Origin of the sequence: Nevskia soli DSM 19509, from assembly GCF_000711955.1 — a bacterium.
Classification (GTDB): Bacteria; Pseudomonadota; Gammaproteobacteria; order Nevskiales; family Nevskiaceae; genus Nevskia; species Nevskia soli.
In genome coordinates this window covers 1-56389 of sequence record NZ_JONR01000031.1, presented here as the reverse complement: position 1 = coordinate 56389, position 56389 = coordinate 1, and the positions used below count along the sequence as shown (strand labels likewise).

Sequence of the window (56389 nt, the reverse complement as noted above, 5' to 3'; positions counted from 1 at the left end):
AGGGTGCGCTCGGTCTCGCCGAATTCGTAGGCGGCCTTCTTCAGCAGGCCCGGCTCGGCGTAGACCCCGGTGCGCGGCCCGGTGGACTGGAAGCCGATGTCGCCCACCGCCAGCGCAATGAGATAGCTGGGAATGGCCTGCGGCATCTTGAAGGTCCAGGCGCCGGAGGCGTCGGGCTTGTCGTGCATCTCGGCGCTCATCACGGCGCGCAGGCCCTTGGGCGTGCGGACGCGTGCTTCGTAAGTGGCGCGCACGAAGGGCGTGTCCTGCATCGGAATCCAGGAGCGGCCGTGGATCGACTCCGACTGGCTGAACATGAAGGGGTGCTTCTTGCCCAGGGTCTGCGCCGGAGGCAGCCATTGCAGGCCGGAAGCCTGCGGCTTGGAGGCATAGGTCACGCGCACGCGCGTCGCGTCCGCCGGCAAGGTGATGGTCAGGGGGGCGCCGAGCACTTCGTCGCTCTGGCCGAGCGTGAACGGCGCCTTGAGCCAGACCTCGCCATCGACACTGGTCTCGGTCTTGGCGATGTCCAGGTCCTGTGTGTCCAGGATCACCTGGGTGGCGGACGGGTCGATGCGCTCCAGTTCCAGGGTGGCGGTACCGGACAGCACGCTCTTCTTGAAGTCCACCGCCAGGTCCAGCGCGATGTGTCTGGTCCGCACCTGCTGCACGTTGGAGTAGGTATTCGCGGCGACATTGGCGCTGGCCGTCGCATCGAGCGGCGCGGCGTAGGCAGTGGGGAGCGAGGCGGCGAGCATGGTGAGGGCGGCAAGAAAACGGTATTTGGTCATGGCCCGGAAGGGAAAAAGATCAGGCGGCATCATACAAAGGAATATGGAATTCCGGGCGGACAGGGGACTGCCATCCCCTGCCCTGGCCGGTTCAGACCCCTGAAATCGAGGGCGCTACCGGGTGGCGGCGATCTTTCGGCTTGTCTTCCGGCGGCGGGGGCGGCGGCGCGCCGAGTTCGACGCCCAGCTGACTGAAGAAGATCTGGTAAGGCGCCACGCTGTCGATCAACTCGGGGGACATCCCCTCCCCGGCTACCGTGTACAGACGGAGGCGCACATCGGCGCCGACGTCCTTGCCCGGCAGCGGCAGGATGTCGACCTGTGCCGTCAACGACGCCGTGCCGTAGTTCTTCAGGTTCTTGCGAAACAGTTCGTCGAGCTGGTTCTTGTGCACCGGCGCGGAGGCAATGTACTCGCCGCTGACCTTATTGCCGGCGTCGTCGCGGGTCGGCTCGAAGTTCAGATCGCCGAGGGCGCGGCTGCCCGCAGCCACCAGGCGGTCGGCGGACAGGGTGGGATAACGCACCGACTGGAACTGCACGCGCGCGGCGGCGCAAGCCGGCGATTCCTTGTCGATGCAGGCCCGCACCTCATCGCGGCGGACGCCGCGGTCGGGCGTGCAGGCGGCGAGCAGGGACAGGCCCAGCAGCACGACCGGCCAGATGGCGCGGCGGGTCGGGCGGGAGAAGTCATGGGAAAAATCAGTGTTCCGCAACGGCAGTGCTCCTTGAGGGCGCGCGCTGCATCATACCCATACGCGCCCCGGAAGGGCCCTGGTGGCGAGACCTTTACACCCCAGCCTCCGCTTCACGAAAGCCTTCGCGCCCCGGTCGAAGCCGATCCGGCTTCCGCGCTTCAAATCTTTGCGTGGGCCTCGCCCAGCAGGTGCATCAAGCCGCGCAGTTCCGAACGCAGGCTGACGAATTCCTCGGCACCGAGGCCGATGCGGCAGCCCATGGCGCCGGGGATGTCCTGGGCCTGCTTCTTCAGCGCCAACCCTTTGGGCGTCAATGAAACCTCGACGCGGCGCTCGTCTTCGGCCGAACGCCGGCGGCGCACCAGGCCGGCGGCTTCCAGGCGCTTGAGCAGCGGCGTCAGGGTGCCGCTGTCGAGGTAGAGCTTCTGGCTCAGTTCGCCGACGCTGGCCGGGGCCTGCTCCCACAGCACCAGCATCACCAGGTACTGCGGGTAGGTCAGGCCCAACTCGTCGAGCAGCGGCCGGTAGAGGCGCGTGAGCAGGTTGGACGCGGCGTACAGCGGGAAGCACAGCTGTGCATCCAGTTGCAGCGCCTGATCGTCTTTCTTGCTCATCGCGTCCCTACCGTCCTGGTCTTGGTGAAGGCTCAGCGCGTCTGCACGCTCAGCGCCACGTCGATGTTACCGCGGGTGGCGTTGGAATACGGGCAGACCTGGTGCGCGGTCTCCACCAGCTTCTCGGCCGTGGCCTGATCGACGCCGGTGAGGATGGCGTTCAGGGAAACTTCCAGCTTGAAGCCACCCTCGGCGCGCGGGCCGATGCCGACTTCGGCGTCGATCTCCACGTCCGCGTCCTTCAGCGCGATCTTCTGCAAGCGCGCCACATGCAGCACGGCGTTGCCGAAGCAGGCGGCGTAACCGGCGGCGAACAGCTGCTCCGGGTTGGTCGCGTCTTCCTTGCCGCCCATGGCCTTGGGCAGGGCCAGGCGGGTGGAGAGGAGGTTGTCCTCGGTGTGGACGTTGCCGTTGCGGCCGCCGACGGCGATGGCCTTGGTCTTGTAGAGGGTGCTCATTGCGGTGCTCCTTGGTGGGTTGAACTTTACACAATTATATTGCGTGCAATATAAATTGCAAGCCCCGCCCTCCTGAGGGTCCTGCGGAGGAGTTCAGTCGCCTGGGGTTTCGTGCCCGACGAAGGCGAAGCGCGGCTGCGGCCGGCCGCCGGGTTCGGCGGTGATCATTTCATTCCACACGCTCAGCCGGCGCGTGCTCATCGGCAGGCCTTCGCGCGGATACAGCCGGGTATAGACCACCACGGTGACATTGGTCTCGTCCTCACGGGCCAGGCCAAGCGCCAGGTAGTGCTTGCCTTTGTAATGGCGGTAAACGCCGGGCTTGAAGTCGGAATGGCTCATGGCGGGCACGGAAACCTGTCGGCGGATGCGAACGGCATTGTCCGGAATGCGCCGCCGTTTTGCAGCGTGGCAGCGATCAGCACCGCATCAAGGATCCTGCGGCCGGTAGGCACAGCCCAGCGGATTGCCCTGGGTGCACATGTAGAAGTGGGCCCATTGCAGCGAGCCGTCCGCCGGATCATCAGGCCGCTTACCGGTCGGCACCACGAACAGGGCGTTGACCGAATCCGCCAAGTCGAGGATCAGGCGCATCGGCACCTTCTGCGTGCCGCCGCAGCCGAGACAGGGCAGCAGGTTGGCGATCGAGCGCTTGTGTTGCACCACGAATCCCGGCAGGCGTACCGCATTCGGATCGTCCGGCATATCGAGCGTCGCCGCCACCGCCGCCGGCACGTCGATCTTCAGCGGCGGCCTGACTGCCGTCGTCTCTTGGGCCAAGCACAGGCCCGGCAACAAAGCGGCGAGCAACGCCATCGATCGCCAGCGCGCCAACACGCGACCATTGCCCGATCTTGGAAGCATTTTGTAAACCCCGGCAGGATTCAGGAGCAAATTAGCACTGCCGACGCGGCCGTAACAGAGGGACCAGGGTTGTCACAATCTTTTGCGCGACGACGTTGCGTAGAAAGCACAGCGCGATAGCGGCCGGTACCAGCGGGAACTGCTCCGCGAACTGTGCCCTGGCGCACGGGATTTGCCGCGGCTTCCTGTACAATCCCGCCATCCGGAAGCAAAATATTTTGGGCTCCGGAAGAAGGGAATCGAACGAATTCACGGCCCGGCGGGTGGCCGTCGCGGCGGCGGCGCAAGCCGGCTGCCACAGGCCTCTTCCGACTGACTCCATGGGCGTATACCGCGTGAAGAATGCACCAGGCCTGATCGAACAAGCTGCCGATCCCCTCGCCGCCGACCGTACCGCCGCGGCCTCCCCGCCCGCCTTCACCGCGGACATGGCTTCCTACAACGACCAGCTGATCCGCCAGACGCGCGTCTATCACGTGCAGCTGAGCATGATGGCGGACAGCAAGGCGAACATGCTGCTGACCATCAGCTCGATCCTGGTCACCCTCAGCGCCACCCACCTTGCCGACGCCCGCTACCGCTGGCCGGCGATGGTGCTGATCGCCGGCTGCCTGGTGTCGGTGGCCTTCGCCGCGCTGACCACCATGCCCAAGTTCTTCCGCGCGGGCGATACCCCCAAATCCGCACTGCCACAGGCGCCGGGCTTCAATCCGTTGTTCTTCGGCGACTTCACCCGCCTGAGTTACGGCGATTTCCTGAAGACGATGGAGCAGACCATGTCCAGCGCCTCCACCGCCTACGAGGCGCAGCTGCGCGAGATCTACCTGCTCGGCAGCTTCCTGGCCAAGAGCAAGTACCGCTGGCTGCGGCTCGGCTACATGAGCTTCATGGCCGGGCTGGCGGGCAGCGTGCTGGTATGGATCGCGATAACGCTCTGAACGCCAGTCCCGGCACCGCTTAGCCGGGCTTCCTCGCCAGGGCCGGCGGTGTCAACCGTTGCAGCTCCCGCTCCAGTATCGAGGCGTCGGAGGGCGACAGCCGCCGCTCAGGCGCGCGCTGCTCCGGCATGCCGAGGTGGCGCCGGCCATCGAGGAAGAACTGGATCGGCTCGTCGCCCCGCGCCAGCCTGGTGAAGTGCACATCCGTAGCGCCGATGGCGAAATGATTGATGGCGGAGCCGGCGCCGCGGCCGCGGCGCACACCATCCTCGGACACCACCATCAACCCCGGATCTTCGGCGTCGGGCTTGCGCGTCGGCACGTAATCACCCCAGCCCCGAAAGAAGAAGGGCGTGCGCTGCCGCAGGCAGGCGTCGCGGATGGTGCGCAGCCAGGCCGGGTGCGGCGGCCGCGGCGCCCGGCCGCGTTCGCCGCCGGCGATGACCCAGTCCAGCGGCGGCAGGCGCCGCAGCGGATCGCTCTTGGGCAGCCATTGGGGCTGGTTGTCGGCATCCAGGCCGAGGTATTGCTGCACGATGCCTTCCAGCGGCCACAGGATGTCGCGGGTGGGCAGCTCGATGCGCTCGATGTCCACCGCCGACAGCAGCGGCTCCAGCAGCAGGTGGCGCCAGCGCGCCTCGATATCGAACAGGTACGGCAGCCGTTCTTCCAGGGCTGCGGCATCCTCGGCCGAGACGCCGATGCCGAGGTTCTGCGGCGCCGGATGCGCCTGCAGCGCTTCACGCATGCGCCGCGGGTAGCGGGTGGTGAGCAGGAATACATGCTGCGGATGCGCCGCCACCACCTTGAGCACGCGCTCGATGAACAAGCCGCTCACCGTCGGCTGGAACAGGTCAGACAGCGGCGCGATCATCACCCGCTGCGGCGTGGACCACGCGGCCGGCTCGGTCAGGGCCTGCTCCAGTTCCACCGCGGCGCCGCGGCGGGACCAGTCGACGGTCTGGCCGGCGTTGGCGTTGTGCACGTCGAGCCGCGCCTGCGCCAGGCAGGCGACGCAGCCTTCCGACACCGGCTGACAGCCGAGCACCACGTTCCACGGCCGTTCGCTGTGGGACAGGCTCTCCTCGCGACGGCGCAGCAGCTCGCGATCGGTGAGGCGAATCTCCGGCAGCAATTGCCCGCTTTCCAGACCCAAGGTCAGTCCCGGCCGTGTGAACCGGCGCATCAGGTCCCGCTGATGATCCGGCCCGTTTTATGACGGGGCCGCCTTCCCTGCCCCTGGGCTCCATTTAGCAAGGGCGGGGCCAACCGGCTTGGGCAGAAACAGCCTAATGGGGACCAGCCGGTACGATTTCCCCCTCCAGCAAAGAACCCCTTCGCCACGGGCGATCGAGTCGGCACCGGTGAGGTGCCGGTCATGGCCGGCGCAAAGGCGCGGGCACGGCGATGCCGCCGCGGCGTTTCCGCCTGACATTTATGCGGAATGACTGACAAGCTGCGGCACTTTGTGGCGCGATCGCACCGGCGCTACGCGGTATCATCGAGTGGTCCCGGGCAATCCCGTCCTGGGCAGGCCGCCCGAGACCATGAGCACAGCACCCGTTCGGAATTCCAGGCAGGACGCCGCCGCCACACCGGAGCCGCGTTGGCCGGCCCTGGTAGCGCTGGCGGCCCTGACAGGTGCTTTCACCTCCCTCCCCGACACCATGATGGTGGGGCCGCGCTGGCTGGTGGTGGGGCTGGTGCTGGCGCTGATCACACCGTCGATGATCGCCCTGCGCCTGGGACGCAGCCGCATCAATGTGGTGCTGGGCTATGCCGTCAGCACCGTCGTCACCCTGGCCATGATCCTGTCCCTGGTGCTGTTGATGCGCAGCCTGCCGTCCAAGACCGAGGGGCCGCAGGAACTGCTGCGCTCCGCCGGGGTGCTGTGGCTGAGCAACGTGCTGGTCTTCGCCCTGTGGTACTGGCGACTGGATGCCGGCGGCCCGCACCAGCGCGACCAGCGTGGACGGCACAGCGACGGCGCCTTCCTGTTCCCGCAGATGGCCGAACCGACCCCGACCCTGCGCGACCGCAACTGGTCGCCGCATTTCATCGACTACCTGTTCCTGGCCTTCAACACCAGCACCGCCTTCTCCCCTACCGATACGCCGGTGCTGTCGCGCTGGGCCAAGCTGCTGACCATGATCCAGGCGGTGATCTCGCTACTGATCGTGGCGATCCTGGTGTCCCGCGCCATCGGCCTGCTGTAGCCCTTGAGGGGCCCGCCCGCGGCTGTCTCAGCCGCAGGCGGGGTGGAAACATACCGGCTGTCGCCGGTATAAAAAAACACCATAGGCGGCCTGGGGTGGACCCCCTAGGATGCAACCCATGAAGTTATCCACATGCATCCGCCGGGATGGGTCCGGCCGCCTCTCCGTATGAACCCGGCGCGCGCCGCGCCCGGCGGCAACAACGCGGTCGCGACGAAAGCACCGCGCCGCCTGCCCGAAGGCTTCCTGCGCAACCTGTCGATCCGCGCCAAGCTGGCCACCATGGTGTTCGTCTTCAGCGCGGCCATCGTCGGCCTGCTCGGCATCATGGACATGTCGCTCAACCTGGCTTCCGGCGTGCGCGGCTATATCCGCGGCGAGGGCCTGTGGTCGAAGGGCCAGAAGGACGGCGTTTACTGGCTGCTGCGCTATCTGCGCACGCAGGACGAGCAGGACTACGGCCGCTACCTCGATTCGATGCGCCTGCCGCTGGGCGATCGCACGGCACGCATCGAGATGGGCAAGGCGGCCTACGATCCCGCGATCGTGCAGCAGGGCTTCCTCGACGGGGGCAATTCCACCGACGACATTCCTTACATGGTCAACCTGTTCCGGCGCTTCGGCGATTCCAGTGCCTTCGCCCCGGCCATGGCGATCTGGGCCGAGTCGGACGACTACGTCTTGCGGCTGCTGGATTGCGGACGGACGGTGCACCAGGCCATCAGCTCGGGCCAGTTGACGCGCGAACGCCAGGACCAGTTGCTGGCGACCCTCGACGATATCACCGCCAACCTCACCCGCCTGGAAAACCAGTTCTCCAGTGACTTCGGCGACGGCGCGCGCCTGGTACGCAGGGCCCTGGCCGCCCTGATCGTGAGTTCCGCGCTGCTGTTGCTGCTGTGCGGCCTCGGGGTGTCCTGGTGGATCTCGCGCGGCATCGAGGACGCCATCCGCGGCCTGCGCGACGGTGCACTGCGCGTTTCGGTGGGGCGGCTCGACCACCAGATCGAGGTGCGCACCAACGACGAGCTGGGCGAACTGGCGGTGATCTTCAACGACATGGTGCATCACCGCCGCCACGCCGAGGAGGAACTGCGCGGCGCCAATGAATTCCGTGAGCGGGTGATGCAAAGCGCCACCAATGCCATCTACGTCATCGACCTGCAGGGCCACTTCACCATGGCCAACCAGCGCACCAGCGAGATCACCGGCTACAGCGGCGGCCAGCTCATCGGCAGCGCCTATTCGGCACTGATCGCGCCGGAACAGGTGGAGGACATGGCCGGCATGTTCAGCGACATCCTGCGCGACGGTGTCTCTATCCGCAGCGAAGAGACCGAGATCGTGCGCGCCGACGGCTCGCGCGTCGCCATCGCCTTCAGTGCCGGCCCGCTGTACAAGGACGGCCGCATCTTCGCCGTGGTCGGCACCGCCGAGGACATTACCGAACGCAAGCGCGTGGAAGCCTATATCCGCCATACCGCCCAGCACGACACCCTCACCGGCCTGCCCAACCGCGCCCTGTTGCTGGACCGCCTGGACATGGCGATGCGCCAATCGCGCCGCCTCGGCAGCCAGGTGGCGGTGCTGATGATCGACCTCGACCATTTCAAAAGCATCAACGATTCGCTCGGCCACCAGTTCGGCGACCAGCTGCTGCTCAAGGTATCCGAGCAGCTCAAGCAGTCGATCCGCGACATCGACACCGTATCCCGCCTCGGCGGCGACGAATTCGTCATCGTCATCACCGACGTGCACAGCCGCGAGGAGGTGATGCCGGTGGTGGCCAAGATCACCGAGGCCATCTCTACGCCGGTGACGATCGAGGGGCACGAACTGCTGGTTACACCCAGCATCGGCGGCTGTCTTTATCCGCGGGACGGCGACGACACCTCGGCTCTCCTCAAGCACGCCGACGTGGCGATGTACCATGCCAAGGCCGCGGGCCGCAGCAACATGCAGTGGTTCACCGAGGCCATGCTGCAGGAAACCGTCGACCGCCTGGCCCTGGGCAGCGCCCTGCGCCATGCGGTGGAGAACGAGGAATTGTCGCTGCACTACCAGCCTGAGATCTGCCTGAAATCCGGCAACATCGTCGGCATGGAGGCGCTCCTGCGCTGGAAGCATCCGGAACACGGCTACGTCGCCCCGGCGCGCTTCATCCCGGTGGCCGAGGAAACCGGCCAGATCATTCCGCTGGGCGAATGGGCGCTGAAGACCGCCTGCCGCGAGGCGGTGCGCATCCAGCGCCATACCGGGCGGCCGCTGGTACTGGCGGTGAACGTTTCACCGCGCCAGTTCCAGCAGCAGGACTGGCTCGAGGTAGTGCGCTCGGCGCTGCTGCAAAGCGGCCTGGCGCCGCGCCACCTGGAGCTGGAAATCACCGAAGGCATGCTGATGCGCAATCCCGAAGAGAGCGCCGCCACGCTGCACCAGTTGCGCGCCCTGGGCGTAACCGTGGTGATCGACGATTTCGGGACCGGCTATTCCAGCCTGTCTTACCTGACGCGCTTCCCCATCGACAAGATCAAGATCGACCGCAGCTTCGTGCGCGACCTGGCGACCGATGCCACGGACGCCGCCATCATCAACGCCATCATCGCCATGGCGCGCAGCCTCAACATCCGCGTCATCGCCGAAGGCGTGGAAAACCTGGCACAGCAAACCTACCTGCGCGACCGCGGTTGCGATGAGGCACAGGGTTATTACTACAGTGCGGCGGTATCGGCCGACCGCTTCATGAGCCTGGCCGCGGCGGCCTGAGACGGACGCCGCCCCGCTCCGGGCCCGCTACCAGCGATAGGCGGTGGTGAGCTGAAGATTGAGCTGGCCGCGCTGCTGGACGAAGGGCGCGGTGCCCGCACCGCCGACCAGCTGCTCGCCGGAAACGAAGCCTTCGAACAACCAGTGTTTCGTGAAGAAATAGCCGCCGCTGACGCCGAAGCTGTAGCTGCGCACCCCGCTGCCCAGGTAATGCGTGGGATAACCGGACTTGGCCGACTGCGCGGTGCTGACACCGAAGGTGTGGCCCAGATTGTTGGCGTCGGCGAACGTCATCGAAGGGCCGGCGAAGACGAAGTACTTGCCGTCCTTGCCCGCCACCGGGGTGTAGAAACTGATATCGCCGATGTAGCCACCCTGGCCGCCGAAGGAATGGCGCAGGTCGATGCGAAAGGTCACCGGGAACAGCAGGTATTCGGCGAAGATCTTGGCCTCGGGCGAAATCGAGTAATTGCCCAGCTCGCCGACGTGATGATCGTCGCTGTTGTTGCGGCCGAGGTCGTAGGCCAGGGCCACGCCTGCGCGGTAGGTCTTGTCGTGCAGCAGGTTGACGCCGAAGCCCTCGCCGGCGGAAGCGAAGGCGATGTCGCGGTAACGGATATCGAAGGTCGGCCCGAACGATGTGGTATAGGCATTGCCGCCCTCGTACTTGGGCGCGGTCTGGGCAGCGATGCCGAGGACACGGTCCCACTTGGGCGGTTCGTCCTTGGTGTAGGCGTCGAGCAGATGCCCTTCGGAGAAATGCCACTCCGGAGTCGGCCCTGGGGTTTGCGCGTGCGCCGGTAGCGCCAGCATAAAAAGTTGCAGCCCAAACGTAATCGCAGCGGCCCTGTACCGGGTCTGGGTGTTCATGACCGTCCTTAGTCGTCGAGTTGGCGGACCTCATGCCCACCGGTGGAACATGGCGTCCCCCCGCACTAAAGACTTCTGAAAACGTATTTGGTTGCAGTTGTGTGACTGCGCAGGAACGGCTTACTTGCTTGCAGCAAATGCCGCGAAGCGCGGATCCTTGCGCAGCGGATCCCAGAACGGGCTCACCTGGAGTTCCGATCGATTGAGACCACCGGGTTCCTGCAGCAACCGCGGCAGGGCAGCAAAAGCCGCATCGAGATCTCCGGTCCAGGCCTGGATTATTGCCAGGAGGGATTCGGAATTGGCACGCTCCAGCGCATCATTGGCGTTGAGTTCGACCGCCCGGGTGGCCGCATGCAGAGCCATGGCTTTGTCGCCGAGGCAGACATAGGTCGCCGCGTAGGGCGAGCCCAGCTTGGCGTCATCGGCCTCTGTTGTACGCATCTCATTGAGGGACTCCAGCGCCAGTTTGCAGGGGGCCTGCGCTTCCTGCGGCTTGCCGGTCCAGATCATCAGGAAGCCCAGGAAGAAGTTGTTCGACATCTGCACCGGGTCCTGCAAGGGGTCGGCGGCCTTCGATTTGTAGCCCTTGATCATGGCGATGGCCTGATCGTATTGCCGCCCCCGGATCAGGTGCTGCAGCTTGGCCTGGAATACGCCCGGATTGTCATTGACATCCGGCAGCTTCGCGAGCAGAGCGGAGGCGCCGTCGAAATCGCCGGCGTCCTGCAGCACGCCGGCCTTCGCCGCGATCACATTGGCATTGTCCGGCGCCGCCACAAGGGCCCGGTCATAGACCGCCAGCGCCTGCGGGAATTGCCGCAGCGAATCGTAGTTGCTTGCCAGCCCCATCAGCATGCCGACGTTGAGCGGATCGATGCGGGTGGCCTGTTCCAGATGATCGGTCGATTCCTGCCACTTGCCTTGCCGCCGCTCGATATAGGCGATCGCGGCCAGCGCATCGGCATTGTTGGGCAGGCGTTGCAAGGCCTGGTTGAACAGGGCCAGGCCACCATTGAAGTCGAGCAGCCCCCAGTAGCGGTAGTAACCCTGCGCGAGGTAGGCCTCGCCCATCTCGGGATTCAGCCTGGAAGCGGTATCGGCGGCCTCGCGCGCCTCGTCCAGCAGCTTGGGCGTGCGATTGAACAGGTTGAAGTAGCCGTAACTCTTGATGATCGACAGGCGCGCCCAGGCCAGCGCGAAAGTCGGATCGAGCTGCACCGCCTCGGAGTAGGCGGCGATCGACTGCGCCAAACTCTGGCTGGTGGCGCCGTTCATTGCCTGCCGCTCGGCGCCAAGACCGCGCAAGTAGGCATTGTAGGCGGCGGCATTCTCGGTTGGTTTGGCGGCAACGGTCTGCGCTTCACCGCCGGTGATGTGCGCCTGCAAGGCCTGGGCGATGGCCTGGGCCACCTCGGCTTCCACGCCGAAGACGTTGTCCAGCTTGCGGTCGTAGGTCTCGGCCCACAGGTGGTCGTCGGTGGCGGCGCGGATCAGCTGCACGTTGATGTGCACGGCGTCGCCGATCTTCTGCACGCTGCCTTCGAGCACATGGGCCACGCCGAGCTGACGCGCCACGTCGGCCAGGTTGCCCGGCCTGGCCGCGAACTGCAGGGTGGAGCCGCGCGAGATCACGCGCAGTGCGCCGATGCGGGACAGCCTGGTCAGAATCTCGTCCTGGATGCCCTCGGCGAAATAGGCATTGGCCTTGTCGTCGGAGAGATTCTCGAACGGCAGCACGGCAATGGACTTGTCCGCCACGGACTTGCTGGCGGCAGTGACCGCCGGGCGCAGCCAGACCCGCTCCGCCACCATGTAGGCGCCGGCCAGCAGCAGCATGCCGCCGAGCACGTAGTTGAGCAGGCGCTCGCGGCGAGCGGGCGGCGCGGCGGCGGCATCAGGCGTCACCGGTGAAGTCTGTTCGCCGGTGCGCACGATACCCTGCGGCGTGATGTCGAACAGCCAGGACAGCACCAGCGCCACCGGGAAGCCGGCGACGATGAGCAGCACGATGATGCGCTGCGCCAGCGGCGACACGTCGAATACCGGCAGCACCTGCGTCACCACCTGCACCAGCAGCCACCCGGCGACGGCGTACATCGCCCCGACCTTGTAGACGTGGCGGCGCTGCAGCTCTGCGAAAAACGATTGCATCCCGAAAATTAAGCCCCGTTCCCGATAGGCGTTACTTTACCGGGAAATGCCGTGCCTTTGCGGACGCCGGTCCCGCCGTGCGGCGGCGCCGGGGCTCAGTCGCCCCAACCCTCGGTGGGAGGCTCGGAGCGCGAGCGGTACTCGCCCATCTCGCGCAGGTACAGCTGTTCCTTCAGCTGCGTCACCTCGCGCAGGATCTGCGCGATGCCGATCTCGTTCTTCAGGTTGACCATGTAGTCGGTTTCGGCATGCAGGCGCTCCTTCACCGACTGGCGGTTCTGGCTCATCATGATCAGCGGCCCCTGCAAGGCCACCAGGATGGCCAGGAACAGGTTGAAGAACTGGTAGGGGTAAGGGTCGAAGGCGATGTGCTCCAACGCGTTGATCGCGCACCACAGCCCGGTCAGGCCAAGCAGCAGGGCGATGAAGGACCAGCTGCCGTTCCACTGCGCCACGCGGTCGGCGAGGCGCTGGCCCCAGGTCAGCTTTTCGTCCGCCTCGCGGTTGATGTCGCGGGCGGTGGGCAGCTCCAGCAGCCGCGTGGTGGCGCGCAGGCGCCCGGACATCTCGCCCAGCATGGCCATGATGGCGTGGCTGGAGCTTTGCAGGAAATCGACGAAGCCCTCGCGCGACAACTCGCCCAGCACCACCTCGCTCAGGGTCTCGACGCTGGCGGTGCGCGGCTCGCGCTCGAGCAGGGCCATCTCACCGAAGAAGCCGCCGCTGCTCAGTTCCTTCAGCACGATCGGCTGCTCGCCCTCCTCCGCCGCCGGCAGGAAAATCCGCACCGAGCCTTCCAGCACCACGAACATGGAACTGCCGACATTGCCCTTGGAGACGATCTCCTGCCCTGCCGGCACGCGCCGGATGCTCAGGCGCCCGACCAACGCCTCGATATCGCTGTCGTTCAGCCCCTTGAACAGCGGCACCTTCTTCAGCTCGACATGAATCTGCATGGCCACATCCGGCTAAAAGCAGTGAAATCCCGCGCGGCATCCCCCGCACGCCCCTTGCCCTGCTCCCGCATATACCCGGACAGGGCATGAATCGGGCCACAGGTCCCGATGGGGATCGTACAGCAGGGTATGAGGCCCCGGCAGTCCGACTTGTGCGCCAGCGCACTCTGGCGCGGCACATTCACCACACCTAGCGGAAGCGCGGATCGTCCGGCAACAGCTCCCGCCCCATGGCGCAAACCCGCGCCCAGGCTTCGGGACTGAGCGAGGGCCGCAGCGGCGGGGCGATCTGGGCGAAGGTGCGGCCGTCGCCGGCCTTGTGCAGGCGCTGCGCCAGGCGGTAGCGGATATCCGAGCGGAAGGGGTAGTTGTCCAGCATCTCGCGCAGGCGCTTGATGCGCAGCTTCTCGGTCACCGAGCCCTGCGACAGGCCGCGCCGCGGCGGCGGCGCCGGGATAATGATGCGCTTGACCTTCTTCACCTGCACCGCCGACATCGGCACATAGCGGGTCAGCAGCGGCCGCACCCGCACCCGGCGCAGCAGCAGGACACCGGCCAGCAGCAGCACCGCCACCCCCGCCACCAGGGCGATGGCGCCGATGAAATCCGGATGCGGCGCCGCGGCCGGCGCCGGCGCTCCGGGGCCGAAAGGCAGATAGGAATGCGGCTGCCAGGCGCCGCGCGGCTGCCGCAGCCAGGCGCGGAACTGCGCCACCCGGTCCACCGGCTCGCCGCGCGAGACATAGTCTTCCGGCACCTGCAGCCACCTGCCGGGAACAGCCTGTTCCGGGTTCTTCTCCGCGAATGCGCCGATGTTGGCCTCATACAGCGCCAGCGACATCGCCTCCGGCGAGACCTCGTAGATCTGCGCCAGGCGCCGCGAGATGCCGCTCAGGCTGTCGCCGGAACGCACCTGCCAGGTCTTCGGCCGCGGATCGGGCGGCGGCGGCGGTGGCGGGGGAGTGACAATGGGCCGCCCCGCATCGGCGGCAGCGGCAACCGGCATGGGCTTGCCGGCGGCATCGCCATAACCGCGGGCAGGCGGGGTTTCCGGCTTCTGGATGGCCAGCACACGGATGCCCTGCGCCGCGGCTTCGTCCACGGCCGGCGGCGGCACGGCGGCGGAGATGGCCGCCTCGGTACGCGCCGTGTGCTGCGCGCGCAGGTCCGGCACGTCGACCAGCACGTCGACATCATGGTTCACCACCAGGGCGCCGGCGGTGATAACCAAGTGCAGGCTCAGCGCCGGCACCATCACGCGCCGCGCCGTACCCAGGTGCACCACCGACCGCTGCGGGTCGTAAACCGCCTGCACCGACTCGGCCACCACCTCTTCCTCGTCCGGCAGGTCCGGTCCCGGCGCGACCCGCACCGTCACCGCATTGGCGTTGAGCCCGGCGAAGCTGACCGGCAGGTCCAGCGACAGCGGCTGGCCGATCACCGCGTGCATCTGGCTGCGGCTGTCCACCGACAGGGCATGGGCCAGCGGGCACAGCAGCAGCGCCGCCGGCAGCCAGCATGCAGTCCTGGATCGCACCACGCCCTAACTCCCCGAGTGTCCCGTAAGCCGCCGTTGCACCCGCCGCGGCATCGCTGGCGGAAGGTGCTTATTTGAATGGGCGTACGTTACAAAACTGCGGGAACCGGAACAAGGGCGTCGAAGGATCAGCGGCCCGGGATGTGCCGCTTCACGCTGCCTGCACCCGCCGCTCACTCCCCGCCAGCGCCGCCGCGATATGCCCGAACAGGTACTCGGCATCCCTGCCGACGTCGGCGAAGCGCCCCGAGCCCCAGGTGTTCTGCCAGGACAAGCCGAGGAAATAGGCGCCGGCGACGGGCGTGACGCCGCGGCGCTGCACCGGCTGGCCGCGGCCGTTGAACACCGGCAGATCCACCCAGCGGTAGTCCGGGGTGAAGCCGATGGCCCAGACGATGCTGGTGATGCCCGCCGCCTCGTAGTCCAGCTCCACCGGATCGTGCGGCGGCGTCCACGCCGGCACATAGGGCGGCTCGACCGGCGCGTCTATGCCCTGGTCGCGGATGTGCTTGTCGACCAGCTCGCGGATGTTGTTGTAGGAGCGGTCGGCCTCGGCCAGGTTGCGGGTCAGGTCCGGCTCGAACAGGAAGCGCGGGCCCTCCACGCCCTTGAACAGGCCATACAGCTTCATCCCTTCCAGGGCGCGCTGGCGCAGGTCGATCTCGCGGCCGCCGTCGCGGCCGGTGAGGTAATGGTTGGTCTTCTCCCGCACCGTGGCCTTCTGCGGGTGGTTCTCGTAGGGGATGTCGTAGTAGCCGGACTCGGTGAGCCAGTCGGTCACTTCCCGACCCCGGTAGACGCGCGGCGAGCGCGGCGCCCGGCCCACGCAGAGGTGCGCCTGGCGCCCGGCCAGGTGCAGGTCCTCGGCGATCTGGCAGCCGGACTGGCCGCTGCCCACCACCAGCGTTGCGCCCGCAGGCATCGATTGCGGATTGCGGTAGTTGGAGGAATGCAGTTGCAGGATGTGTGGCGGCAGCCGCTCGGCCGAGCGCGGGATGATCGGCACCTGGTAGACGCCGTTGGCCAGCACCACTTGCTGCGCGATGAAATCGCCTGCGCTGGTCCTGAGGTGGAACCCGCCTTCGGCATCGCGCTCCACCCGGGTGACTTCCACCCCTTCCAGCACCGGCGGCTTGAAGCTGGCGATATAGGCGTCGAGGTATTCGACGATCTGTTCGCGCAGCATGAAACCCTTGGGATCGGGCCCCGCATAGGGAAAGCCCGGCAGGCGGCACTGCCAGTTGGGCGTCACCAGGCAGAAGGAATCCCAGCGCGCCTCGCGCCATTCGCTGAAGCAGCGCTTGCGCTCGAACACCACGTGCTCGATGCCGGCCTGCTTCAGGTGCCAGCTCATCGACAGGCCGGCCTGGCCGCCGCCGATGATCGCCACCGGCACGCGCTGCGGAGGGAGGGGTTCGCTTCTGTGCATGTTCATCGGTCTCGTCTCACTACTCTTCAAAGGATTGCACCGTCACGCGCGCATCCGGCGTGGCGGCGAAACGGGCGGCGGTCTGTTCGATCTGCTGCAACTGCGCGGCGGCGCTGCTGCAGGCGTAGCCGTAGCGCTGGCGCACGCGCTCGCTGGCCAGGTTGAGGGCGCGGCGGCTGCGCTCGACGAACTCGTCCAGCGGATAGGCTTCGCCCGGTGTGAAGAAGTCGCGCGTGGTAGAGGACGGCGAATAACACAGCTGCTCGCTGGCGTCGGGCCAGCGCACGCGGAAGCTCATTTCAGGCATGGGAGGTCTCCGGTTCGGGAGCAGGGGAAGTGGAAATCGCGGGACCGCAGCCGATCAACGCGCTGTGCTGGAAATCCCAGGCCAGCACTTCTTCGCCGCCATCGCGCAGGCGCAACTGGCGACGTTCCTCGCACATGCCGATGGCGGCGCAGGCCAGGTCGCGCGCGGCGAAGCGGCTCATCACGGCGGCGACGTTGGCCGGCGGCACGGCCAGCAGGAAGCCGTAGCTGGGAAAGGTATGCAGCAGCCAGCGTTCCGCCGAGACGTCCGGCGGCATCGGCACCCTGCCCGGCTCGACGGTGGCGCCGATGCAGGAACACTCCAGCAGCATCAGCAGCGTGCCGAGCAGGCCGGCTTGCGAGATGTCCTTGGCGGCGCGACACAGCCCGGCCTCGGCGATCTGCGGCAGCAGTTCCAGGTCGCCGCGCAGGCGCCGTGCGTCGCTGCCGGAACTGGCATCCCAGTTGGAGAAATGTTCGCGGTAACCGCCGCGCAGATCGGTGACGGCCAGCAGCACATCGCCGGGCCGCGCCTCGAAGCTGCTCAGCAATTTTCTGGCGCGGCCGAGGATGGCCACCGAGAACTGCGCGCGATCGCAGCGCGCATTGCTATGCCCGCCTACCACCGGCACGCCGTAGGTACGCGCGGCGGCGGCCAGGCCTTCCAGCACCGGCTTGCCGCGTTCCGCGCCATCGCTCCACAGCGCATCGACCACCGCCAGCGGCCGGCCACCCATGGCGTAGATATCGCTGGCGTTGACCATCACGCCGCACCAGCCGGCGAAGTAAGGCTCGGCGGAAACGAATTCGTTGAGGAAACCTTCGATGGCCAGCAGCAGGTAGCCATCGCCATCGGGAATGGCGGCGCAGTCGTCGCCCACCGCGATGACGGCTTGCGGATCGGCGATGCCCAGGGTCGACACCACCGCCGCGATGTCGCGCTTGTGCGCAACGCCGCGGCTGTCGCGCAGGCCCTGTGCGAGCGCCGCGAGATCCGCCCCTGGATTCATGCTCAGGCCGCCTGCCGCAGGGTGGTGACGAAGCCACGTTCGCCGGTACTGCACGGCGGATAGTGCGCAAGATCGGCCTCCATGCGGTGATGCGGCTTGCCGCGCAGAATGATTTCCTCCAGCGAGATCCAGTGCAGGCGGCGGAACAGCGGCACGTTCTGCGCCTGCACCTGCGCGGTGAAGCGCACCGCGCCGCGCGCATGGGCGGTGCCGACGGCGAGGTGGATCAGCTCGGTGCCGAGCTGGGCGACGCGGCGGTACTCGTGCAGCACCGCCAGGCGCGAGCCCTGCCAATGACCAGGCGCGTCTTCATGGATGCGCACGGTGCCGACTACCTGCTCCGGCATGCCGGAGACGCAGGACACGGCGACGATGGTGGTGGCATGGCGGTCGATCTCGTCACGGTCGTCGCGATCGAACAGTCCCTGCTCGGCGCAGAACACGGCCCGGCGCAGGCGCGCGGCTTCGCGCTGCTCCCAGCGTTCCGTCACCAGCTTGACGATGTATTCGCTGGGCACGTAGGCGCTGTGCGCGGCGACATTGATGCCGGGCACCCAGTCCATCGCCGCGCGCTTGATCGCGATCACTTCAGGCGGCATGGGCGCGCACCGCCGCGGCGCCGGCTTCGTAGGAAGCCAGCGAGGAGCAGGCGCCGCACTTGCCGCAGCCGGCCTTGATGTCGGCGGACTTCAAGCCGCCTTCCACCAGCATGCGGCCCAACGGCGCCAGCAGGCCGCGCATGGCGGCGGCGTTCGGCGTGGGATGATTGGCCAGCGGTGTGCCGCCCACCGGCACGAAGGGCACCACGAAGGGATAGACGCCGATGCGGATCAGCGTCTCGCACATCTCCAGGATGGCCTCGTCGGTGTCGCCCAGGCCGGCGAGGATGTAGGTACTGACCTGGCCGCGGCCGAACACTTTCACCGCGTCGCCGAAGGCATGCAGGTATTCCGGCACGCTGACGCTGGCCTTGCCCGGCATGATGCGCGTGCGCACTTCCGGCGTCACCGCCTCCAGGTGCATGCCCAGCGCGTCGATGCCGGCGTCCTTCATGCGCTGGAACCAGCGCGGGTCGTCCGGCGGCTCGCACTGGCCCTGGATCGGCAGGTCCACCGCCGCCTTCACGCCGAAAGCGCTCTCGCACAGGATCTGCGCGCCGCGATCGGTGAAGTTGGGCGTGCCGGTGGTCATCACCATGTGCTTGATGCCGTCGAGCAGCACCGCCGCCCGTGCAACCTCGCCGAGCTGCTCCGGCGTCTTGCGGTTGATGGTGCGGCCTTCCTTCAGCGATTCGCCGATGGCGCAGAACTGGCAGGAGGTGCTGCGCCGGCCGTAACGGATGCAGGTCTGCAACACGGTGGTGGCGAGCACATCGGAACCGTGCAGCTGCGCGATCTTGGAGTAAGGCACACCGTCGAAGGTCTGCAACCTGTAGAAGCGCGGCTGGCGCGGAAACTCGATGCGCGCCACCGCCAGGCCGTTACGCTCCAGTACGCTGACGCCGCGCGCATCCGGCGCCCGTGCCAGGAAGGGCGAAGCCTTCGCCGCATCGCTGTGCACCGGCACCATCACGGTGCGGCCGTCCACCGTCACCGCCTTGTGATCGGTCGGGCCCGCCCCACCCTTGCGCGCGGCGGCGCCGGCGGCCGGGTCTTCCAGGCGCAGGCCGCTGGCCTGCATCTCGGTGATCAGGTACTGCGCGGCTTCATTGGCGCGCAGCGGGGCGAGGACGGGGGCGGTGGTACTCATGCGGGTCTCCCGGTGAATGAGGCAAGGGCATTCAAGTAGGCAGCTTCGATGCCGTCCGCCGCACGCGGCGGTGCGCCATCGAGGTAACGGGCGAGGCGCTGTGCCTCCAGCGCGCCGGCGTCGGCCGTCGCCAGGGCAGCCGGCGCGCCGGTCATCGCCAGCGGTGCCGCGCTACGCTGATCCAGTTGCAGGCTCAGCAACTCCGGCCGGGCGTAATGCCCGACCGAATCCATCATCCGCTTGCGCTTGGTGATGAGGGCGAAGTCGAGGTCGGCGACGACCATGCCCTCGCCTTCGCGCAGCGGCTCCGCCAGGTGCCGGCCTTCCGGCGAGATGATGGCGGTGTAGCAGCCGCCAGCGAAGGCTTTCTCCAGCTCCGGCGTCGGCGCCTGCGCCTTGACCTGCTCCGGCGTCAGCCAGGCCGTGGCGTTGACCACGAAGCAGCCGGACTCCAGCGCGTGGTGGCGCATGGTCACCTCCATCTGCTCGGAGAAGATCGGGCCGACAAGTGAGCCGGGGAACTGGCTGCAATGGATCTGCTCGTGCTGCGCCATCAGGGCGTAGCGCGCCAGCGGGTTGTAATGCTCCCAGCAGGCCAGCGCGCCCACCGTGCCGACCGCCGTCTCCACCGTGCGCAGGCCGGAGCCGTCGCCCATGCCCCAGACCATGCGCTCGTGATAGGTCGGCGTGATCTTGCGCCGTTTCAGCGCGAGGCTGCCGTCGGCGTCGAACACCAGTTGCGTGTTGTACAGCGTGCCGTGGTCGCGCTCGTTGACGCCGAGCACCACCACCATGCCATGGGCCTTGGCCGCGGCGCTCACCGCCTCGGTCATCGGCCCCGGCACCGTCGGCGCCTGCTCGTACAGTTTCAGGTGCGGCGGCCCCATCGACACCGCCGGCGTGACGAAGGAGAAGTACGGGTAGTACGGCACCACCGTCTCGGGAAAGACGATGAGCTGCACGCCGCGCGCCGCGGCGGCGGCGATGGCGTCCAGCACCTTGCCGATGGTGCCGTCGGCGCTGTCCAGCACCGGATTGAGCTGGACAGCGGCTGCGCGGACGATTCCCGCCGGCGCAGCCGGCAATGGTGATTTCGCGGTCATGGCGAATGTCCTGGACGTTGAGCGCGGTCTTACACGGTCCAGGTGTGGATCATGAAGGCGTTGTCGTTGCGATAGAGCAGGATCAGGTCCAGCACATCGAGCGGGTTGATCGGCTTGATGCCCGGCAGCAGCGAATGCTCGCCATGGCCGTAGAGCATCTGCAGGGCGAAGCGGCAGCAGTAGACCTTGCCGCCCTCTTCCATGAACGCGGCGAGCTGCTTGCCGAAGTTCTGCGCACCCGGGAAGGCCTCGTCGCCGATGGTTGGAAAGCCGCGCTGGATGCCCAGGGTCACGCCCGGGCCGTAGAGCAGGATGGCGGTCTCGAAGCCTTTGCGCTGCAGGCGCTTGGCCTGGAGGATGTTGACCAGCCCGATGGAGCCTTCGAAGGCCACGGTGTGGAACGTCACCAGCGCCTTCTCACCCGGCTTGGCTTTGACGTCTTCAAAGACCTTCTCTTCGTAATCGACAAAGAAATCGCCTTTCTTGGTTGCGGGGGTGGCTACTGCGGGCATCGTCATCTCCTGGTTGGTGCGGCAGTGAATTGCGGAATGCCCCTATAGGGCTGCAACCGATATGCCCTGGCGCGCACGCGGCATCCGATCAAGTTGCGATCACTGGCCTTAGCGAATGGTTTTGCAGGATTTTTTGATGGCGATGCGCTGAGGGAAAACGCGCGGCAAGGCCATTGATCGCACATAAATGCGATCATTACGGCGAGCGCCGTCGCGGTGCGTGCCGCATCCTGGATCAGCATTTTTCCCAGGCGCACTAAGGCGGAGCGTCATCGCACCGGCATGATGATTGCAGCACATGACGGGAAGTTGATCGCACCACATCCAATCATCACCGAGCCGCCCCGAAGCCATGTCAGAGCAAGCCCCCCGCTGGAAAGCCAGCCTGAAGGACAGCGACAAGCCCGCCTACCTCGCCCTGGCCGACGCCATCGCCGACGACATCCGCAGCGGCCGCCTCACCGCCCTGGACCGCCTGCCGCCGCTGCGCCTGCTGGCGCGGGAGCTGGGCCTCAACTACACCACCGCCGCGCGCGGTTATGCCGAAGCGCAGTCGCGCGGGCTGATCGACAGCAAGGCCGGCCAGGGCAGCTTCATCCGCGCCACCACCGCCGCGCTGACCAACCGCAGCGCGCGCACCGTGGGTCTGGTGGAGATGACCATGAACCTGCCGCCGGAACCGCAGGAGCCGGCATTGCAGGCGCGGCTGCGGCGCGGCCTGATGCAAGTGGCCGAGCAGGGCGACATCGCCAGCCTGCTGCGCTACCAGGAATTCGGCGGCAGCGCGGAAGAGCGCGATGCCGGCGCACGCTGGCTGGGGCCGCTGCTGCCGGGCCTGGCCGTCGACCGCGTACTGATCTGTCCCGGCATCCAGGGCGCATTGGTAGCCTTGTTCAGCACCCTGGTGCGGCCCGGCGAAGTGATGTGCTGCGAGGACATCACCTATCCCGGCGTCAAGGCGCTGAGCGCGCAATTCGGCATCCGCCTGCATGGCCTGTCGATGGATGCCGACGGCGTCATCCCTCAGGAATTCGAAACCGCCTGCCGCGTGCACCGGCCCAAGGCGCTGTACCTCAATCCCACCTACCAGAACCCCACCACCCTGGTGATCCCGCTGGCCCGGCGCGAGACGCTGGTGGCGATCGCGCGGCAGTACGGCGTGGCGATCATCGAGGACGACGCCTACGGCCTGCTGCCGGTGAAGGCGCCGCCGCCGATGGCCAGCCTGGCGCCGGAGCTGACCTACTACGTCAGCGGCCTGGCCAAGCACCTCGGCGCCGGCCTGCGCATCGCCTACCTGGTGGCGCCGGAAGCACGGGCCGCCAAGCGCCTCATCTCAACGCTGCGCGCCACCACCATCATGGCCGCGCCACTGACCGTGGCCCTGGCCACGCGCTGGATCAACGACGGCAGCGCCGACGCCATGCTCCACGCCATCCGTCGCGAGTCGCAGGCGCGGCAGAAGATCGCCGCCGAACTGCTGCCGCGCGGCAGCTACTACGCCAAGCCCGAAGCCTTCCATCTCTGGCTGAGGCTGCCGCCGCCATGGAACCGCATCGACTTCGCCACCCACCTGCGCACCCGCGGCATCGGCGTGGTCGGCAGCGACGCCTTCGCCATCACCGCCACCCCGCCGGAAGCCGTGCGCGTCTGCCTGGGCGGCGCCGCGACGCGGGCGGACTGCCGGCATTCGCTGGAACTGATCGCCGATGCGCTGGAGCAATTGCCGGAAGTGGCGTCGACGGTGTTGTGAGCGGCAGCGGCGGCTACATGCCCGTCTCATGAAAATCGCACCGTTGTCATCATCGCCAAATGTCCGCGTATGGATACTGTTCCATCGTCACGCGGGCAAAAACGGCAAGCAAAAAAAAGAAGGCCGCCGAAGCGGCCTTCTCTCCCGCGACGCCAGGGGGCTAGGGGGGACTGGCGTCGGCCCCGACCATTGCGGCCGGAAGCCCATTGCGGAACCGTGAAATCCTTAAATCGAATCCTTCATCAAATCGCCGCTCGCACTCAGCGCACCACTGAAGCCGGCTGTGCCTCGCCCACGGTGACCTGCGAATGCGTCAAACGATGCAGCTGCGCCACGTCGTAACCCTGCTGGTTGAGCCGCGCCACCAGGACCTGGTAGGTAGCCGGATCAATCACCGGGTCGCGCGAATAGATCCAGCCGCGCTCGCGCTTGCTCTCGCCGACCACGGCGTAGCGATAGTCCGGGTCCACATACAGCACACCCAGGTCCATATGGCTTTCGAGGGCGCGCGAGCGGCTGACCCACTTGGCATTGTTGCTGCCGGCCACCGCGGTGTAACGGCTGCGCGGCAGGGCCAGGCTCTGCATGCGGCCACCGTCGAAATAGTGGTACACCTCGTCGAAGCCGCCATCGAGGCGCGGCTGCAGGTCGATGGAGGCGTCCATCTCGTCGCGCTCCTCCGCATAGGGCACGTGTGCGATCAGGTACCACTGGCCGCCGAACTTCTGCACATCGACGTTCTGCGCCACCGTCAGCGGCTTGCCTGCATCCGGGCGGGGCGAACCGCTGGCGCAGGCCGCAAGCACGGCGACCAGCGACACCGCGATGCCGCCGCGCAACAAGCGCCGCATACCGCTGATTCTGGACTGAACCAACTGGTCCATTGATGGTCGCCTTGGACCGGAGTCCGTGAGAGGAAGTCGCGCACGATACTCCCGCCCCAGGAGCCCAGCCAATACCTTTTTCGTGATACCTTTTCGGTATGACAGTCCATATCGACCTGCGTCATCTGCGCTATTTCGTCGCGGTGGCCGAAGAGTACAGTTTCCGCGGCGCCGCAGAGCGTCTGCATATCTCGCAACCGCCGCTGAGCCGGCAGATCCGGCAACTGGAGGAAGAGCTCGGGGTGGAACTGCTGGACCGCGGCAAGAGCGGCACCCAGCTCACCCCCGCCGGCGCCGCCTTCCTGCCTGCCGCACGCAAGACCCTGGACCAGGCGGAAAAAGCGATCAAGGCCGCCCAATCGGCGGGCGGCTGCGCCGGCGGCCACTTCGTGCTCGGCTACACCCCGGCCTTCGACCGCAGCGCCATCCCCGACGTCTTCGACGGCTTCCGCAACCGCTTCCCGGGCTGGCGCCTGAGCGTGAAGTCGCGGCATTCCAACAGCCTGATCCGCGACATCCGCAACGGCGCCATGGACGCCGCCTTCGTCGGCTGGCCGATCCGCGCCGAGGGCGTCACCCTGGAAGTGCTGCGCGAGGAACCGGTGGTGGCCGCCCTGCCCGCCGCCAGCAAAGCCGCGCGCAAGCGCCACGTCGCGCTGGCGGATCTGCGCGGCGAACGCATGTTCCGTTTCGAGCGGCAGTGGAACCCGCTGCTGTTCGACCGTTGGGAAGCCCATTTCGAACACGCCGGCTACGAGCCGGTCAACGCACCGCAGCCGCCGGACCACCACATCCTGCTCGGCCTCATCGCCGCCGGCCGCGGCTTCGCCCTGATTCCCGCGTCCCTGCAGAACACCCGCCGCACCGGCGTGGTGTTCCGCCCCTTGCAGGAAGGCGCCGAACTGTCCATCGGCATGGCCCTGGCCTACCCCGAGCGCAGCCCTTCGCCGGCGCTGGAAGGCTTCATGAAGCTGGTGCGGACGGAGATGAAGAAGCATCGCGTGGTCGGCTAGCACTACCCGGGCCACAACTCCCCTTGCTTCGGCTGCAACCGGCCCCGCATGCCGGGGCACAAACGTAAACCCCCGGTAAAATCCGCGACGCTTCGCCCCACGGCGAATCATCCTTGCCGCCTCGCGATCAACATGAGCGCATGAACGACAAACCCGGTGTCTTCTCCCCCCTGCTCGCCTGGATCGTCACCGCCACCAGCTTCAGCTTCGTGGTGGTGCAGCTCGACGTCACCATCGTCAACGTGGCCCTGCCGCGCATCGGCGAGGAACTGCACAGCGGCGTGGATACGCTGCAATGGATCGTCGACGCCTACACCCTGGCCTTCGCCGTGCTGCTGCTCTCCGCCGGCGTGCTCGGCGACCGCTTCGGCTCGCGCCGGGCCTACCAGCTCGGCTTCCTGGTCTTCGCCCTCGCCTCCGCCGCCTGCGGCCTGGCACCGGATGCCGCCACCCTGATCGCCGCGCGCGCGGTGCAGGGCCTGGGCGCCGCGCTGCTGGTGCCCAACTCGCTGGCCCTGCTCAACCACGCCACGGCGCACGAGTCCGGCCTGCGCGCCCGCGCCGTGGGCTTGTGGACCGCCTCCGGCGCCATCTCCATCGCCGCCGGCCCGGTGATCGGCAGCCTGCTGATGGCCAGCCTGGGCTGGCGCAGCATCTTCCTGGTCAACCTGCCACTGTGCGCGCTGGGCATGTGGCTGACCCAGCACTACGTGCAGCCAGCCCCGGCCAGCCCGGGCAAGCGCGGCCTCGACCCGTTGGGGCAGGTGCTGGTGATCCTGGCCCTGACCGGACTCACCGCGGCGGTGATCGAGTACCGTTCGCGTGGCCTGGGGCATCCGCTGGTGTGGGGCGGCCTCTTGACGACACTGCTGACCGGCGCCGGCTTCATCTGGAACGAGGCCCGCACCGCCGCGCCGATGCTGCCGCTGCGCTTCTTCGGCATGCCCAATTTCAGCGCCGCCGTGGTATTCGGCGTGCTGCTCAACTTCAGCTACTACGGCATGCTGTTCGCGCTGACCCTGTACTTGCAACAGGCGCATGGCTACAGCGCCCTCCAGGCAGGCCTCGCCTACCTGCCGCTGACCGGCGGCTTCTTCTTTTCCAATGTCCTCGCCGGGCGGGTGGTGGAACGTTTGGGCTCGCGGCCGCCGATGATCTTCGGCGCCTGCGTCGGCGCCATCGGCTACCTGTTGCTGCTGCGGCTGGACGCACACAGTTCCTGGTGGACGATGCTGCCGGCCTTCCTGCTCATCCCGGCGGGCATGGGGCTTGCAGTACCGGCCATGACCACCGCGATCCTGGCCAGCGTGGAACGCCACTGGTCCGGTACCGCTTCGGCAGTACTCAATGCGGCACGACAGGCCGGCGGAGCCATCGGCGTAGCTGTTTTTGGTGCATTGGTGGGGGGCGGCGCGGAGCACATCGTCACCGGTCTGGGACATGCCGCCCTGGCTTCCGGCGTCCTGCTGCTGCTCGCCGCCGTACTGGCGTGGCTGGGCATCCATCCGCGTCGAACAACCGTATGAGCCGTTGCGGAAAGGGTTCCGCAAGCAACCTTCAATACAGTACAACACCGTACGGCAACGGCGAACCACCGCATATGCGGCGTAGCGTACCGCGCCGGCTGCACGTATAGGTATGATTGCTGAAAAAGCAGTGGTGATACCTGACATATCACCATACAAGTGCATAACGAAAGGGCTAAAACAACATGGCATCGACTACAAGACAAAACCGCTCGGACGCCAAGCGCGCCGAAATCCTGAAAATCGCAACCGACCTGTTCCTCGCCAAGGGCTATGACGCCGTCAGCGTGGATTCCATCGTGGCCAAGGCCGGCGGCACCAAGACCAACGTCTACAAACACTTCGGGGGCAAAGCCGAATTGTTCGCGGCGGTGGTGGAGGCGCTGTGCCAGCAGATCGTCCATTCCTTCGCCGACATGGACCTCGACGGCCTGGATCCGGAAACGGCCCTGCGACAGATCGGCCGCGCCTTCCTCGGCGCCCAGTTCTCGCAGCGTTCGGTGCGGCAGCATCGCATCGTCATTTCCGAATCGACCCGCTTCCCCAGCGTCGGCAAGCGCTGGTTCAAGGCCGGGCCGGAAAGCGCCCGCGACTTCATCTCCGCCTATTTCCTCAAGCTGCAGAAGGCCGGCAGGATGCGCACCGTCGCTCCGCGCCGCCTCGCCGGGCTGTTCCTCGACATGCTCAGCGGCGAGCAGCTGCTGCGCCAGCTCATCGCCGGCGCCCCGCCGCCGAGCACGCGCGAGATCGGCAAGCTGGTGGATGACGCCGTCGGCGTATTCCTCGGCGGCACCCTGACGGGCAAGAAGAAGTAGCCCACCCGATCGGGTAGCGAAGGACCGCCAGCGCATCAGGAAGAATGCGCTGGCGGATCCCCCGGCTCGCAACCGGGCCGCGGCGTTTCTACAAGGCCACTCCGGCAACAGCAGTACCGGCCGGACCGCGCTTTCGCAATCAATCCCCGAGGCCGTATTTGCCGAGCTTGTGCCAGAGCGAACGCACACTGATATTCAGCAGTGTGGCTGCCCGCGTCTTGTTTCCCCCAGCCCGCCGCAGCGCCTCGGCGATCAGTCGCGATTCCACGGCGTCGACCGCCCGGTTGAGATCGAGATCGCGCACCGTCACGTCGACCGCATCCGCTGCGGACTCAAGGGCGGAACCCGGGGCGGAGTCCGGTCCGGGCGTCCATTCCGCCGGCAGATGCCCTATGCCGATCATGGCGCCATGGCAAAGAACCGCGGCGCGCTCGATCACGTTTCTCAGTTCGCGGACATTGCCCGGCCAGTCGTAACGCTCGAGCGCGGCGAGAGCATCCGGCGTGATGCCGCCGGGATCCAGCCCGCTGCGGACGAACTCGTCGACAAAATGGCGCGCGAGCGGAGCGATATCGCTGCGGCGCTGCCGCAGGGGTGGGAGCTCGATGGAAAAAACGTTGATCCGGTAATAGAGGTCTTCGCGCAGCCGGCCTTCCGCGATCGCCCGGCGCGGGTCGCGGTTGGTGGCGACCACCACGCGCAGATCCAGCGGAATCGAATGGCTGCTGCCCAGGCGTTCGATCACCTGATCCTGCAGCACCCGCAACAGCTTGGATTGCAGGGCGATGGGCATCTCGGTCAGCTCGTCGAGGAACAGCGTCCCCCCGCTGGCCAGTTCGAAACGGCCGATGCGATCCTTGTGCGCCCCGGTGAAGGCGCCTTTCTCGTACCCGAACAGCTCACTCTCGATCATCTCGGCGGGAATCGCGGCGCAGTTCACCGCCACGAACAGGCGCTCGTTGCGCGGCGAGGCCTGGTGAATGGCGCGGGCGATCAGCTCCTTGCCGGTGCCGGTTTCGCCGGTGACCAGCACGGCCGTCTTGTTGGGCGCCACCAGCCGCACCTTCTCGTAGACCTCGCGCATGACCTGGCTGGTGCCGATCAGGCCACCCCAGCCCCGATCCAGTTCGGCGCGCAGGAAATCGTTCTGCTGCCGCATCCGCCGCGTGGCGAAGACACGGTCCAGGGCGAGTTTCAGGGTCTCTATGTCGAACGGGCGCAGGAGATAGTCGTTGGCGCCGTTCTTCATGGCCGCAACGGCGCTCTCGATGCTGCCGTGGGCGGTGACGATGATGAACGGCACGTCGTTGCCGGCTTCGCGCAGGCGCCCGAGCAGCTCGGCACCGTCGATACCCGGCATGCGCAGATCGCTGATCACCAGGTCGTAGGAGGCGTCTTCCAGCTTTTGCAGGGCGTCCTCGCCGTTTTCCGCGGAGCCGACCTGATGGCCCATGCGCTGCAGCATGATCTCCAGCACACGCCGCATTTTCTCCTCGTCGTCGACGATCAGGATTTTCTGTCGTATGGCGCTCATGGCTTCACGTTGCGGGGTAGATGAATTGAAAACAGGGCGCCGCCCCAGCGGCTCTCACCGATCTCGATATCGCCGTGATGCGCCAGCACGATCTGCTTGACCACCGCGAGCCCCAGGCCGAGACCGCCGGGACGCTTGCTGATGAAGGGTTCGAAGATGTTGGCGCGTTCCACCGGGGAAATGCCGGGACCGTCGTCCTCGACCTGAATATGCACGTTCTCGCCCCGATCGCTGCACTCCACCCGCACCCGCCCGCCGGACGGCAGGATCTGTACCGCGTTGAGCAACAGATTGAGAACCACCTGGGTCATCTGCTCCTCGTCGCAATCGATCTGCAGCCCGCCCCCGCCGCCTTCCTCGAGCGAGACCCCGCGCTTCTCCGCCTGCGGTCCCAGCATGAGGATACAGCGATGGACGATGAGGCCCAGGTCATGCCGCCCCAGCACCGGCGGATGGGGCTTGGCACTGTCGAGCACGCTGGTGACCAGGCGGTTGATGCGCTCGGTCTCGCTGTCGATGAAGCCGACCAGTTCGCGGCCCTCGGCGCTGATGTGGGGTTCCTCCCGCAGGACCTGCGCCGAGGAGCGCAGGATGCCCAGCGGCGTGCGCACCTCGTGCGCCATTACCGCGGCGATCTCGCCCGCCACCGCCAATCGGGATGCCCGCAGGAAATCCTGCCTTGAACGGTCCAGTTCGCGCACGGTCTTGACGAAGGCCTCGGTCAGCTCGCCGACCTCGCCCCGCTGGCCCTCCGGAACCGGCGGCAACTTCTGCTCACGGGAAAAACGCCGGGTGAATTCGGTCAGCCGCGCGATGGGTTGCGCAATCTGCCGGGCGACGAAACCGGCGAAAATCGCGGTAAGCAGCAAGGTGGCCAGCAACAGCGCGCTGAAGGTGAAGCGCATGCGCTGCACCACCGCCAGGGCCGTGGCGCTCGGCTGCAGCACCACGGTCGTCCAGCGCAATCCGGGGAAGCGCGCGGAGTCCTGCGAGCGGCTGAAGCCGAGGATGGCGGGGCCTTTCAACTGCGGATATTCACGGGTGATGGCACCGGATTGGCCGGCCGGCAGATCCCAGCGCTGCGGGATAGCCTCGCTCAGGGCATCCTGCCGCCGCAGTTCCTCCGAAGAGTCGATGGCGCGCTGCGTCCCGTCGAGCAGCACGGCCATGCGGCCGCTGCGCGAAATGCCGTCGAGGATGCGGTCGATCTGGCGCCAGTCGAACAACAGCACCAGCTCGCCCATCCCGGCGCCGTCGGTAGCGGAGATGATACCGATCCGCAGCGGCAGCACGCGGTGAACGCCGGAGGCGTCGAGTTGCAGCGCATCCAGCGCCACCGAGCCGTTCGACAGGGTGACATCGAGCCAGGGCTGCACCGGCGGAGCCATGCCGCCGATCAGTTGCGGCGCACTGCTGGCGACGATGCGGCCGTTCGCATCGACGCAGTAAAGCTCGCGGTAGATATCGCCATATGAGGCTTTCACTTCGGCGAGGAATTGCGACAGCCGCTTGTCGACATCGTTGATGCGGATGTCCTGCATCACATCCAGGCGATTCCAGCCCAGGGCGTTCTGCAGGCGCTCGAACAGGAGGTGGTCGATATCGACCGACACGCTCGCCGCCTGCGCCTCCAGGCTGGTCTCGACCTCATGGCGCAGGGCATCCCTCGTCTGCACATAGGACAGATAAGTCAGAATAACGCTGGGGGTCATGCCGACCAGCAGAAAAGCGCCCAGCAGGGTTCTTCGTATCGTCACGCGAATATATGAACAGAAATCGGATCGACCGGATAGTGCGGACGCCGCGGCGCCCATCCGCTGCGCGGCACGGTGCGGCCGTCGCGGCGGCCGGACTGCTGATGCTGTCGGCGCATCAAGCGGCGGCCGATGATACAGGCTACCAGCTCGGCCACGGCTGGCAGGTGCCCGACACCGACCTGACCCTTGGCGGCTATGCCGCGAGCTCGCTGGACAAGGTGCAAGGCCGGCCGTGGACGCTGGACGTCAACAGTCTCAGCCTGTTCCTCTGGTGGCAGCCCCTGGAACGATTGAAGCTGTTTTCGGAAACCGAGCTGGAAAATTCCCTGACGGTACAGCAGCGGCGCACGTCGTCGGACGGAGCCTACCTGGCCCTGGAACGCCTGTACGCCGACTGGACCCAGTCCGACGCGCTCAACTTTCGCGTAGGGAAATTCCTGACTCCCGTGGGCCGCTGGAACCTGATCCATGCGGCACCCCTGGTCTGGACCACGTCGCGCCCGCTGATCACCTTCGAACCCTTCCCGACCAACGCCACCGGTGCGATGGCCTACGGCACGCTGACTTCGGTCGGCGCCGGCCTGGATTATTCGCTGTACGGTTCGATCGGCAAGGAGCTGCGCCCGAATCACCGGCTGGACACCTTCAACAAGGCCTACGGCGCGCACCTGTCCTATCCGGTCCAGGATTACCTGCAGGTGGGGATCTCCTTCGCCAACTTCGAACAGATCAACGAACGCGGCGAGCGCAAGAACCTGGTCGGCGTGGATGCCACCTGGTCGCGGGGCGGATACGAGGTTTCGACCGAACTGGGTTGGCGCTTCTCCAGCGAAGGCGACAATTCGGCCGAGAAAGGCGGCTTCATCCAGGGCGTCGCCCCGCTGGGCGGCAAGCTGTACGCGGTCGGTCGCTATGAGTACTTCCGCGAGTCCGGCGCACAACCGGGCGTCAACCTCTGGCTGGCCGGCCTGGATTACCGATGGAACCGCGCCCTGATCCTCAAATCGGAATACAGCAAGGCGGTCGATAACCGGATCGACGCGCAAGAAGGCTTCCAGCTCTCGGTGGCGGTGCTGTTCTAGCGCCCATGAAACTCACCCGCGGCGTCCTTCTGCTGGCCATCGCCGGACTGCATGTCCTGGGGCCTACGCCGGCCCGGGGCGCGGACGAACCCATGGCCGTGGTCGTTGCGGAAGGCTCCCGCCATCGCATCGAAGGGCGGCCCGCGTTGGCCGAGATCTACCGCCGCAAGAAACAGTACTGGCCGGACGGGCAGCATATCGAGCCGATCAACCTGCCGGCCGACGATCCCCGGCGCCAACGCTTCTCGCAAGCGGTGCTGGGCATGCCTCCCGATCAGCTCGATGCCTATTGGAATGAGCTGTACTTCCACGGCGTGTTGCCCCCCACGGTCCTTCAATCGATCGAAGCGGTGCTGCGCTTCGTATCGATGACACCCGGCGCCATCGGCTACGTGCCGCTGTGCAGTGTCGACAGCCGCGTGACGATCGCCCTGACGATCGATACCGGTGGGCCGGCATCGGAAAAGTTCTCACCGGCAGCCTGCAAACGCGAGCAGCCGGCCCGCTGATCGCCGCGCATGCGGCAATGCGCAAAATGCGTACAGCCGGCATTTTTCGTATACGGAAACTGCACGGCGCCTCGCTGCAAGACCGCGGCAAACACAGCCGCCGAACCCCTCCCACAACCGAACTTCCCGCCAAAACAATCCCTTGGCACTCATGCCCGCTCCCGCGGCAGCGACGGCACGGAGGTTGCGCCCTGCATGCTTACGGGACCTCGGGCGCATCGCTTCAACAGCGCCGCCCGCATCGAGTCGGTTTGGAAGTCGATTTGAAAAAGGAAGTGCGAGATGGCTGCAGAAGGCAGTGTCACCCCACCCGGGCCGGTGGCCGCTGCATGGGTGGATCTTCCCAATGTCCGTTTCCCGGGCGGGCGCATCTATAGCGGCGGACGGCCGCGGCCGCAGCACCTGCGCCAGGCACAATGCGGCGGAGTCCGCGCCGTCATCGACCTGTGCGCGCCTTCGGAACCCCGCGACTACGACGAGCGCCGGCTCGCCGAATCGCTGGGAATGGAATACCTGAATATCCCGATCACCGGTCCCGCCGATCTGAACCGCGCCAATGCCCGCCAGCTTGCCCAAGCCCTGCACAGGACCGCTGGCGGAGCCGCACTGGTGCATTGCGCCAACGGCAACCGTGCCGGCGCCTTGCTGGCGCTGAAGGCACACTTCATCGATCGCTGCTCGGTCGAGACCTCGCTGGCCACCGGCCGCGCCGCCGGCCTGCAAACGCTCGAAGCGGAGGTGCGCTGCATACTGGCAGGCCTCTGAACGCCGCATGTTGCAGGCGGCCGCAACGCCACTTCCTCCGCGACGGTCCTCGCCGCTCACCCGGCGCGACCGCGCTGTTCAGCCATCCGCTTCAAGACAGGTCCACGCAACAACATGAGCGTTCCGAATCGGCGCGTAGAAGCAGTGCGAAGTAAAAACCATCGATCCCCGTTGCGACATGCGTTGAGCGGCGCCCTGTTGCTGGCCGTGCTGGCCGGCACTTCGGCGCACGCCGCGGAAGACACCCTCGCGGCGCCGCTGAAGGCCTATGCGGGCAAGATCGTTTATGTCGATTTCTGGGCATCCTGGTGCGGCCCCTGCGCCGAATCCTTCCCCTGGCTGAACCGGATGCAGGCCCGCTACGGCGACCGCCTGGCCATCGTCGCCGTCGACCTGGACACCGACACGAATGCCGCCAAGGCCTTTCTCGGCCACCATCCGGCGCAATTCAACGTGGTCTACGATCCGGCAGGCGCGCTGGCTGAGCGTTACCACATCGACGGCATGCCCAGCAGCGTGATCCTGGACGCATCCGGTCGCGTCATCCACCAGCACAGCGGCTTCCACGACGCCCGCTCCGGCGAATACGAAGCAGCCATCCGCAAGGCACTTGATTCATCAGGCAGCACCACCGGGAGCCCCCCATGAGACTTCAACAGCTGTCCATCCTGCTGCTCGCATTGAGCGCCTCGGCCTGCAGCAGCATGGAGGTGAAACCCTGGCAGCGCGGCACCCTGGCACGGGCCGACATGCAGCTCGACGCGCATCCGATCCAGGCCGGGTTCGACGATCACATCTATTTCAGCAAGGAAGCGGCCAGCGGCGGTCGCGGCTTCGGCGGCGGAGGTTGCGGATGCAACTGACCGAGGGGAAGGATCCAAGCCGCCGCCGCCTCAGCCTGGCGGTCGCCACCCTGGGTCTGCTGGGCATGACCGCCGAAACGCCGGCGGCGGCGGAAGACACCGCACACCAGTGGACCTTCGACAGCGGCCTGCTGTTCTACAAGGAAAATGGCGGCCGGGTGCAGGTGATCGAGCCGACGGTCAATGCCGCTTATGACCTGGGCAACGACCGCACCCTGACAGCCGGCTTCGTCGTCGACAGCCTCAGCGGCGCCACGCCGAATGGCGCGGCACCCGCCGCGACGCCGCAAACCTTCTCCTCTCCTTCCGGGCGCGGCAAGACCTACACCACCGCCCCCGGCGCCACGCCGCTGGACAATACCTTCGAGGACACGCGCTTTGCCGGCGACCTCGGCTACCTGTTTCCGCTCGGCACCAACGGCAAGTTCAGCGCGGGACTCAGCGGCTCCAAGGAATACGACTTCACCTCGGTGGGCGCCAACGGTCACTACACGCTCGATCTCAACCAGAAGAACACCACGCTCAGCGCCGGCGGCGCCTTCGAGTACGACCAGGTCGATCCGGTAGGCCACGCCCCGGTGCCGCTGACCATGATGGTCAACGCCGAGAAGACCGGCGGCTCGAGCAAGTCCAAGAACGTCAAGGACATCCTGCTGGGCGTGACCCAGGTGCTCGGGCCGAGCGGCTTGTTGCAGTTCAACTATTCGCTGAGCCTGTCCAATGGCTACGAGACCGATCCGTACAAGATCCTGTCCGTGGTCGACAGCAATGCCGCGCCGCAGTACTACGTCTACGAGAAACGCCCCGGCAGCCGCACCCGCAACGCATTCTTCGTGCAGTACAAGCGCTTCGTATTCAACCGCGACGTGGTCGACCTGTCCTATCGCTACTACACCGACAGCTGGGGCATTCACGCCCATACCGTGAACCTGGGCTATCGCTGGAATTTCGCCGAACACAAGGCGATCGAACCCAGCGTGCGCTTCTACAACCAGGGCGCGGCGGATTTCTACCACGCAGCCCTGTTCAGCGGCCAGGATGCGACCGTCGACTACGCCAGCGCCGACCCACGCCTCGGCGCCTTCAACGCCTGGACCGGCGGCCTCGGGTATTCCCAGGTGCTGGCCAACGGCCATGAGCTGAGCGTGCGCGCCGAGTATTACAAGCAGTTCGGCAGGACCACCGGCGTGCCGCAGCAGGCCGCGGCGGCGCTGTCGCAGTTCAACCTCGCGCCCGACCTGTCGGCGTTCAATATCAGTTTCGGCTATCGTTTCAATTGGTGAAGCGAAGTCATGACATCCGGATTGAACACAGCCCCACCGGCACCCTGAGCGGGCACTTCGAGGCGATGGCCTCGCCCTGCGAGGTGCTGGCGGACGGCGCGGACGAAGCGACGCTGCGCGCACTGACCGGGCGTGTCGCCGAGGAAGTGTGGCGGATCGAGCGTCACTGGAGCCGCTACCTTCCGGGCAATATCGTCGACCGGATCAACACGGCGCAAGGCAAGGCCATAACCGTCGACGAGGAGACGGCGCGCTTCCTCGACTACGCCCAGCACCTGTACCAGCTCAGCGACGGGCAGTTCGACGTCACCTCCGGGGTGTTGCGCCGCGCATGGTGCTTCGACGGCTCCGACCGGATTCCCGATCCAGCCGCCGTCGCGGCACTGCTGCCCCTGGTGGGTTGGGACAAGCTGAGCTGGCAGCCGCCGCTGCTGCGGATGAAGCCCGGCATGCAGATCGACTTCGGCGGCATCGGCAAGGAATACGCGGTCGACCGCGCCTGCGGCCTGGCATCACAGGACAGCGAACACCCGATCCTGGTGAACTGCGGCGGCGACCTGGCCAGCAGCGCGCCACGGCGCGACGGTCAGCCCTGGCTGGTCGGCATCGACAGCCGGATTCCCGGTGTCGCCACGCCGGTGATCCGGCTGATGCGCGGCGGCGTCGCCACCAGCGGCGATGCGCACCGCTTCCTGCTCAAGGACGGCGTGCGCTATTCGCATATCCTCGATCCGCGCACCGGATGGCCGGTTGCGGGCGGCCCGCGCGTGGTGACCGTGGCCGCAACCATCTGCACCGAAGCCGGCGTGCTGTCCACACTGGCCATGCTGCAGGGGCCGCGCGCCGGAGACTTTCTCGAAGAGTTCGAGGCGGACGCGAAAGTCATCTGGTGAATGCCGCCGCTTTCACCTGTACGCCCGGCGGGCTCCCTACGGCTTTCCACAGCCCCCAATAACGTCAATCCCCGCAGCTGGTCATCCCAGCCCGCCGCCCGACCAAAGCGCCGGATTGGCACAACGTTTGCTGTGTATTACCCCAGATCGGCCGATGACGCCCGATCCTCATGACACTGCTGTCCACGCCGCCGGCATCCCGGCCGGCGTCGTGGACTCTTTTTACGGTCGGAGGAGGTCGTCATCAACGCCATTCACCTCACAACATTCCCGCCGCGGCGGGAAGCGGAGTCGAAGACCCGAAAGCGGGAACCACGCAGCGCTGCGGTATTGGTATCTTTGGTGTTGCACGCCGCCGTGGCATTGCTGCTGATTCGCGTGGTGACGCAGCATCAGGGCGCCCCGCTGCCGAAAAAGGCCGTGACCGTGATCGCCCTGCAATCCCTGTTGCCGGCCGTGCCGGCGCCGAGCGCCGAAGCACCGAAGCTCACACCCGCCAAGCCTCGCCCGCGTCAGGCCGTGGCCAAGGCCGCACCGCCTGCCGCCACCTGGCAAACCCCGCCGGCACCGCCCCCGCAACCTGCGCCCGCCCCGCCGGCGGAAACCATCGCCGCAGCACCTGCGCCTCCTGCTCCGGCACCCGACCCCGCGCCCACGGCAATCGCGGCAAGCAGCACCGCCCCGCCGCCAGCCGCGGCCAGCGCACAACTGGATGCGCCGTTGCCCATCGCCTATCTGACCGAAGTCAGCCGGATGATCCGCGTCCACCTCAACTATCCGGCGCAGACGCACAAGCACGGCATCGCGGTGGTCCACATCCGCATCGGCCGCGACGGCACCGTGCTCGGCGCGGGCGTGGTGCAGAGCAGCGGCGACCCGGCCCTGGACGAAGAAGCGGAAGCGGTGGTGCTGCGCATCCACCGGTTTCCCGAACCGCCGAGCACTTACGTTTCCGCGATCGGGGACTTCGTCATCGATCAGCCGATCCGCTTCATGGGGTGAGTGGCACAGCCCGATTCCGCGGCCGTGTCATCCCCGCGCCAGCCGGCCGCGGAACCGCGCCTCGAATCGCTCCTTCGCCACACGGCGCCGCACTTTCAGCTCGAGCGCATCGAGCATCGACAGGAGCAGCACGGCCACCGTCATACAGGCGACGAACCCGGCCAGCGGCAAGCCGATCCAGTTGCCCCGGAGCGTGTTGTCTGGCGCACTCGATACCCCGGCGGGGAACTCGGCGGCGGCCATGCCGACGTAGTGCATGCCGCAGAGCGCGGCACCCAACAACAACGCGCCGAACAATCTGCCCGGAAGCATGCGTCGCAACGGCAGGTCTCGCAGCGACTGGCCGGTGAGCAGCATTGTTATGGACACCAGGATCGCGATGAACATCGAAGCGGAAAACAGCTCGGAGTCGTAGCGCACCGCCGGCGTCAACCGCAGCGCGAACACGCCGCTGTAGTGCATCACGCACAGGCCCACGCCCATCACCGCGCCGCCGCCGGCGATGCCGGCCGTGCCGAGTTCCTCGCGGCTGATGAGGTACAGCGCGAGCAGCGAGACCAGCACCGCCGCGGCCCAGGACAGCAGACTCAATTCCAGGTCGAAGTTCATCGGCGCCGGCACGGCCAGGGCCCTCATGCCGATGAAATGCATACTCCATAGTCCGCTGCCGACGACCAGCGCGCCGATCGCCAGCCAGAAGCGCTCCGCCGCCACGTCGAACAGTGCGATGCGTCCGCCGAGGTCGAAGGCGGCGTAAGCCGCCAGCGCCGCCACCCAGCAGGACTCGAATACCAGCGTCAGATCGTAAGTGCCGTCCATGTTCCGTCTCCACGTCCGTGTTGCCGCCGACACCGCGCCAGCCTGCGGTGGGCTGTATGCCGTTTTCGCCGCGGGCTGCCATGGAACGCGGCAGCACATCACGGCTCGGGTGATACTGCGGCGTAGGGTAATGTCCAGTATCCGGATGACTCCCCGATCACTTGTCGAGTGGTAGGTTTATACTGTTTCAACGGCGGCGCGAAGCGGACCACGGCGTCAGGTTCCCACCCCGCTCCGCGGCGCCAAATCAGCCACCGCGGCCGAACAGCGCCGTGGTCGCCACAATTGACAAGCGGCTCAGGCAGCGGCTCACAATCACGGCGCGTCCCGACCCCGCCACCCGACAACCCGATGCCGAACCCAGCGCAAGCAGCGCACCCTCCGCCCTGGCTGTTCGGCATCACCAACATCCCCTTCGGCGTGGCCGGCGGCTATACCAGCGTGGCCATGCCCTTCGTGCTGAGCAAGGCCGGCGTGCCCATGTCCACCATCGGCGGCATCTCCGCCGCGGTGCTGGTGCCGCTGTCCTGGCAGTTCCTGTGGGCACCGATGCTCGACGTGGGCCTGCGCCGCCGCACCTGGCTGCTGCTGATGGCGGGACTCGGCGCGCTGCTGCTCGCCGCCTCGCTGCTGCTCAAGCTGCCCACGCAGCTCTGGCCGTTCGAAGTGTGCTGCGTGCTGGGCCAGGGCCTCACCGGCCTGGTCAGCGCCAGCAACGGCGCCCTTGTCGCCACCCAGGTACCGCCGCATCTGCACGGCCGCGCCAGCGGCTGGCTCAATGCCGCCAACCTGGGCGGCAATGCCGTGGGCGGCGGCCTGGTGATCCAGCTGGGGGACTCCCTGACGCCGCACATCGCCGCCGTGGCCCTGGGCCTGCTCACCTTCCTGCCGGCGCTGGCGGTGCTGCTGCTGGACGAGCGCCTGCGCCCGCGCAGGCTCGCAAGCGAGGTCTTCCCCTCCATGCTGCGCGATGTGTGGGGCACCGCCTCCACCCGTCGCGGCTGGACCGGCATCCTGTTCTGCCTCGCCCCGGTGAGTACCCCGGCCCTGCTCGACCTGTTCTCCGCCGTCGGCGGCGACTATGGCGCCTCCACCGGCACGGTGGAGTTCACCATGGGCTACGGCAGCGGCCTGATCACCGCCGCCGGGGCGCTGTTCAGCGGGCCGCTGCTGGATCGCGTCGACAAACGCCGCGCTTACCTGATTTCGGGCGTGCTCATCGCTCTCGTCGACGTGGCCATGGCCCGCGCGCCGCAGACGCCGCTCACCTATATCGTCGGCACCCTGCTCTATTCCCTGGTGGCAGGCCTGTGCTTCGCCGCCTTCACCGCCGTGGTACTGGAGATCATCGGCAAGGTCGACCGCTCCGCCGCCACCCAGTACACCCTGTTCGATGCCGCCGGCAACCTCGCCACCTCCTACCTCGCCTGGATGGACGGCCACGGCTACGACCTGTTCAAGGCGCACGGCCATCCGGGCACATCCGGCCTGCTGTTCACTGATGCCGGCATGAACATCGCCGGAGTGATTGGCCTGGGGCTGATGATGTGGCTGGTGTTCGGCAGGCGGCGGACTCCGTAAGACCCCGGGTTTGCGCCGGTCCCTCGATACACGTTGCTGCGCAACGCACTCGGGACGAACGGAGTGGGCGGCTCTGCGGACCTTCAAAAGCCGGCAACCAAGGGCCGTTCGCACGCACCCCTTTCGTCACGGCAAAAGGGATAAGCCGAAGGTAACGCGACCTCGCTCACACCCGGCCCGCCTCTTGCACGTGTACAAGCGCACTCGCCCCCGTATGCTATCGAGGCCGTATCCGGACCCACCACAGCCAAAGCCGTCATGGACCTGAGCAACCAGCTCATCTTCGTCGCCGGAACCCTGTTCCTGCTCAGCATCCTGGCCAGCGCCTTCACGCCGCGGCTGGGCGTGCCGCTGTTGCTGGTGTTCGTCATCGTCGGCATGCTCGCGGGCGAGAACGGACCCGGCGGCATCCGCTTCACCGACTTCCATATCGCCAACCTCGCCGGCACCACTGGCCTGGCGGTGATCCTGTTCGACAGCGGCATGCGCACGCCGCTGGACAACTTCCGCGTCGCCCTGCGGCCCTCGCTGGCCCTGGCCACGGTGGGCGTGTTCGTGACGACCATCGTGGTCGGGGCCTTCTCCGCCTGGATCCTGCACCTGAGCCTGCCGCAGGGCCTGCTGATCGGTGCCATCGTCGGCTCCACCGACGCGGCAGCGGTGTTCTCGCTGATGCACACCAGCGCCATGAGCCTGAACCAGCGCGTCACCGCCACGCTGGAAATCGAGTCCGGCACCAACGATCCCATGGCGGTGTTCCTCACCATGGGCATCCTGCAATACCTCACCGCCACCAATGGCTATGGCATCGGCGACGGCCTGCTGCTGTTCGTGCAGCAGATGGGTCTGGGCCTGCTGGTGGGCGTGGGCGGCGGCTGGCTGCTCAAGCTGCTGCTCAACCGCCTGGAACTGAGCGATTCGCTGTATCCGCTGCTGGCCCTGTCCGGCGGCATGCTGCTGTTCGGCGGCACCGCCCTGCTCGGCGGCAGCGGCTTCCTCGCCGCCTATATCGCCGGCCTGGTGCTGGGCAACTGGCCGCTGCGCGCGGTGGCCAGCATCAAGCGCTTCCACGACGGCATCGCCTGGCTGGCGCAGATCGGCATGTTCCTGATCCTCGGCCTGCTGGCCACGCCGGAGCGGCTGCTGCCGCTGGCCGGCAGCGGCCTGCTCATCGCCCTGGTACTGATCCTGGTGGCGCGGCCGCTGGCGGTGGGACTGTCGCTGCTGCCCTTCCGCTATCCCTGGCGCGAGCAGGCCTACATCTCCTGGGTCGGCCTGCGCGGCTCGGTGCCGATGGTGCTGGCCACCTTCCCGATGATGGCCGGCCTCGCCAACGCGCAGCTGTTCTTCGACGTGGCCTTCTTCATCGTGCTGGTGTCGCTGATCGTGCAGGGCTGGACCGTGGCCAGCGCCGCGCGCCTGCTCGAGTTGCAGATGCCCAAGACCAGCGCCCGCGTGCGGCGCTTCGACCTCGACCTGCCCGGCAGCAGCGGCTACGAGGTGGTCAGCTACCGCCTGGGCCACGCCAGCGCCCTGATCGGCACGCGCCCCAAGGACATCCCCATCCGCGACGTCTCGCGCATCGTCAGCGTCTCCCGCGAAGGGCGCCTGCTGGCCTACCGCGATTGGGGCGCGCTGCGCCACGGCGATTACGTCTCCCTGCTCGCCGCCCAGGGCGACCTGCCGATGCTCGACGAGATCTTCAGCGCCCGCCACGACAGCGGCCACGCCGACGAGCAGCACTACTTCGGCGAATTCTTCCTCGAGCCGGAAGCCCACGTAGCCGACCTCGTCGCCGCCTACGGCATCCAGGTCCCGCGGGACTCGGAAGGCAAGACCCTGGCCGAATTCCTTGCCGGCTATCTCGACCGTCCGGTGGTCGGCGATCGTCTGCGTCTGGGCGGGATGGAGCTGACGGTGCGGCGGATGGAAGGCGAGCGCATCGTGGAGCTGGGGCTGAGGTTGCCGCACGAGGCGCATTGAAGAGCCGCGGAGCGAGCGGCCTTCAAGCGAGCGCGGCGTTTATTGCGATTTGACGCAGCGCAGGCAGACGCAAGCCCTGCCCCTTCGCGCCTCCGGTAGGCGCGCCAGCAGCGCCGGAGAAAAGGTTTCCTGTTCACACCAGCACGGTTCTTCCGCGCCGCCGCTGCGGACCATGCCGCAGGCGTTGGCGCCGCCGCACAGCGGGCATTGCGCGGATTGAAGCGGCAGGCCATCCGTTGCGGGTGGAATCGACATGAGACGAGTGTAGCGCGGGTGCCCGCAAGCAACCGATGCGACTGGTGATCCGGCAGGCGATTCGGGAAGTATCCCGCCCCGCCTGCCGCAAGCCCGCCGGTCTTTACTGGAGCAGGCCTTCCGCCTTCAATGCTTCCTTCACCTTCGGCCGCTGCGCCACGCGCGCCAGGTAGTCCCGCAACACCGGCCACCTGGCAAGGTCGAACTTCACCATGCCGGCCCAGTTCAGCACGGTGAACAGGTAGGCGTCGGCGACGCTGAACTTCTCACCCATCAGGTAAGGCTTGCCTTGGAGCTGTTTGGACAGCCAGTCCAGGCGCTTGCCGAGCGTGGCCTTGACCGCTTCCTTCCACTCCGGCGTCTGCGCCTGGTTGAACATCGAGCCCATGCCCTTGTGCAGCTCGGAACTGACGAAGTTGAGCCACTCCTGCAGCTTGTAGCGCTCCGGCGAGCCGACGGCGGGAGCGAGGCCGGCGGCCGGATTCTGGTCGGCGATGTACTGCACGATGGCCGGGCCCTCGGTCAGCACCTGGCCGTTGTCGAGTTGCAGCGCGGGCACGTAGCCCTTGCCGTTGATGGCGTTGAAGTCCTCGCCCGACTCGACCTGCTTCACCTTCAGATCCACCTTTTGCAGCGAAAACGGCAGGCCGGCTTCGAGCAGCGCGATATGCGGCGAGAGCGAACAGGCGCCTGCGGCGTAGAAAAGCTTCATGGGAAATATCCTCGGGCTGGATGGTTATGGTTTGATTTCGATGCGACGGCGGCCACCGGTGAGGCGGGGCAGCCGCGACGGGATGAAGCATCGCACCAAGCTTTCCATTGAACAAGTACATACCTTTTGGTAAGTTTTGTGAATGCCGAAAACCAAAAGCGAACCCTGCCCGCCCCAGGCCAACGTCTTCAATGCCGGCTGCCCGGCGCGCGCCGTGCTGGACGTGCTGGCCGAGAAATGGGCGCTGCTGCTGGTGCATCGCCTGTCGCGGGGCCCGGCGCGCACCTCGGAGCTGCGCCGCGAGATCGGCGGGATTTCGGAGAAGATGCTGATCCAGACCCTGCGGCGGCTGGAACGCAGCGGCTTCGTCGCGCGCCAGTCCTTCCCCGAGGTGCCGCCCCGCGTCGAATACTCCCTCACCGCCCTCGGCGCCTCGCTCAGCGGCCCCATCACCGCGCTGGATCACTGGGTGGAAGGGAATATGGCCGACATCGCCATGGCGCAGCGCGCATTCGACCAGCGCGCGGCGTAAGCGCGGATCCGCCGCCCCTTTCTCACGCACTCGAACATTCAAGGAATCGGCCATGGCACGGTCCACCCCGGCGACGATCGAACTGACCCGCGCCAAGGTCGCCTTCACCGTCCACACCTATGACTACGATCCGGCCGCCGACAGCATCGGCCTGCAAGCGGCCGAGGCGCTGGGCGAAGCGCCGGCGCGCGTGCTGAAGAGCCTGATGGCCAAGGTCGACGGCAACCCGGTCTGCGTGGTGCTGCCTTCGGACCGCACCGTCAACATGAAGAAGCTGGCGGCGATATGCCGCGGCAAGTCCGCCGAGATGATGGCGCCGGCCGACGCCGAGCGCATGAGCGGCTACAAGGTGGGCGGTATCAGCCCCTTCGGACAGAAGCGCAAGGTGCGCACCGTCATCGAGGAAGCGGCGATGGGGGAAGCGCTGGTCTACATCAACGGCGGGCAGCGCGGCCTGCAGGTGCGGCTGAGCCCGACGGATGCGCGGGCGGTGCTTGAGGCAGTGGCGGCGGCCGTCAGCAATTGAGGGCGGGTCCAGTCAGGTGCGTTGAAGGGATTTGCAGCGGGGCCGGGCGATACCGGTTCCATCATCAAAAAAGGGCGTTTTTGATCATGCGTGCCATGCGTGCCAAGGTTTTTTGTTGGCACGCATGCAGCGAGCGTGCGCTTCTTGTCCGGCTGCGCGCGGGTAAATCGAGCCGAGCCCGGTGTTGAAATCCGGCGCGTCCAGACGCACCGGGCGACACGCCTGCCCTACTCCGCTTTCTGCCGCGCCCTGAAGGCCGCGACTTTCTGGCGGTTGCCGCATTGCGCCATGCTGCACCAGCGGCGGCGGTGCGACTTGGTGTGGTCGTGGAACCACAGGGTGCAATCCGAGCTTTCGCATCGCCGCACCAGCTCAAAGTCACCCTCTGCCAGCAGCGTGGCCACGGCCTCCGCCACCGGCACCAGCAGGGCTTCGGCGCTGGCCACCCGGCGACGCAGTTCGACTGCCGGCTCCTGCCGCTTGCTCCATACCAGTTCCCGGTATGCACTGCCCAAGGCCAGTACCCGGTTGAGCGGCGCGACGTCGCCGACATTGCCCGCCTTGCGCTGCTCCACCAGCTTGCGCGCCGCCTCACGCAGGGCCAGCGCGGCCTTGAGCAATGCGCCGGGCCGGCCTGGCACACCCTCCAGCGAAGATGGCAGGCCGGCGCGTTGCAGCCAGTCCAGCACCTGTGCATCGCTGCCCAGGCATTCCTGGTGCTCTTCGTCGACACCGTAGGCGGTATTGATGAAGTCCAGCGCCAGATCGTCCCCGAGGAAAAGGAGCGTGGGGCTTGCGGCATGCGGTGCGGGGTTGGCGGCCATGGAATCCGGGCGATAAAGCGATGGGAAATAGTAACTTGTAAAAATGCATTTGACTAGTTACATAACAATATGTAACCTGAAATTGTTGTTTTCAACAGTTACAAACCCAGACACCTTCAGGAGCTATATCCATGTCCTTATCCCGTTTCGCTGCCGGCGCCCTCGTTGCCATGGCTGCCGTTACCGGTGATGCCGCTGCCGCCTCCGGCACCTCATCGACCACCACCCCGGCACGGCCGCCCGCGGTGAGCACCCACACCCTCGAGGTGCAGGGCATCAAGGTGTTCTACCGTGAGGCGGGTAATCCGCAGGCGCCGGCCGTCCTGCTGCTGCACGGCTTCGCCACTTCCTCCTTCATGTACCGCAACCTGATTCCGTTGCTGGCCGACCGTTACCACGTGATCGCGCCGGATCTGCCCGGCTTCGGCTTCACCGAGGTGCCGGAGAGCGCGCACTATCACTACAGCTTCGACAACCTCGCCGGCACCATCGACGCCTTCACCGTCGCGGCGGGCCTGAAGCGCTATGCCATCCAGGTATTCGATTACGGCGCGCCGGTGGGCTGGCGCCTGGCGGTAGCGCATCCGGAACGGATCACCGCGATCGTCACGCAGAACGGCAACGCCTACGAGGAAGGCTTGAGCAGCGGCTGGAACCCGATCCAGAAGTACTGGCAGGAACAGACTCCCGCCAACCGTGCCGCCCTGCGCGACTTCCTCGCACCGGATTCGATCAAGTGGCAGTACACCCACGGCGCGCCGGACCCGTCGAAGGTGGCGCCGGAAACCTACACGCTCGACTCCGCCCTGCTGGCGCGCCCGGGCAATGACGAGATCCAGCTCGACCTGTTCCTCGACTATGCCAGCAACGTCAAGCGTTATCCCGAATTCCAGGCCTACTTCCGCAAGTACCACCCGCCGCTTCTGGCGGTATGGGGCAAGAACGATCCGTTCTTCCTGCCGCCCGGCGCCGAAGCCTTCAAGCGCGACATCCCCAAGGCGGAAGTGCACTTCTACGACGCGGGGCACTTCGCGATGGAGACCAGCGGGCCGGAGATCGGCGCGGAGATCCGGCGCTTCCTGGACCGGAATCTGAAGGAATCGGCTTCGCAGAAGTAAGCGGCGGCTGCTTTCGGCCGGAGCGGGGTGAACAACAAACTTGCCGCGCAGCGCCGGTGCGCGCTGCGCGGCAAGCCTGTTTGAGGATATGGAGCAGAACTCCGGGAGGCAGCGGACAAACAAGCCGCAGCAACGACGCCTGTAGAAGTCGTGGCCCGCATCCCGTGACCGCGCACCGTCTTCCACGTCCCTCTTCGCCGGGCAGATCATTGGAACCCGGGCCGCTTAACCGGGTCGATTAAGTAGTCCCTGCGGCAACAAGGGCCATTTCTTCGCACCTGGCGGCCTCATCGTGACCGATCTTTTCCCCTGGGACCTCGACTGGCCCAATCACCCGTGGCTCGGCATCGGCCTGCAGATGGTGGCGGCGCTGGTGCTCGGCCTGATCGCTTCGCGCATTGCTTTCCGGGTGGCCGACCGTGCATTCGGCGATCGCTACCTGCTCGGCCATGTGATCCGCCGCGCGCATCCGCCGACGCAGCTGGTGCTGCCCCTGGTCGGCGCCGGCATCGTGCTGGGCATGGCGGAGGACACCCTGCCCGGCATGCACCTGCTGCGGCGGCTGGACCTGGTACTGATCATCGCGGCGCTGACCTTCGCGCTGGCGCGCGTCATCGACGGCACGGCGGACTGGAGCCTGCGCCGTTACCGGCTGGACGTGGCGGACAACCTGGCGGCGCGGCAGGCGCACACGCGCACGCGCGTGCTGTCGCGCACGCTGATCTTCCTCACCCTGCTCATCGGCCTGTCCGCGGCGCTGATGACCTTCCCCGCCGTGCGCAAGATCGGCGTGAGCCTGCTGGCTTCCGCCGGCGTGGCCGGGCTGGTGGCGGGCCTGGCGGCGAAGTCGGTGCTGGGCAATCTCACCGCGGGCCTGCAGATCGCGCTGACGCAGCCGATCCGCATCGACGACGTGCTGGTGGTGCAGGGCGAATGGGGGCGCGTGGAGGAGATCACCGCCACCTACGTGGTGCTGGCCATCTGGGACAAGCGGCGGCTGATCATCCCGCTGCAATGGTTCATCGAAAATCCCTTCGCCAACTGGACGCACACCACCTCGCAGATCATCGGCACGGTGTTCGTCTGGGTGGACTTCAGCACGCCGCTGGAGCCGCTGCGGGCGGAGCTGACGCGCATCCTCAAGGACGCCAAGGAGTGGGACGGCCAGGTCAGCGTACTGCAGGTGACCGACTGGAACACCAGCGCGGTGCAGCTGCGCGCCCTGTGCAGCGCGCCGGACTCGGGCCGCAGCTGGGACCTGTGCTGCAAGGTGCGCGAGGGCCTGCTCAGCTATCTGCAACGCGAGCACCCGGACTCGCTGCCGCGCCTGCGCATCGCCGACACGCCTACCGCCGCGCCGGCACCGCCCGCGCCTTCGGCCAAGGCCGTCACCAGCCCCACGCCCTGAGGGCAGCCGCCGGACCCACCGGGTTGCGGCCCGCATGGCATTTTTGATCCGCCGCGGACGGCGGGTATGCTGCCGCGGGGAACAGAACGAAAGGGGGCGGAGCAAATCAACGACTGCGAAATTTTACTCCGCCCCTGGTCCTTACGCGCCTCTCTATGCGCGAGCACCCGTGCGCCCCAAGGCGCCCTGGCTGCGACGCTGGCCGGCCAGCCTGAACAGCTGGTAAGCCGTACCGAGCAGGAACAGGATGAACAGTCCGGCCAAGGCCGATTTCACGATGGGCGAGTCGATGCCGGAGGCGAGCGGATGGCCGACCGGCAGGCGGGTCAAGGTTTCATTGGTGCCGGGCACCAGCAGCAGCATGAAGCTGAAGGACATGGCCAGCGTCTGCAAGTACGGCGCGGCACGGCCAAGAATGGTGATGCGCGGCGCGAACGTGCCGACCAGCATGACGAACAGCGCCATAAGACCCAGTGCGTGGCCAGCATTGAAGTGCCCGGTGCTCGACAGGCCGAACGAGGTCAGGATGGAGGCCAGCATGCCTCCCCAGTAGACCTTGCCGATGCCGGTCGCCGGATCGATGCGGCCGTGGCGGACGAAGGCAATGACGCCGGCGGCCACCGGAATCAGGCTGAGCACGGTATGAAAAGCGCCTAGGGCGGAAATTGGATGGGCCATGATGGAACTCCTGAAAGTGATGTATCGAAAGGGGAACAAACGGATCGGGATCGCAACGACTCGTGAAACAAAAGGTGCAACTCAATCTACTAGTTGATAGATACAACGGGCAAATAAAAAGCCGCGTCTGCATGCAGCCTGGCGAGGGTTATTTTTCCATCAAAAAACCGACCTGTATCGACTACCGCGGGCGCTTGCGCGCCTTCTTGACCGAGGGAGTTGGAGCGGCGGCTTTGAGGCGGCCGATGGCGTCGCCCACCACGGCGGCGAAGGCCGCCGCATCGCGGGATACATGCGCGGTCAGCATGGCGCCATACACCACCGCCAACAATGATTTGGCTTCCAATGCCGAATCGCGGGGCAAGCGCAACGCGCCCTGGCGCACGCCGTCGTCGAGCGTGCCGGCCAACCAGGCTTCCAGATCACGGAAAAAGGCCTGCACCTCGCTTTTGACCGGGTCCGGCAGGGTCAGCATTTCCGCCGCCAACAACGCGCACATGCACAGAGGCGCGGTATTGGTGCGTATGCAGTTTTCCCAATAACCGGCGTAGGCTTCGAGGCGCGCCGGCGCGTCAGCGACCTGGCGGGACAATTGCCGCAGATTGCTCATGACGCCTTCGCGGTAGCGCCGCACCACCTGCTCCGACAGCACGGCCTTGCTGGCGTAATGGAAATGAATGGTGGCCTTGCTGACCTTGACCACCTCGGCGATGTCCGCGTAACTGAACGCGTTGTAGCCGCGCTCGATCATCAGATCCTGGGCGCGGTCGAGAATGCGTTGTGCGGTATCGGTGCTCATGGGACGCACTCTACCAACTAGTAGGTTAATTGGCAAGTGCAGCCCGGCAACCTGACGGGATTACGGTACGCGGGGACTTTGTTTCGCAATGCGCGTGCTCGCGGAGATCGGGCGTCTCCGGCGTCAGGGAGGGCGGAAGCCTTTGTAATAGTCGCTCCGAAATTTAATGAAAAAAACCGCCCCCGATGCGGATGACATTTTGAGCAGAAAGGGCCGATTTAAAAATTTATCGGCCAATGGCCGCGAACCCGTGATCCACGCATACACCGCGCCCTGAAAATACATAGCAAGTGCAGAAGGCCAGCAGAAGAACACCTGACGCAAGGGGCCGTTTAGTTGAATCGCGCGGATAAATACGGAGGCCGTTCATGTACCAGACAAAAAAGCCCTATCTGGATTAATGACAGAGGCGAAACGACTGGTCGTGCAGACAGAATGTTGTTGTTCTGCGGCGCCAATTCCTTGGTTGCCTGCTTTTCCAACACTGATCTTTCCCACTCCAATGGCCGCCGCGGTTGCGGGCGGTAAAGTGACCGGCTGGCGAATGCGCACGGGGGGCAAGCATGCTGATTTCAGGACGGGTATTTGCATCCCTATCCCGCCCGGGCATACAGTGAAAAAAAGCGACCGGAATCAGAAAAAGTCGCCAAAAGCAGTGCTCAGGGGAGTCACAGCATGAAAACCGCATACCGTTCGGCGTCCGCAGCGACCATTGCAGCCGCAATGTTTTTTTTACAGGTGCCTGCAAGCTACGCTGCCCCCGGCGACCCGCTGACCGCCGAATTCCAGGTCGACTCCGGCAGCGGAACCCTCTTCTCCATGCCCAGCGCGGCGCGCGACGGCGTCGGCGACATCGTCATCGCCTGGGCGCGCAACGGCTCCAGCCAGGGCATCTACGCCAGGCTGTATGACCCGAGCGGCACGGCGAAGGGCCCCGAATTCGCGATCCCCCTCGCCCACGCCCTGCCGGCCACGGCGCCGGCCGTGGCAATGGACACTGCCGGCGATTTCGTGGTCGCTTCCACCAGTTCGGACGCGGCCACCTTGAGCTTCCGCATCCAGGCGCAGCGCTATGCGGCGAACGGCACTGCGCTCGGCGCGCCGATCACCGTGGCTTCCGTGCCCAAGCTCGCCGGCCTGGGTTTCGCCAGCCAGCCGTCCGTTGCCATGGATGCCGGAGGCGACTTCGTCCTCGCCTGGAGCCAAGGTGCCTATTTCGACGTCGTCGTTCCGGACTCCGCCGAAGCCGCGGCCGGCTCCCGCTCCATTTATGCGCGGCGCTATGCCAGCAGCGGCGCCGCCAAGGGTCCGGCCTTCCTGGTGGAATCCGATCCGCCCGACCTGCTCGTCACTGGCGGCGGCCCCCAGGCCGTGGTCGTGGACGCCGACGGCAACTTCGTCGTAGCCTGGATCAACGAGAACCTCTACCGCCATACCATCGAGTACAAGCGCTATAACGCCAGCGGCATACAGCGGGGGCTGAAGGCCGAGGTCAAACCCCTGAGCGACAAATTCCCCTACCACCTGAACCTCGCCGCCGATGCCGCCGGCAACTTCACCATCTTCTGGTCCGAGGGCGGTCCCAACGGCCCCTATAGCCTGGTGGCACAAGGCTATACCGCGGCAGGCAAGGCGCTGGGCGCAGCCAAGGCCATCGGCTCCCTCATCGGTCCGGTCAGCATGCAGCCCGATGGCGAGTTCGTCCTCGCCACGGCGACCGGCAGCGGCATCGTCGCGCAGCGCTATTCCGCCGCGGCCGTAGCCGAAGGCGGCGTGATCCAGGTCAGCAGCGCCAGCGTGGCGCCCACGGTTGCCGTCGACGGCTACGGCGACTTCGTCGTGGCCTGGGGGGAGGGGACATCCCACGGCATACAGCAATACGACAGCATTCACGCGCGGCTGTTCAGCGGGCAATAAGCAGTTCGCTGGCCCGCGAACAAGTCCGATCAATAGCGAGCTGCTGCTCCCTCCGCAAGACCGCAAACCGTTAGATCAATGCAGCCGGCAAGCCTTTTTCCGGCTCTGCCAACAGCAGGACGCGCCGACAAACAACGGTTCGATGAGAGGGAACGACCCGGCGATCAACAGTCACCGCGTCTATGGCCGCATTGGAGCTGATACGACCTACCGTGACGCCTACCGCCAATCGAAAGCGGGAAGGATTTGCCGCCGGGCATTTTTACCCGATGCATGGTTTGTCGCTCATCGCCGTAGTTGCCGCCGCCAGCGAGCGGGTCGCGGGCATCGCGGCGTCCGTCAGCGCCAGCGCGGCGATGAGCTCAGCGCGAGCATCCGGGAAGGAAACCTTTCAGCTTGCCCGTGGCAGCGTTCCTGTCCGTGTGGATTGAACGCGCCGGCCCCTGCGGCCTTCGCCGCTAGAGCATTTTTCGTTTAGTTGCCTACAAGTTGTCCCCTCTCCCTCCGCGACCGAAGGGAGAGGCGATGAGCCGCTTTTGAGCGGCTCATGATATGTCCGCATCTGAATCGAAAATGCTCTAGCCGCGCAGAGCCGGTGTCGTGGCGTAGGGGTGCGCCATACGAAGGCGGCTCTGCGTCCAGAGCATCCAGATCCCGGCGAGCCAGGGCGAGAAGGTCACAACGCCCGCGACGAAGATGTTGATCAGGAATGTAAGGGAGGGGGACCCCACCAGGCCCCCGACGATTCCCCCCACCAGCATCCCGGCGATGATGCCGGGAATCAACCAGAGCAGAGGAAGGCAGGCCAGCAGCAAGAGCGACATCCCCATCTGGAACAACCCGGAGACATAGGCGCGCTTCTCGCCGGGGTAGACGATGCCGATGATGCCGGTGCGGATCGGCGGCAGGCCCAGGAAGGGATGCATCCAGGTGTAGATCTCTGCCTCCTTGCCGACCTCCAGGAAGGGATAAAGGTTGGCGGCGCACGAAACGCGGCCGAACGTCTTGCCGCCGATGGTCATGCCGTTGATGAAGCGCTCTTTCTGCGTATCGTACATACCCGAACGCGCCTGCCCATGGCCGTCGATGTGGACGATCTGGGTAGTCAGCTCAGCGTAATCGCCGAGCGAGGTAATCACGCCCCTGTAGATCATGTCGGATTTCCGCCAATGACCAACGCCGCCATATTGCGCATCCCAGTTCTCCCGTTGAATGATCGTCGTGTCGATTGGAGCGCAACCGGCGGAGCGCGTCTTCACGCTGTCCTAACGCATTTCTAACGGCATGGGAAAGCGGTCGGTATCAAACACTTGCGGCACGACTCACGGCGCCTGCATTGACCGCCGTATCCCGTCGCTGCCTACCGATCCAGGCAGAGCTGGCGGATTCTGCGCGTGGGCGCGGACCGGGCACTCTGCCCCTTATTGCTCGCCGCCCAGGCCATCAAGGGCGGCGCAAGAGGCTGGGATCTGGTGCGCTTCGTCCCAGACCGCGTGGGCTTCATCCCAGCCTGCGCAAGCTTCATCCCAACTCGCGTGAACTGAACTGGAGTTCTGCCAGGCTACAGCCCTTGCCAATCCGCAGACGGGGCCATGGAGCGACGTGAATTCATCGCGGCAATCGGTGGGGCAGCAGCCACGTTGCCGTTCTCGGCACATGCGGCGGATCATCCCAAGGAAAGCGATCAGGAAGGACAACCCTCGGGCATTGAACGTTACGAGCCCACGCCCGCCATTTCCGGCGTGCCGCTGATCAGCTTCGCCGTGGTTCACGGTGGCATCGCCTACATTTCCGGCATCACGGCAAACCCGGAGAAACTGGGCGACATCAAGGATCAAACACGCCAGATCACCGCGCGCATCGATACGCTACTGGCGAAGGCCGGAACAGACAAATCGAAGCTTCTCGCCGCCCAGATCTGGTTGACCGACATGCGACACTTCGCCGAGCACAACGACGCCTGGAACGAATGGGTAGACCCCAAGAACTCCCCGGCGCGCGTGTGCCTGTTGTCGCCTCAACTGTGGCGGCCGGGAATGCCGGTGGAGATCATGGTTACGGCGGCGAAATAGCGGGCGAAGGGTGCACACCGCGCAGGCATCACGCCTTGAAACCGTCGGCGCATCCGCGTGCGCGGTGCGCACCCTACGCTTGCTCAACAGTGAGTGACGATACCGTTCGCCACCGCAAAATTCGCTGTCGGTGGACCAGAACAAGATACACCAACACCAGCGGGGGTGGAAAAGACCGTCGCCGAGATTTGGCCAATATCGTTGATCGATACTACGTTGCCGTTGCTGGTGTGATAGTACAGAACGCCATCGGCTCGCCACAGGTATGTCGTGCACGCAGTTCCATCAAAGCAGATTTTCTGTCCATTGGTTAACACCAAAGACCCGCCGGTAAAATTTCCACCGGTAAAATCGATTCCCCGGGTGAAATTGCCATTGAAGCGCATACCCTGAACAACTGTGGTGTTCGCGTCGGTGTTCAGTCGGATGCCCCACGCTACGGTTGCCGGATTGCCGTCATAGGAGGTTGCAAAAAGGTCCTCAATTACACGAGCGCCGGGACTCCCGCCGAAGGTATCTGCGCCAACAGCGACAAGGTCTTTCTCGTCGGTGACGCTGGGAGTAATTGGATTCGGATTCAGATCATCCAATTCTTCAGTGGTGGCCCACGATGCACCACTTGAACGCTTGTAGGTGTGGAAATATCCAGCATTGTTTTGGCTTGCATCTGTCGACGTGGAGGAATTATCCATTATCGAAGACAGAGACCATTCATACGAGCGCGCACCCGCTGACACCGTATCCGCAATCTTGAGCGGTGCATTTACGGACCTGGAATTTCCACCCGAATAGCTTGCGGCTCTATTGATAAATACGTCGGCGGCATCTTCGGGGCCTGCCCCCGCGCCACCTGTCTTGGTGAAAACGAGCCCTTGTCCAGGCGAGTTCAGAATCACACCGGGAAATGATTGCCCTTGATAAGACGGTTGAATCGTGATGCCCGGCAGGCCGGCTTGGCTTACCGTCAGTTGCGAAGTTGTAATAGGTCCTTGTGCATGGCTTGCCGTCGATGCACAGATGATGGTGATAAAAATGAGAATATTGCCATTGCGTGACACAGGGATCTCCTCGGGAGCGGGAATTAAAGAGGTTAAAGTAACTTACCGTGACCATCCCTGGGCGAGCGGCGCTACTACACTGCACTCAATCGATCGGCCGCACGCGAAAGTTCTTGCCCTTGATCTTCCCTTCCCGCAATTTCTGCAACACGTTCTTCGCCTGGCGCTTGTCGATGGCGAAGTAGGTGCGGGTGTCGAAGGTGCTGATCTTGCCCACCGCTTCCTTGGCGATGCCGGCGTCGCCGGTGAGGGCGCCGAGCAGGTCGCCGGGGCGCAGCTTGTCGCGGCGGCCGCCGTCGACGCAGAGGGTGACGACGTTGGCGAGTACCGGGCGGTCCGGGGCCAGGGCGGACATGGGGAGTTTGCCGATGGTGGCTTTCATCCCCAGGCGCTGTTCGACGGCGGCGACGCGGCTGCGCTCGCGCGAGGAAAACAGGTGCATGGCGACGCCGCTGCGGCCAGCGCGGCCGGTGCGGCCGACGCGGTGGACGTGCAGGTCCGCATCCAGCGGCAACTCGTAGCTGATGACCATGGCGAGGTCCTTGATGTCGAGGCCGCGGGCGGCGACGTCGGTGGCGACGAGGACGCGGCAGCTGCCGTTGGCGAAGCGCACCAGCACTTCGTCGCGCTCGCGCTGCTCGATGTCGCCGTGCAGGCCCAGCGCCGAGAAGCCGCGCTTGACCAGTTTGGCCTCCACTTCCTGCGCGTCCTTCTTGGTGTGGCAGAAGACCAGGGCGGACTCGGGCTGGTGCAGGCTGAGCAGGTGGGCCAGGGCGTCGATGCGGCGCTCGGGGTCGACTTCGAAGAAGGTCTGTTCCACCTGGGGCGCGGCGACGGCGGCGTCGATGGTGATTTCCACCGGCTTCTTCTGCAGGCGGCGGCTGAGGCCGCGCACGGCGTCCGGGAAGGTGGCGGAGAAGAACAGGGTCTGGCGGGTCTTGGGGGCCTGGTCGACGATGGCGCGGCTGGCTTCCTCGAAATCGGAATCGAGCATGCGGTCGGCTTCGTCCAGCACCAGCACGCGCAAGGCATCAAGCTTGAGGGTGTTCTTTTCCAGGTGCTGCTGCACCCGGCCGGCCATGCCGACGATGATGTGCGGGTCGAACTCCAGCGAGGCGAGCTGCGGCCGCTTGGAGATGCCGCCGCTGAGGATGGTGAGCTTGACGTTGGGCAGGAAGCGCGCGAGGCGGCGGATCTCCTTGGCGATCTGGTCGGCCAGCTCGCGCGTCGGGCAGAGCACCAGGGCCTGGGTCTTGGGCAGCGTGGGGTCGATGCGCGAAAGCAGGCCCAGGCCGTAGGCGGCAGTCTTGCCGCTGCCGGTGCGGGCCTGGCCGATGACGTCCAGGCCCTGCAGCATCGGCGGCAGGCTGAGTTCCTGGATCGGCGTCATCTGCCGGAACTCCAGCGAGTCCAGCGCCTGCAACAGCGCGGGATTCAGGGGCAGACTCGAAAACGGCTTGGCTTCCACACGTGTACCCGATGGCAAAACGGCTCCGGGACCGGAGCAAGCCGCCAATTGTGAGGCCAGGGCGGGTTTTGTGCTTGGCGGGGTGTCTCCCTTCCCTCAGGGCAGCAGCAGGGAGAGAAGGCTAAAAGCGCTTTTGACGTTGCTTTTGATTTGGCTTTTGATGTTCCCCCCGTTGTCTGCGCCGAGCATCGGAGTCCGCGGCGACATAGGCCCGCGCGTTTTTCGCGCGGGGCGAGGCAGGGATGCCGAAGCGTTTTCAGACAGGCCAGGGATGGCCTGTCTGAAAACCCCGCCGCGGGCGAGAAGCACAGGGGACCGAATCATCACCGCAGGTGATGATTCGGCGCAGGCTCCGGGGCGGCGCTTCTTTGGTTACTTTCTTGTCGCTGGAGACAAGAAAGAAACCCCTGCATAACAACTGCTGGGTTTGCCGCGTGATGTGGGATTTTTGAACTGATTACTTTCAGTTATGGTTTGGCGTGAAAGGCGCCTGTGGTTGTTGCTTTTCCATCCCCGTGAGGCCTCCATCGAGGCCAATTGCCTCCTTTCGGAGGCACTACGCCTGCATCAGGACAGTCCATCGCCTCAGATTGTGGGCAGTGGCCAGCAGCCAGGCATGCAGGGTGTTGCGTGCCAGCCCGACATAGCGCGCCCGTCGCAGGCTGCGACGCAGCTTCCAGTCCGCGAAGATGCGCTCGACTTGGGCCCGCACCGGGATCCAGTACGAGTTCTCGCGCTTCTGATCCTGGCTCAATGGCCGGTGGGCTCGGGGACGGTGCAGGATGCACGGCTTAATCCCTTGGCGGATCAGCTCAGCTCGGCGTGCTTCACTGTCGTAGGCCTTGTCAGCATAGACCGCTTGGGTATCCGCGCTGAGCAGATCGTCGATCTGCGTACTGTCGTGGACCGAGCCCGGAGTGATGCTCAAGGCCCGGATCAATTCACTGCCCTGGTCCACGGCCACATGCACCTTGTAGCCATGGGTGGTGGCTCTGCTGTTACGGGCGGCCCAACGGGCATCCGGGTCCGAGGTGTCGCGCGCATCCCGGTCTTCCCATTTAGGCGGCGGCGTGCGGGCCGACTGTACGATCGTGGCATCCACCAGCGTGCCGCGCTTGAGCAGCAGTTGCTGGGCTTCCAGCTGGACGGTCACCGCATCGAAGACGATCTGCATGACCCCGGACAGGATCAGGCGCTTGCGAAAGCGAACCAGGGTGGTGGAGTCCGGGATTTCTTCAGCGTGACTGACGCCGAGAAACTTGCGGAACGACAGCCGGTCGCGGCATTGCCATTCCACGTCCTCATCCGACAGGCCATTGAACCAGTGTTGCAACAGCAGCATCTTGAGGGCGATCAGTGGGGGATGGGACGGCTTGCCGGTCTTGCGATACAGCCGAGCCCAATAGGGCTCCAACGCGCTCCAGTCCATCACCGCTTCCACCCGGTCCAGAAAGCCGGCACGCCCACTCTGCTTCTCGATCTCGGCGTCCAGGAAGCTGCGCTGCGGATTTTTCTTGCCTTGCATTTCCCTGCTCCTCCGATGCTTTCGCATCAAAGAACAAGCAAGAGTTATGCAGGGGTTTCAAGAAAGTGACCCGCCTTCAAGGCGGAACCGCATTTTCAATCTGCGACTTAAACGCCTCGCGCGCTAGTGTCCTGAGTTATAAGTTCGCTGACAAAATCTCTTAATGGAAGCGAGGATGTCGTCGGCAGACTTGGTCCAAGCGAATGGCCGTGGGTTTTTGTTGTAGGTATTCAGGTAGTCACGGATGGCGGCTTCCAACGCCACCGTGCTGCGATGCGTCCCGCGCCGGATTTGTTTCTGGGTCAGGTCCGCAAACCAGCGTTCGACTTGGTTGATCCAAGAGGCCGAGGTGGGCGTGAAGTGGGGCTTGAAGTGCGGGTGGCGAGCAAACCAGGATCGAACCGCTGGGGTCTTGTGCGTGCCGTAGTTGTCCATCACGACATGCACATCCAGATCGGCGGGCACCTG

At 66.0% G+C, this 56389-nt stretch carries 55 protein-coding genes (1 of these 55 cut by a window edge); 23 read left to right on the top strand and 32 right to left on the bottom strand.

The window, feature by feature from the left end:
• From BP26_RS0116385 to BP26_RS0116360, 6 genes are all read right to left on the bottom strand, one after another.
• Positions 1 to 791, bottom strand: the 5' portion of a protein-coding gene (locus BP26_RS0116385; RefSeq protein WP_036517147.1) for a M1 family metallopeptidase. The gene continues 1096 nt to the left of window position 1, outside the view; only the first 791 of its 1887 coding nucleotides appear in the window; it begins with the start codon at positions 789 to 791; its stop codon lies beyond the left edge, outside the window.
• Positions 792 to 882: 91 nt separating this feature from the next.
• A complete protein-coding gene (locus BP26_RS0116380) occupies positions 883 to 1506 on the bottom strand; it encodes a hypothetical protein (RefSeq protein ID WP_029921653.1) in 624 nt (207 codons plus the stop codon).
• A 140-nt stretch (positions 1507 to 1646) separates the two neighbouring features.
• Entirely contained in the window at positions 1647 to 2102 is a 456-nt protein-coding gene (locus BP26_RS0116375; RefSeq protein ID WP_029921652.1) for a MarR family winged helix-turn-helix transcriptional regulator, read from the bottom strand.
• A 32-nt stretch (positions 2103 to 2134) separates the two neighbouring features.
• Complete coding sequence (locus BP26_RS0116370; RefSeq protein ID WP_029921651.1) at positions 2135 to 2560, bottom strand: organic hydroperoxide resistance protein; 426 nt, start codon at positions 2558 to 2560, stop codon at positions 2135 to 2137.
• 93 nt (positions 2561 to 2653) lie between these two features.
• Positions 2654 to 2902: a DUF1653 domain-containing protein gene (locus tag BP26_RS0116365; protein ID WP_029921650.1), complete on the bottom strand. Its 249-nt coding sequence runs from the start codon at positions 2900 to 2902 to the stop codon at positions 2654 to 2656.
• Positions 2903 to 2989: 87 nt separating this feature from the next.
• Positions 2990 to 3340: a hypothetical protein gene (locus tag BP26_RS0116360; protein ID WP_157572568.1), complete on the bottom strand. Its 351-nt coding sequence runs from the start codon at positions 3338 to 3340 to the stop codon at positions 2990 to 2992.
• A 419-nt stretch (positions 3341 to 3759) separates the two neighbouring features.
• Between BP26_RS0116360 and BP26_RS0116350 the strand changes: the two genes are divergently transcribed.
• Positions 3760 to 4362 (top strand): Pycsar system effector family protein, encoded by a 603-nt coding sequence (locus BP26_RS0116350; RefSeq protein ID WP_157572567.1) that lies wholly within the window; start codon positions 3760 to 3762, stop codon positions 4360 to 4362.
• A gap of 19 nt (positions 4363 to 4381) precedes the next feature.
• On the opposite strand, the gene BP26_RS0116345 is transcribed toward BP26_RS0116350, so the two are convergent.
• Positions 4382 to 5548: a DUF5131 family protein gene (locus BP26_RS0116345; RefSeq protein WP_084183159.1), complete on the bottom strand. Its 1167-nt coding sequence runs from the start codon at positions 5546 to 5548 to the stop codon at positions 4382 to 4384.
• A 361-nt stretch (positions 5549 to 5909) separates the two neighbouring features.
• Between BP26_RS0116345 and BP26_RS0116340 the strand changes: the two genes are divergently transcribed.
• Both BP26_RS0116340 and BP26_RS27735 read left to right on the top strand, forming a co-directional pair.
• Positions 5910 to 6578 carry a DUF1345 domain-containing protein gene (locus tag BP26_RS0116340; RefSeq protein WP_029921645.1) on the top strand — a complete coding sequence of 223 codons (669 nt, stop codon included), beginning with the start codon at positions 5910 to 5912 and terminating at the stop codon, positions 6576 to 6578.
• A gap of 168 nt (positions 6579 to 6746) precedes the next feature.
• Positions 6747 to 9341 carry an EAL domain-containing protein gene (locus tag BP26_RS27735; protein WP_051749067.1) on the top strand — a complete coding sequence of 865 codons (2595 nt, stop codon included), beginning with the start codon at positions 6747 to 6749 and terminating at the stop codon, positions 9339 to 9341.
• Between the two features lie 27 nt (positions 9342 to 9368).
• Here the strand turns inward: BP26_RS27735 and BP26_RS0116330 are convergent, their stop codons facing one another.
• The 11 genes from BP26_RS0116330 to BP26_RS0116280 all read right to left on the bottom strand — a co-directional run bounded on the left by BP26_RS0116330 (position 9369) and on the right by BP26_RS0116280 (position 20967).
• Entirely contained in the window at positions 9369 to 10154 is a 786-nt protein-coding gene (locus tag BP26_RS0116330) for a MipA/OmpV family protein (RefSeq protein ID WP_036517146.1), read from the bottom strand.
• A gap of 177 nt (positions 10155 to 10331) precedes the next feature.
• Entirely contained in the window at positions 10332 to 12365 is a 2034-nt protein-coding gene (locus BP26_RS0116325) for a tetratricopeptide repeat protein (RefSeq protein WP_029921642.1), read from the bottom strand.
• A 95-nt stretch (positions 12366 to 12460) separates the two neighbouring features.
• On the bottom strand, positions 12461 to 13321 hold the full coding sequence (locus BP26_RS0116320) for a DUF1003 domain-containing protein (protein ID WP_029921641.1): 861 nt from the start codon (positions 13319 to 13321) through the stop codon (positions 12461 to 12463).
• A gap of 190 nt (positions 13322 to 13511) precedes the next feature.
• On the bottom strand, positions 13512 to 14861 hold the full coding sequence (locus BP26_RS0116315; protein WP_029921640.1) for a LysM peptidoglycan-binding domain-containing protein: 1350 nt from the start codon (positions 14859 to 14861) through the stop codon (positions 13512 to 13514).
• A gap of 148 nt (positions 14862 to 15009) precedes the next feature.
• Positions 15010 to 16293, bottom strand: coding sequence for an MSMEG_0569 family flavin-dependent oxidoreductase (locus BP26_RS0116310; RefSeq protein ID WP_245611824.1), 1284 nt, complete (start codon positions 16291 to 16293; stop codon positions 15010 to 15012).
• 13 nt (positions 16294 to 16306) lie between these two features.
• Positions 16307 to 16594: an MSMEG_0570 family nitrogen starvation response protein gene (locus tag BP26_RS0116305; protein ID WP_029921638.1), complete on the bottom strand. Its 288-nt coding sequence runs from the start codon at positions 16592 to 16594 to the stop codon at positions 16307 to 16309.
• Positions 16587 to 17603 (bottom strand): sll0787 family AIR synthase-like protein, encoded by a 1017-nt coding sequence (locus tag BP26_RS0116300; protein ID WP_036517145.1) that lies wholly within the window; start codon positions 17601 to 17603, stop codon positions 16587 to 16589. Before BP26_RS0116300 ends, BP26_RS0116305 begins: the two co-directional genes overlap by 8 nt.
• A gap of 2 nt (positions 17604 to 17605) precedes the next feature.
• The gene (locus tag BP26_RS0116295) at positions 17606 to 18166 is read right to left on the bottom strand and encodes an MSMEG_0567/Sll0786 family nitrogen starvation N-acetyltransferase (protein ID WP_036517160.1); all 561 of its coding nucleotides are present in this window, start codon (positions 18164 to 18166) and stop codon (positions 17606 to 17608) included.
• A 25-nt stretch (positions 18167 to 18191) separates the two neighbouring features.
• A complete protein-coding gene (locus BP26_RS0116290) occupies positions 18192 to 19352 on the bottom strand; it encodes an MSMEG_0568 family radical SAM protein (RefSeq protein WP_211254947.1) in 1161 nt (386 codons plus the stop codon).
• Positions 19349 to 20455 carry a Nit6803 family nitrilase gene (locus tag BP26_RS0116285; RefSeq protein ID WP_084183156.1) on the bottom strand — a complete coding sequence of 369 codons (1107 nt, stop codon included), beginning with the start codon at positions 20453 to 20455 and terminating at the stop codon, positions 19349 to 19351. The genes BP26_RS0116290 and BP26_RS0116285 overlap by 4 nt, the downstream gene beginning before the upstream one ends.
• 29 nt (positions 20456 to 20484) lie before the next feature.
• Positions 20485 to 20967, bottom strand: coding sequence for an MSMEG_0572/Sll0783 family nitrogen starvation response protein (locus tag BP26_RS0116280; RefSeq protein WP_029921633.1), 483 nt, complete (start codon positions 20965 to 20967; stop codon positions 20485 to 20487).
• A gap of 352 nt (positions 20968 to 21319) precedes the next feature.
• Here BP26_RS0116280 and BP26_RS0116275 point away from each other — a divergent pair, with 352 nt between their 5' ends.
• Positions 21320 to 22720, top strand: a complete 1401-nt coding sequence (locus tag BP26_RS0116275; protein ID WP_029921632.1) for an aminotransferase-like domain-containing protein — start codon at positions 21320 to 21322, stop codon at positions 22718 to 22720.
• 260 nt (positions 22721 to 22980) lie between these two features.
• On the opposite strand, the gene BP26_RS0116270 is transcribed toward BP26_RS0116275, so the two are convergent.
• A complete protein-coding gene (locus BP26_RS0116270) occupies positions 22981 to 23604 on the bottom strand; it encodes a lipocalin family protein (RefSeq protein ID WP_084183155.1) in 624 nt (207 codons plus the stop codon).
• Positions 23605 to 23702: 98 nt separating this feature from the next.
• Between BP26_RS0116270 and BP26_RS0116265 the strand changes: the two genes are divergently transcribed.
• The 3 genes from BP26_RS0116265 to BP26_RS0116255 all read left to right on the top strand — a co-directional run bounded on the left by BP26_RS0116265 (position 23703) and on the right by BP26_RS0116255 (position 26958).
• On the top strand, positions 23703 to 24617 hold the full coding sequence (locus tag BP26_RS0116265; RefSeq protein WP_029921630.1) for a LysR substrate-binding domain-containing protein: 915 nt from the start codon (positions 23703 to 23705) through the stop codon (positions 24615 to 24617).
• Positions 24618 to 24757: 140 nt separating this feature from the next.
• Positions 24758 to 26143, top strand: a complete 1386-nt coding sequence (locus tag BP26_RS0116260; protein ID WP_051749066.1) for an MFS transporter — start codon at positions 24758 to 24760, stop codon at positions 26141 to 26143.
• Between the two features lie 185 nt (positions 26144 to 26328).
• Positions 26329 to 26958 (top strand): TetR/AcrR family transcriptional regulator, encoded by a 630-nt coding sequence (locus BP26_RS0116255; protein ID WP_029921628.1) that lies wholly within the window; start codon positions 26329 to 26331, stop codon positions 26956 to 26958.
• Between the two features lie 139 nt (positions 26959 to 27097).
• Here the strand turns inward: BP26_RS0116255 and BP26_RS0116250 are convergent, their stop codons facing one another.
• Both BP26_RS0116250 and BP26_RS0116245 read right to left on the bottom strand, forming a co-directional pair.
• On the bottom strand, positions 27098 to 28492 hold the full coding sequence (locus BP26_RS0116250) for a sigma-54-dependent transcriptional regulator (protein WP_029921627.1): 1395 nt from the start codon (positions 28490 to 28492) through the stop codon (positions 27098 to 27100).
• Positions 28489 to 30249: a sensor histidine kinase gene (locus BP26_RS0116245; protein ID WP_029921626.1), complete on the bottom strand. Its 1761-nt coding sequence runs from the start codon at positions 30247 to 30249 to the stop codon at positions 28489 to 28491. The genes BP26_RS0116250 and BP26_RS0116245 overlap by 4 nt, the downstream gene beginning before the upstream one ends.
• A 101-nt stretch (positions 30250 to 30350) precedes the next feature.
• On the opposite strand from BP26_RS0116245, the gene BP26_RS0116240 reads away from it, so the two are divergent.
• The 8 genes from BP26_RS0116240 (at position 30351) to BP26_RS27725 (ending at position 36646) form a co-directional block, all read left to right on the top strand.
• Positions 30351 to 31331, top strand: coding sequence for a porin family protein (locus BP26_RS0116240; RefSeq protein ID WP_084183153.1), 981 nt, complete (start codon positions 30351 to 30353; stop codon positions 31329 to 31331).
• 5 nt (positions 31332 to 31336) lie between these two features.
• Positions 31337 to 31840, top strand: a complete 504-nt coding sequence (locus BP26_RS27730; protein WP_051749063.1) for a hypothetical protein — start codon at positions 31337 to 31339, stop codon at positions 31838 to 31840.
• A 282-nt stretch (positions 31841 to 32122) separates the two neighbouring features.
• Positions 32123 to 32605 carry a protein tyrosine phosphatase family protein gene (locus BP26_RS0116230; RefSeq protein WP_029921623.1) on the top strand — a complete coding sequence of 161 codons (483 nt, stop codon included), beginning with the start codon at positions 32123 to 32125 and terminating at the stop codon, positions 32603 to 32605.
• A gap of 183 nt (positions 32606 to 32788) precedes the next feature.
• Positions 32789 to 33253 (top strand): TlpA family protein disulfide reductase, encoded by a 465-nt coding sequence (locus tag BP26_RS0116225; protein ID WP_051749062.1) that lies wholly within the window; start codon positions 32789 to 32791, stop codon positions 33251 to 33253.
• Positions 33250 to 33468 carry a DUF4266 domain-containing protein gene (locus BP26_RS0116220; protein ID WP_029921621.1) on the top strand — a complete coding sequence of 73 codons (219 nt, stop codon included), beginning with the start codon at positions 33250 to 33252 and terminating at the stop codon, positions 33466 to 33468. The genes BP26_RS0116225 and BP26_RS0116220 overlap by 4 nt, the downstream gene beginning before the upstream one ends.
• A complete protein-coding gene (locus BP26_RS0116215) occupies positions 33459 to 34751 on the top strand; it encodes a DUF3570 domain-containing protein (RefSeq protein ID WP_036517143.1) in 1293 nt (430 codons plus the stop codon). The genes BP26_RS0116220 and BP26_RS0116215 overlap by 10 nt, the downstream gene beginning before the upstream one ends.
• Entirely contained in the window at positions 34748 to 35644 is an 897-nt protein-coding gene (locus BP26_RS0116210) for an FAD:protein FMN transferase (protein WP_211254946.1), read from the top strand. The genes BP26_RS0116215 and BP26_RS0116210 overlap by 4 nt, the downstream gene beginning before the upstream one ends.
• Before the next feature lie 342 nt (positions 35645 to 35986).
• Positions 35987 to 36646: a TonB family protein gene (locus tag BP26_RS27725; RefSeq protein WP_157572566.1), complete on the top strand. Its 660-nt coding sequence runs from the start codon at positions 35987 to 35989 to the stop codon at positions 36644 to 36646.
• A gap of 27 nt (positions 36647 to 36673) precedes the next feature.
• Here the strand turns inward: BP26_RS27725 and BP26_RS0116200 are convergent, their stop codons facing one another.
• On the bottom strand, positions 36674 to 37465 hold the full coding sequence (locus BP26_RS0116200; RefSeq protein ID WP_051749061.1) for an MHYT domain-containing protein: 792 nt from the start codon (positions 37463 to 37465) through the stop codon (positions 36674 to 36676).
• Positions 37466 to 37816: 351 nt separating this feature from the next.
• On the opposite strand from BP26_RS0116200, the gene BP26_RS0116195 reads away from it, so the two are divergent.
• Positions 37817 to 39046 (top strand): MFS transporter, encoded by a 1230-nt coding sequence (locus BP26_RS0116195; RefSeq protein WP_029921616.1) that lies wholly within the window; start codon positions 37817 to 37819, stop codon positions 39044 to 39046.
• 258 nt (positions 39047 to 39304) lie between these two features.
• Positions 39305 to 41029, top strand: coding sequence for a potassium/proton antiporter (locus BP26_RS0116190; RefSeq protein ID WP_029921615.1), 1725 nt, complete (start codon positions 39305 to 39307; stop codon positions 41027 to 41029).
• 39 nt (positions 41030 to 41068) lie between these two features.
• On the opposite strand, the gene BP26_RS31135 is transcribed toward BP26_RS0116190, so the two are convergent.
• Positions 41069 to 41284 carry a cysteine-rich CWC family protein gene (locus BP26_RS31135; RefSeq protein WP_084183150.1) on the bottom strand — a complete coding sequence of 72 codons (216 nt, stop codon included), beginning with the start codon at positions 41282 to 41284 and terminating at the stop codon, positions 41069 to 41071.
• A 103-nt stretch (positions 41285 to 41387) separates the two neighbouring features.
• Positions 41388 to 41996, bottom strand: a complete 609-nt coding sequence (gstA, locus tag BP26_RS0116185) for a glutathione transferase GstA (RefSeq protein WP_029921614.1) — start codon at positions 41994 to 41996, stop codon at positions 41388 to 41390.
• A 142-nt stretch (positions 41997 to 42138) separates the two neighbouring features.
• Between gstA and BP26_RS0116180 the strand changes: the two genes are divergently transcribed.
• Both BP26_RS0116180 and ybaK read left to right on the top strand, forming a co-directional pair.
• Positions 42139 to 42528: a winged helix-turn-helix transcriptional regulator gene (locus BP26_RS0116180; RefSeq protein WP_029921613.1), complete on the top strand. Its 390-nt coding sequence runs from the start codon at positions 42139 to 42141 to the stop codon at positions 42526 to 42528.
• A 52-nt stretch (positions 42529 to 42580) separates the two neighbouring features.
• A complete protein-coding gene (gene ybaK, locus BP26_RS0116175) occupies positions 42581 to 43054 on the top strand; it encodes a Cys-tRNA(Pro) deacylase (RefSeq protein ID WP_029921612.1) in 474 nt (157 codons plus the stop codon).
• Between the two features lie 227 nt (positions 43055 to 43281).
• Here ybaK and BP26_RS0116170 read toward each other — a convergent pair whose 3' ends face one another.
• On the bottom strand, positions 43282 to 43878 hold the full coding sequence (locus tag BP26_RS0116170) for a CGNR zinc finger domain-containing protein (RefSeq protein WP_029921611.1): 597 nt from the start codon (positions 43876 to 43878) through the stop codon (positions 43282 to 43284).
• A 131-nt stretch (positions 43879 to 44009) separates the two neighbouring features.
• Between BP26_RS0116170 and BP26_RS0116165 the strand changes: the two genes are divergently transcribed.
• Complete coding sequence (locus BP26_RS0116165; RefSeq protein ID WP_029921610.1) at positions 44010 to 44996, top strand: alpha/beta fold hydrolase; 987 nt, start codon at positions 44010 to 44012, stop codon at positions 44994 to 44996.
• Between the two features lie 292 nt (positions 44997 to 45288).
• Positions 45289 to 46404: a mechanosensitive ion channel family protein gene (locus BP26_RS0116160; protein ID WP_245611823.1), complete on the top strand. Its 1116-nt coding sequence runs from the start codon at positions 45289 to 45291 to the stop codon at positions 46402 to 46404.
• Positions 46405 to 46557: 153 nt separating this feature from the next.
• Here BP26_RS0116160 and BP26_RS0116155 read toward each other — a convergent pair whose 3' ends face one another.
• Together BP26_RS0116155 and BP26_RS0116150 are read right to left on the bottom strand one after the other, a co-directional pair.
• Entirely contained in the window at positions 46558 to 47082 is a 525-nt protein-coding gene (locus BP26_RS0116155) for a hypothetical protein (protein ID WP_029921608.1), read from the bottom strand.
• Positions 47083 to 47263: 181 nt separating this feature from the next.
• Complete coding sequence (locus tag BP26_RS0116150) at positions 47264 to 47881, bottom strand: TetR/AcrR family transcriptional regulator (protein ID WP_051749059.1); 618 nt, start codon at positions 47879 to 47881, stop codon at positions 47264 to 47266.
• A gap of 675 nt (positions 47882 to 48556) precedes the next feature.
• Here BP26_RS0116150 and BP26_RS0116145 point away from each other — a divergent pair.
• Positions 48557 to 49798, top strand: a complete 1242-nt coding sequence (locus tag BP26_RS0116145; protein ID WP_157572565.1) for a hypothetical protein — start codon at positions 48557 to 48559, stop codon at positions 49796 to 49798.
• Positions 49799 to 50376: 578 nt separating this feature from the next.
• Here BP26_RS0116145 and BP26_RS0116135 read toward each other — a convergent pair.
• A complete protein-coding gene (locus tag BP26_RS0116135) occupies positions 50377 to 51057 on the bottom strand; it encodes a hypothetical protein (RefSeq protein WP_157572564.1) in 681 nt (226 codons plus the stop codon).
• A gap of 333 nt (positions 51058 to 51390) precedes the next feature.
• Here BP26_RS0116135 and BP26_RS0116130 point away from each other — a divergent pair, with 333 nt between their 5' ends.
• A complete protein-coding gene (locus BP26_RS0116130) occupies positions 51391 to 51870 on the top strand; it encodes a RidA family protein (RefSeq protein WP_084183149.1) in 480 nt (159 codons plus the stop codon).
• A gap of 83 nt (positions 51871 to 51953) precedes the next feature.
• On the opposite strand, the gene BP26_RS29570 is transcribed toward BP26_RS0116130, so the two are convergent.
• From BP26_RS29570 to BP26_RS0116115, 4 genes are all read right to left on the bottom strand, one after another.
• Positions 51954 to 52928 (bottom strand): hypothetical protein, encoded by a 975-nt coding sequence (locus tag BP26_RS29570; protein WP_157572563.1) that lies wholly within the window; start codon positions 52926 to 52928, stop codon positions 51954 to 51956.
• An 85-nt stretch (positions 52929 to 53013) separates the two neighbouring features.
• A complete protein-coding gene (dbpA, locus tag BP26_RS0116125) occupies positions 53014 to 54414 on the bottom strand; it encodes an ATP-dependent RNA helicase DbpA (protein WP_211254945.1) in 1401 nt (466 codons plus the stop codon).
• A 538-nt stretch (positions 54415 to 54952) separates the two neighbouring features.
• Positions 54953 to 55921, bottom strand: coding sequence for an IS5 family transposase (locus BP26_RS0116120; protein WP_029921602.1), 969 nt, complete (start codon positions 55919 to 55921; stop codon positions 54953 to 54955).
• A gap of 123 nt (positions 55922 to 56044) precedes the next feature.
• A partial coding sequence (locus BP26_RS0116115; RefSeq protein WP_029921601.1) for an IS630 family transposase occupies positions 56045 to 56389 on the bottom strand: 345 nt, incomplete at its 5' end.

Excerpts from the sequence above, each read along its gene's own strand:
- BP26_RS0116375 (WP_029921652.1), bottom strand. The coding sequence starts at position 2,102 with ATGAGCAAGAAAGACGATCAGGCGCTGCAACTGGATGCACAGCTGTGC.
- BP26_RS0116370 (WP_029921651.1), bottom strand. The coding sequence starts at position 2,560 with ATGAGCACCCTCTACAAGACCAAGGCCATCGCCGTCGGCGGCCGCAAC.
- BP26_RS0116365 (WP_029921650.1), bottom strand. The coding sequence starts at position 2,902 with ATGAGCCATTCCGACTTCAAGCCCGGCGTTTACCGCCATTACAAAGGC.
- BP26_RS0116345 (WP_084183159.1), bottom strand. The coding sequence starts at position 5,548 with ATGCGCCGGTTCACACGGCCGGGACTGACCTTGGGTCTGGAAAGCGGG.
- BP26_RS0116340 (WP_029921645.1), top strand. The coding sequence starts at position 5,910 with ATGAGCACAGCACCCGTTCGGAATTCCAGGCAGGACGCCGCCGCCACA.
- BP26_RS27735 (WP_051749067.1), top strand. The coding sequence starts at position 6,747 with ATGAACCCGGCGCGCGCCGCGCCCGGCGGCAACAACGCGGTCGCGACG.
- BP26_RS0116330 (WP_036517146.1), bottom strand. The coding sequence starts at position 10,154 with ATGCTGGCGCTACCGGCGCACGCGCAAACCCCAGGGCCGACTCCGGAG.
- BP26_RS0116325 (WP_029921642.1), bottom strand. The coding sequence starts at position 12,365 with ATGCAATCGTTTTTCGCAGAGCTGCAGCGCCGCCACGTCTACAAGGTC.
- BP26_RS0116320 (WP_029921641.1), bottom strand. The coding sequence starts at position 13,321 with ATGCAGATTCATGTCGAGCTGAAGAAGGTGCCGCTGTTCAAGGGGCTG.
- BP26_RS0116310 (WP_245611824.1), bottom strand. The coding sequence starts at position 16,293 with ATGAACATGCACAGAAGCGAACCCCTCCCTCCGCAGCGCGTGCCGGTG.
- BP26_RS0116305 (WP_029921638.1), bottom strand. The coding sequence starts at position 16,594 with ATGCCTGAAATGAGCTTCCGCGTGCGCTGGCCCGACGCCAGCGAGCAG.
- BP26_RS0116300 (WP_036517145.1), bottom strand. The coding sequence starts at position 17,603 with ATGAATCCAGGGGCGGATCTCGCGGCGCTCGCACAGGGCCTGCGCGAC.
- BP26_RS0116295 (WP_036517160.1), bottom strand. The coding sequence starts at position 18,166 with ATGGACTGGGTGCCCGGCATCAATGTCGCCGCGCACAGCGCCTACGTG.
- BP26_RS0116290 (WP_211254947.1), bottom strand. The coding sequence starts at position 19,352 with ATGAGTACCACCGCCCCCGTCCTCGCCCCGCTGCGCGCCAATGAAGCC.
- BP26_RS0116285 (WP_084183156.1), bottom strand. The coding sequence starts at position 20,455 with ATGACCGCGAAATCACCATTGCCGGCTGCGCCGGCGGGAATCGTCCGC.
- BP26_RS0116280 (WP_029921633.1), bottom strand. The coding sequence starts at position 20,967 with ATGCCCGCAGTAGCCACCCCCGCAACCAAGAAAGGCGATTTCTTTGTC.
- BP26_RS0116275 (WP_029921632.1), top strand. The coding sequence starts at position 21,320 with ATGTCAGAGCAAGCCCCCCGCTGGAAAGCCAGCCTGAAGGACAGCGAC.
- BP26_RS0116270 (WP_084183155.1), bottom strand. The coding sequence starts at position 23,604 with ATGGACCAGTTGGTTCAGTCCAGAATCAGCGGTATGCGGCGCTTGTTG.
- BP26_RS0116265 (WP_029921630.1), top strand. The coding sequence starts at position 23,703 with ATGACAGTCCATATCGACCTGCGTCATCTGCGCTATTTCGTCGCGGTG.
- BP26_RS0116260 (WP_051749066.1), top strand. The coding sequence starts at position 24,758 with ATGAACGACAAACCCGGTGTCTTCTCCCCCCTGCTCGCCTGGATCGTC.
- BP26_RS0116255 (WP_029921628.1), top strand. The coding sequence starts at position 26,329 with ATGGCATCGACTACAAGACAAAACCGCTCGGACGCCAAGCGCGCCGAA.
- BP26_RS0116250 (WP_029921627.1), bottom strand. The coding sequence starts at position 28,492 with ATGAGCGCCATACGACAGAAAATCCTGATCGTCGACGACGAGGAGAAA.
- BP26_RS0116240 (WP_084183153.1), top strand. The coding sequence starts at position 30,351 with ATGCTGTCGGCGCATCAAGCGGCGGCCGATGATACAGGCTACCAGCTC.
- BP26_RS27730 (WP_051749063.1), top strand. The coding sequence starts at position 31,337 with ATGAAACTCACCCGCGGCGTCCTTCTGCTGGCCATCGCCGGACTGCAT.
- BP26_RS0116230 (WP_029921623.1), top strand. The coding sequence starts at position 32,123 with ATGGCTGCAGAAGGCAGTGTCACCCCACCCGGGCCGGTGGCCGCTGCA.
- BP26_RS0116220 (WP_029921621.1), top strand. The coding sequence starts at position 33,250 with ATGAGACTTCAACAGCTGTCCATCCTGCTGCTCGCATTGAGCGCCTCG.
- BP26_RS0116215 (WP_036517143.1), top strand. The coding sequence starts at position 33,459 with ATGCAACTGACCGAGGGGAAGGATCCAAGCCGCCGCCGCCTCAGCCTG.
- BP26_RS0116200 (WP_051749061.1), bottom strand. The coding sequence starts at position 37,465 with ATGGACGGCACTTACGATCTGACGCTGGTATTCGAGTCCTGCTGGGTG.
- BP26_RS0116195 (WP_029921616.1), top strand. The coding sequence starts at position 37,817 with ATGCCGAACCCAGCGCAAGCAGCGCACCCTCCGCCCTGGCTGTTCGGC.
- BP26_RS0116190 (WP_029921615.1), top strand. The coding sequence starts at position 39,305 with ATGGACCTGAGCAACCAGCTCATCTTCGTCGCCGGAACCCTGTTCCTG.
- BP26_RS31135 (WP_084183150.1), bottom strand. The coding sequence starts at position 41,284 with ATGTCGATTCCACCCGCAACGGATGGCCTGCCGCTTCAATCCGCGCAA.
- gstA (WP_029921614.1), bottom strand. The coding sequence starts at position 41,996 with ATGAAGCTTTTCTACGCCGCAGGCGCCTGTTCGCTCTCGCCGCATATC.
- BP26_RS0116180 (WP_029921613.1), top strand. The coding sequence starts at position 42,139 with ATGCCGAAAACCAAAAGCGAACCCTGCCCGCCCCAGGCCAACGTCTTC.
- ybaK (WP_029921612.1), top strand. The coding sequence starts at position 42,581 with ATGGCACGGTCCACCCCGGCGACGATCGAACTGACCCGCGCCAAGGTC.
- BP26_RS0116170 (WP_029921611.1), bottom strand. The coding sequence starts at position 43,878 with ATGGCCGCCAACCCCGCACCGCATGCCGCAAGCCCCACGCTCCTTTTC.
- BP26_RS0116165 (WP_029921610.1), top strand. The coding sequence starts at position 44,010 with ATGTCCTTATCCCGTTTCGCTGCCGGCGCCCTCGTTGCCATGGCTGCC.
- BP26_RS0116155 (WP_029921608.1), bottom strand. The coding sequence starts at position 47,082 with ATGGCCCATCCAATTTCCGCCCTAGGCGCTTTTCATACCGTGCTCAGC.
- BP26_RS0116150 (WP_051749059.1), bottom strand. The coding sequence starts at position 47,881 with ATGAGCACCGATACCGCACAACGCATTCTCGACCGCGCCCAGGATCTG.
- BP26_RS0116145 (WP_157572565.1), top strand. The coding sequence starts at position 48,557 with ATGAAAACCGCATACCGTTCGGCGTCCGCAGCGACCATTGCAGCCGCA.
- BP26_RS0116130 (WP_084183149.1), top strand. The coding sequence starts at position 51,391 with ATGGAGCGACGTGAATTCATCGCGGCAATCGGTGGGGCAGCAGCCACG.
- BP26_RS0116120 (WP_029921602.1), bottom strand. The coding sequence starts at position 55,921 with ATGCAAGGCAAGAAAAATCCGCAGCGCAGCTTCCTGGACGCCGAGATC.